Annotated in this window: 44 protein-coding genes (1 of these 44 running past the window's edge); 15 read left to right on the forward strand and 29 right to left on the reverse strand. The window is 58.7% G+C overall.

Translation table 11 applies throughout. The features are described from left to right. Positions 1-667: 667 nt before the first annotated feature. The 4 genes from HMCN_RS0102625 (at position 668) to fusA (ending at position 8,528) form a co-directional block, all read left to right on the forward strand. Positions 668-1,273 (forward strand): DUF4337 domain-containing protein, encoded by a 606-nt coding sequence (locus HMCN_RS0102625; protein ID WP_025915915.1) that lies wholly within the window; start codon positions 668-670, stop codon positions 1,271-1,273. A 108-nt stretch (positions 1,274-1,381) separates the two neighbouring features. Next, positions 1,382-5,440, forward strand: coding sequence for a Pls/PosA family non-ribosomal peptide synthetase (locus HMCN_RS0102630; RefSeq protein ID WP_081801382.1), 4,059 nt, complete (start codon positions 1,382-1,384; stop codon positions 5,438-5,440). Between the two features lie 12 nt (positions 5,441-5,452). Beyond that, positions 5,453-6,067: a 4'-phosphopantetheinyl transferase superfamily protein gene (locus HMCN_RS0102635; protein ID WP_035625504.1), complete on the forward strand. Its 615-nt coding sequence runs from the start codon at positions 5,453-5,455 to the stop codon at positions 6,065-6,067. A gap of 346 nt (positions 6,068-6,413) precedes the next feature. Continuing rightward, on the forward strand, positions 6,414-8,528 hold the full coding sequence (gene fusA / locus HMCN_RS0102640) for an elongation factor G (protein ID WP_025915918.1): 2,115 nt from the start codon (positions 6,414-6,416) through the stop codon (positions 8,526-8,528). Between the two features lie 343 nt (positions 8,529-8,871). Here fusA and HMCN_RS0102645 read toward each other — a convergent pair whose 3' ends face one another. The 16 genes from HMCN_RS0102645 to HMCN_RS0102725 form a co-directional block, all read right to left on the reverse strand. Then, positions 8,872-10,299 carry an aldehyde dehydrogenase family protein gene (locus tag HMCN_RS0102645; protein ID WP_025915919.1) on the reverse strand — a complete coding sequence of 476 codons (1,428 nt, stop codon included), beginning with the start codon at positions 10,297-10,299 and terminating at the stop codon, positions 8,872-8,874. 26 nt (positions 10,300-10,325) lie between these two features. Beyond that, a complete protein-coding gene (locus tag HMCN_RS0102650; protein WP_025915920.1) occupies positions 10,326-11,354 on the reverse strand; it encodes a YCF48-related protein in 1,029 nt (342 codons plus the stop codon). 11 nt (positions 11,355-11,365) lie between these two features. Next, entirely contained in the window at positions 11,366-13,762 is a 2,397-nt protein-coding gene (locus HMCN_RS0102655; protein ID WP_025915921.1) for an RND family transporter, read from the reverse strand. Between the two features lie 78 nt (positions 13,763-13,840). Next, positions 13,841-15,502 (reverse strand): DUF1302 domain-containing protein, encoded by a 1,662-nt coding sequence (locus HMCN_RS0102660; protein ID WP_025915922.1) that lies wholly within the window; start codon positions 15,500-15,502, stop codon positions 13,841-13,843. Between the two features lie 155 nt (positions 15,503-15,657). Beyond that, a complete protein-coding gene (locus tag HMCN_RS0102665; protein ID WP_035625507.1) occupies positions 15,658-17,043 on the reverse strand; it encodes a DUF1329 domain-containing protein in 1,386 nt (461 codons plus the stop codon). Between the two features lie 223 nt (positions 17,044-17,266). Next, positions 17,267-18,274 (reverse strand): U32 family peptidase, encoded by a 1,008-nt coding sequence (locus HMCN_RS0102670; RefSeq protein WP_025915924.1) that lies wholly within the window; start codon positions 18,272-18,274, stop codon positions 17,267-17,269. Continuing rightward, positions 18,275-19,141, reverse strand: a complete 867-nt coding sequence (locus HMCN_RS0102675) for a hypothetical protein (RefSeq protein ID WP_155837349.1) — start codon at positions 19,139-19,141, stop codon at positions 18,275-18,277. Continuing rightward, positions 19,138-19,818 carry a S8 family serine peptidase gene (locus tag HMCN_RS0102680; protein ID WP_025915926.1) on the reverse strand — a complete coding sequence of 227 codons (681 nt, stop codon included), beginning with the start codon at positions 19,816-19,818 and terminating at the stop codon, positions 19,138-19,140. The genes HMCN_RS0102675 and HMCN_RS0102680 overlap by 4 nt, the downstream gene beginning before the upstream one ends. After that, complete coding sequence (locus tag HMCN_RS0102685; protein WP_025915927.1) at positions 19,808-21,511, reverse strand: ABC transporter ATP-binding protein; 1,704 nt, start codon at positions 21,509-21,511, stop codon at positions 19,808-19,810. The genes HMCN_RS0102680 and HMCN_RS0102685 overlap by 11 nt, the downstream gene beginning before the upstream one ends. A gap of 30 nt (positions 21,512-21,541) precedes the next feature. Next, a complete protein-coding gene (gene peaD / locus HMCN_RS0102690; RefSeq protein WP_025915928.1) occupies positions 21,542-22,615 on the reverse strand; it encodes a quinohemoprotein amine dehydrogenase subunit beta in 1,074 nt (357 codons plus the stop codon). A 4-nt stretch (positions 22,616-22,619) separates the two neighbouring features. Then, positions 22,620-23,021 carry a quinohemoprotein amine dehydrogenase subunit gamma gene (qhpC, locus tag HMCN_RS18500; RefSeq protein ID WP_369792132.1) on the reverse strand — a complete coding sequence of 134 codons (402 nt, stop codon included), beginning with the start codon at positions 23,019-23,021 and terminating at the stop codon, positions 22,620-22,622. Beyond that, complete coding sequence (gene peaB, locus HMCN_RS0102700; RefSeq protein ID WP_025915930.1) at positions 22,937-24,373, reverse strand: quinohemoprotein amine dehydrogenase maturation protein; 1,437 nt, start codon at positions 24,371-24,373, stop codon at positions 22,937-22,939. The genes qhpC and peaB overlap by 85 nt, the downstream gene beginning before the upstream one ends. Before the next feature lie 12 nt (positions 24,374-24,385). Then, complete coding sequence (peaA, locus tag HMCN_RS0102705) at positions 24,386-25,999, reverse strand: quinohemoprotein amine dehydrogenase subunit alpha (protein WP_162174111.1); 1,614 nt, start codon at positions 25,997-25,999, stop codon at positions 24,386-24,388. Positions 26,000-26,591: 592 nt separating this feature from the next. Further along, positions 26,592-27,596 (reverse strand): helix-turn-helix domain-containing protein, encoded by a 1,005-nt coding sequence (locus HMCN_RS0102715; RefSeq protein ID WP_025915932.1) that lies wholly within the window; start codon positions 27,594-27,596, stop codon positions 26,592-26,594. 1,011 nt (positions 27,597-28,607) lie between these two features. Continuing rightward, positions 28,608-29,093, reverse strand: coding sequence for a single-stranded DNA-binding protein (ssb, locus tag HMCN_RS0102720; protein ID WP_025915933.1), 486 nt, complete (start codon positions 29,091-29,093; stop codon positions 28,608-28,610). A gap of 26 nt (positions 29,094-29,119) precedes the next feature. Next, positions 29,120-30,301, reverse strand: a complete 1,182-nt coding sequence (locus HMCN_RS0102725; protein WP_025915934.1) for an MFS transporter — start codon at positions 30,299-30,301, stop codon at positions 29,120-29,122. A gap of 459 nt (positions 30,302-30,760) precedes the next feature. Between HMCN_RS0102725 and uvrA the strand changes: the two genes are divergently transcribed. Together uvrA and HMCN_RS0102735 are read left to right on the forward strand one after the other, a co-directional pair. Continuing rightward, positions 30,761-33,613 carry an excinuclease ABC subunit UvrA gene (gene uvrA, locus HMCN_RS0102730; protein WP_025915935.1) on the forward strand — a complete coding sequence of 951 codons (2,853 nt, stop codon included), beginning with the start codon at positions 30,761-30,763 and terminating at the stop codon, positions 33,611-33,613. A gap of 189 nt (positions 33,614-33,802) precedes the next feature. Beyond that, positions 33,803-34,264 (forward strand): DUF1810 domain-containing protein, encoded by a 462-nt coding sequence (locus HMCN_RS0102735; RefSeq protein WP_025915936.1) that lies wholly within the window; start codon positions 33,803-33,805, stop codon positions 34,262-34,264. A gap of 231 nt (positions 34,265-34,495) precedes the next feature. Here the strand turns inward: HMCN_RS0102735 and HMCN_RS0102745 are convergent, their stop codons facing one another. The 5 genes from HMCN_RS0102745 to HMCN_RS0102765 form a co-directional block, all read right to left on the reverse strand. Next, complete coding sequence (locus tag HMCN_RS0102745) at positions 34,496-35,071, reverse strand: DUF3365 domain-containing protein (protein WP_025915937.1); 576 nt, start codon at positions 35,069-35,071, stop codon at positions 34,496-34,498. Between the two features lie 74 nt (positions 35,072-35,145). Next, the gene (locus HMCN_RS0102750) at positions 35,146-35,526 is read right to left on the reverse strand and encodes a rhodanese-like domain-containing protein (RefSeq protein WP_025915938.1); all 381 of its coding nucleotides are present in this window, start codon (positions 35,524-35,526) and stop codon (positions 35,146-35,148) included. A 182-nt stretch (positions 35,527-35,708) separates the two neighbouring features. Further along, complete coding sequence (locus tag HMCN_RS0102755) at positions 35,709-36,179, reverse strand: PaaI family thioesterase (protein ID WP_025915939.1); 471 nt, start codon at positions 36,177-36,179, stop codon at positions 35,709-35,711. 254 nt (positions 36,180-36,433) lie between these two features. Next, entirely contained in the window at positions 36,434-37,342 is a 909-nt protein-coding gene (locus HMCN_RS0102760) for an AEC family transporter (RefSeq protein ID WP_025915940.1), read from the reverse strand. A gap of 44 nt (positions 37,343-37,386) precedes the next feature. Next, on the reverse strand, positions 37,387-39,372 hold the full coding sequence (locus tag HMCN_RS0102765) for a monovalent cation:proton antiporter family protein (protein WP_025915941.1): 1,986 nt from the start codon (positions 39,370-39,372) through the stop codon (positions 37,387-37,389). Positions 39,373-39,456: 84 nt separating this feature from the next. On the opposite strand from HMCN_RS0102765, the gene HMCN_RS0102770 reads away from it, so the two are divergent. The 8 genes from HMCN_RS0102770 to HMCN_RS0102805 all read left to right on the forward strand — a co-directional run bounded on the left by HMCN_RS0102770 (position 39,457) and on the right by HMCN_RS0102805 (position 46,199). Beyond that, positions 39,457-40,482, forward strand: a complete 1,026-nt coding sequence (locus tag HMCN_RS0102770; RefSeq protein WP_025915942.1) for an SIS domain-containing protein — start codon at positions 39,457-39,459, stop codon at positions 40,480-40,482. Next, positions 40,482-41,024, forward strand: coding sequence for an HAD family hydrolase (locus HMCN_RS0102775; protein WP_025915943.1), 543 nt, complete (start codon positions 40,482-40,484; stop codon positions 41,022-41,024). The genes HMCN_RS0102770 and HMCN_RS0102775 overlap by 1 nt, the downstream gene beginning before the upstream one ends. Then, positions 41,021-41,617 carry an LPS export ABC transporter periplasmic protein LptC gene (lptC, locus tag HMCN_RS0102780; protein ID WP_025915944.1) on the forward strand — a complete coding sequence of 199 codons (597 nt, stop codon included), beginning with the start codon at positions 41,021-41,023 and terminating at the stop codon, positions 41,615-41,617. The genes HMCN_RS0102775 and lptC overlap by 4 nt, the downstream gene beginning before the upstream one ends. Positions 41,618-41,667: 50 nt before the next feature. After that, positions 41,668-42,216: a lipopolysaccharide transport periplasmic protein LptA gene (lptA, locus tag HMCN_RS0102785; RefSeq protein WP_025915945.1), complete on the forward strand. Its 549-nt coding sequence runs from the start codon at positions 41,668-41,670 to the stop codon at positions 42,214-42,216. 1 nt (position 42,217) lies between these two features. Beyond that, positions 42,218-42,964, forward strand: coding sequence for an LPS export ABC transporter ATP-binding protein (lptB, locus tag HMCN_RS0102790; protein WP_025915946.1), 747 nt, complete (start codon positions 42,218-42,220; stop codon positions 42,962-42,964). A gap of 34 nt (positions 42,965-42,998) precedes the next feature. Then, positions 42,999-44,465 (forward strand): RNA polymerase factor sigma-54, encoded by a 1,467-nt coding sequence (locus HMCN_RS0102795; protein WP_025915947.1) that lies wholly within the window; start codon positions 42,999-43,001, stop codon positions 44,463-44,465. Positions 44,466-44,570: 105 nt separating this feature from the next. Continuing rightward, positions 44,571-44,936, forward strand: coding sequence for a ribosome hibernation-promoting factor, HPF/YfiA family (hpf, locus tag HMCN_RS0102800; RefSeq protein WP_025915948.1), 366 nt, complete (start codon positions 44,571-44,573; stop codon positions 44,934-44,936). A gap of 171 nt (positions 44,937-45,107) precedes the next feature. Then, positions 45,108-46,199 (forward strand): enoyl-CoA hydratase/isomerase family protein, encoded by a 1,092-nt coding sequence (locus HMCN_RS0102805; RefSeq protein WP_025915949.1) that lies wholly within the window; start codon positions 45,108-45,110, stop codon positions 46,197-46,199. 102 nt (positions 46,200-46,301) lie between these two features. Here HMCN_RS0102805 and HMCN_RS0102810 read toward each other — a convergent pair whose 3' ends face one another. From HMCN_RS0102810 to HMCN_RS0102845, 8 genes are read right to left on the reverse strand one after another with little or no spacing between them, the layout of a single operon-like run. Then, on the reverse strand, positions 46,302-47,444 hold the full coding sequence (locus HMCN_RS0102810) for a deoxyguanosinetriphosphate triphosphohydrolase (protein WP_025915950.1): 1,143 nt from the start codon (positions 47,442-47,444) through the stop codon (positions 46,302-46,304). Between the two features lie 9 nt (positions 47,445-47,453). Further along, positions 47,454-49,121 carry a bifunctional shikimate kinase/3-dehydroquinate synthase AroKB gene (gene aroKB, locus HMCN_RS0102815; protein ID WP_081801383.1) on the reverse strand — a complete coding sequence of 556 codons (1,668 nt, stop codon included), beginning with the start codon at positions 49,119-49,121 and terminating at the stop codon, positions 47,454-47,456. Between the two features lie 56 nt (positions 49,122-49,177). Next, positions 49,178-49,984 (reverse strand): hypothetical protein, encoded by an 807-nt coding sequence (locus tag HMCN_RS17185; protein ID WP_035625515.1) that lies wholly within the window; start codon positions 49,982-49,984, stop codon positions 49,178-49,180. A 32-nt stretch (positions 49,985-50,016) separates the two neighbouring features. Then, positions 50,017-52,203 carry a type IV pilus secretin PilQ gene (gene pilQ, locus HMCN_RS0102825; RefSeq protein ID WP_025915953.1) on the reverse strand — a complete coding sequence of 729 codons (2,187 nt, stop codon included), beginning with the start codon at positions 52,201-52,203 and terminating at the stop codon, positions 50,017-50,019. Then, on the reverse strand, positions 52,203-52,742 hold the full coding sequence (locus HMCN_RS0102830; protein ID WP_025915954.1) for a pilus assembly protein PilP: 540 nt from the start codon (positions 52,740-52,742) through the stop codon (positions 52,203-52,205). Before HMCN_RS0102830 ends, pilQ begins: the two co-directional genes overlap by 1 nt. Beyond that, positions 52,739-53,395, reverse strand: coding sequence for a type 4a pilus biogenesis protein PilO (locus tag HMCN_RS0102835; RefSeq protein WP_025915955.1), 657 nt, complete (start codon positions 53,393-53,395; stop codon positions 52,739-52,741). Before HMCN_RS0102835 ends, HMCN_RS0102830 begins: the two co-directional genes overlap by 4 nt. 21 nt (positions 53,396-53,416) lie before the next feature. Further along, positions 53,417-54,022 carry a PilN domain-containing protein gene (locus HMCN_RS0102840; protein ID WP_025915956.1) on the reverse strand — a complete coding sequence of 202 codons (606 nt, stop codon included), beginning with the start codon at positions 54,020-54,022 and terminating at the stop codon, positions 53,417-53,419. Continuing rightward, a complete protein-coding gene (locus HMCN_RS0102845) occupies positions 54,019-55,101 on the reverse strand; it encodes a pilus assembly protein PilM (protein ID WP_025915957.1) in 1,083 nt (360 codons plus the stop codon). The genes HMCN_RS0102840 and HMCN_RS0102845 overlap by 4 nt, the downstream gene beginning before the upstream one ends. A 334-nt stretch (positions 55,102-55,435) precedes the next feature. Between HMCN_RS0102845 and HMCN_RS0102850 the strand changes: the two genes are divergently transcribed. Next, positions 55,436-57,671, forward strand: partial view of a penicillin-binding protein 1A gene (locus tag HMCN_RS0102850; RefSeq protein WP_025915958.1) — the 5' portion only. Its footprint extends 110 nt past the window's final position; 2,236 of the gene's 2,346 nt are visible here — the first part of the coding sequence; its start codon is at positions 55,436-55,438; its stop codon lies off the right edge, out of view.

The following is a 57,671-nucleotide window of genomic DNA, read 5'->3' on the forward strand; positions in this document are numbered from 1 at the left end:
GGCGTGCTACTTTACCCGCTCTCGCAGATGGGCGGACAAGACAATGACAAAGGAAAGGAAATAAGTGGCGCGTCGACCGGAACACGCACGAACCAAAAATGCGCGAGGGTCTTAAGTAAAAACTTTCCAGTACTACCAAGTGGAGTATTATTTTATGTGCGCTAATTTTAATATGCGGAAAATAATATAAAAATATTCATACTCCCTGTTTATTAAAATCTCCGGCGCCCAGCCTCCAAGCCCGTTCGCACTTCCCAGGCGCTCGCGGACAATACCAACTCCCGCGCAATTCCTGCTTGCATATACTTTTACCGAAACCGGTCAACCAATTCTCCTGCATCGCGTTTACCGCCCATGCGCTTTCTACATTCACGCTGCTTGCGATGAAATTTCAAAAAGATGCATGCGGCGTGTCTTTTTCTGTTCCGCCGAAGGGGTGCTGCAACTGCGCCGGTCCGACTCAAAACACCAAAGCATCCGTGTTCGGCAAAGCCGGTACGCTTGGCTTTGTTGATTGGACGCCACACTGCAGGAGCCATAATCCGATCAAGCGCTTTCCGAGCGCCCGAAAATAATATACCGTCTTTTTTTGCTCGCCTCGGAGCCGAATGAACATGGCGATTACGCTACGAGCAGCTTTACCTCTTCCTGACCTGCCAATCAAAACATGGACATCAACCCTTTGGACACAATCGAATCACTGGACGACGCCGGCACCAAAGACCGCGCATCGATGCGGCTGAACATGCTGGTGGCAATTACGGTGGCGATCCTGGCAACCTTCTTGGGCATCTGCAAAGTCAAGGACGACAATATCGTGCAGGGCATGCAGCAGGCGCAGGCCAACAAGCTCGATCACTGGGCGTTTTATCAGGCGCGCAACATCCGGGAAGAAATCGCCAAATCGACGCTGATGCAACTGCGCCTGGCGGCCGCCGGACGCCCGCCGGCGGAACAGGGTGCTTACGCAACGGCAATCAGGGATTATGAAAAAGTTGTTGCGGAGCAAGCCGGCAAAAAGGCGGAGCTGCAGCAGCAAGCGGACCAGGACCAGAAAGATTACGATGCCGCCAACTTCCGCGACGATCAGTTCGACCTGTCGGACGCGTTGATCGCGATTGCGATTTCCTTGTTGGCGGTCACCGCACTGACGCACCAGCGCTGGCTGTACTTTGCGGCACTGGTGCCGACCGGATTCGGGATCCTGATGGGTCTGGCCGGGTTGCTGGGCTGGTCGCTTCATCCAACCGCGCTAATCCAACTGCTGTCCTGACAAAGGCGCCGATTCCGCAATTCAAATTCACGCATAAACCCGTAATCCAATCCTGTTTTTCATTTATCTTGCAGACCGGAATCAATTCCGGTCTGCGCATTGTTTTATATGACTCAATCTCCACTTGCCGACCTCGACCTTTCCGCAACCATTGCCGACCATCTTCATGAAGTCGCGCATCCCGACATCCTGCTTGGGCCAATCGAACCTGAACTGATCCGCCATGAAATTCTGGCCGACCTGCTCGAAGCCACTGCCGCGCGCATGCCGCATCAGGTTGCGTTGATTTTCGGCGCACGGCAGTTGACTTACCATGATCTCAATGAGCAGGCCGGACGGGTCGCGGCACGATTGATCGAAGCGGGCGTGCGCCCCGGCCATATCGTCGGCCTGTGGTTGCCGCGCGGCATCGATTTACTGGTGATGCAGGCCGGCATTGCCAAGGCCGGCGCAGCATGGCTGCCGTTCGACGCCGACACGCCGGTGGAGCGGATCGCAATCTGCCTTGAGGATGCGCATGCGGCCGGCATCGTGAGTTGCGAACAGTTTGTTCCGGAACTCGGGCGACAGGCGCACAAGGTATGGGTGGCCGAGACCCTGCTGAGCCCGATCGCGTCGCCGCAGGCGCTGCTGCAACGGCACAAGGCGCTGTCGCAGCACCCGGCCTATGTGATTTACACGTCTGGCTCGACCGGCAAGCCAAAAGGCATCGAAATCACGCAGGGCAGCATTTGCCACTTCCTGCGCAGCGAAAATGCGGTGCTCGGCGTGCGCGCCGGCGACCGCGTGTACCAGGGCTTTTCGGTCGCGTTCGACATGTCGTTCGAGGAAATCTGGATCAGCTACCTGGTCGGCGCCACGCTTTGGATCGCGCCCAAGGAAGTGGCCTGCGACCCCGAAGCGCTGCCGCGCGCGCTGGCCGAGCACCAGGTCACGGTGCTGCATGCGGTGCCGACCCTGCTGGCTCTGTTCAGCCAAGAGATACCGAGCCTGCGTCTGATCAACCTCGGCGGCGAAATGTGCCCGCAAGCGCTGGTCGGCCGCTGGACCCGGCCCGGCCGCCAACTGTTTAACACCTACGGCCCGACCGAAGCCACAGTCTCGGCCAGCCTGGCCGAGTTGCAGGCGGAGGAGCCGGTCACGATCGGCATTCCGCTGCCGAACTACGGCATGCTGATCATCGACCCCGCCAGCGCAGACCAGTTGACGTTGTTGCCGCGCGGCGCAACCGGCGAGCTGTGCATCACCGGCCCCGGCATCGCGGCCGGCTATCTGGGCCGACCGGACTTGAGCGCGGAGAAATTCCTGCCCAATCCGTGGGCTTGCGGCACCTCGGACCGGCGCCTGTACCGCACCGGCGACCTGGCGCGGATCGATGCCGACGGCCGGGTGCAATGTCTGGGGCGCACCGACGATCAGGTGAAGATCCGCGGCTTCCGGGTCGAGCTGGGCGAAATCGAAGCGGTGCTGGCGCGCCAACCCGGCATCGGCACCGTGGCGGTGGTGCTGCAGCACGACGCCGGCATCGACCAGCTGATTGCCTTCATCGTGCCGGAAAACAACACCGATGTTTCCACCGCCGCCTTGCGCCAGGCGCTCGGCGCCTGCCTGCCGCCGTATATGGTGCCTGGGCAGTTTGTGACGCTGCCAGAGATGCCGCGCCTGACCTCGGGCAAGATCGACCGCAAGACGCTGAAAGCCCAGCCGCTGGCCTTCGGCAACGCCGCTGCGGCGGATTCGGACCAGCCCGAAACGCCGGCCGAAGTCGCGCTGTTCGCCGCACTGGCCATACTCTTTCCCGGCCAGCCGATCCGCCGCAGCGCGGATTTCTTTTCCGATCTGGGCGGCCACTCGCTGTTTGCGGCGCGGCTGGCGTCCGCCCTGCGCGCCGAACCGCGCTTTGCCCACGTGACGGTGCGCGACATTTACCAGAACCGCACCATCGGCCGCATTGCGGCGGTACTGGGCGAAGCGCAGGAAGCCGGGCCGGCGCTGGATCTGAGCTGGCAGGCGCCGTCGGCCCTGCAGCGCTGGCTGTGCGGCGCGGCGCAGGCCGCCGCCGTACCTTGGCTGGTGGCGCTGCGCATGATGCAATGGCTGGCGCCGTTCTTTACCTACCACTTCTATACCGGCGACCCGGACGACTCGATTGCGCTGGCCATCTGCGCCTCGGTCGGCGTATTCCTGCTGACGACGGTGCTGGAATTCGGCCTCGCGATTGCCGGCAAATGGCTGATCGCCGGCAAACTCAAGGCCGGCCGCTATCCGCTGTGGGGCCTGACCTATTACCGCTGGTGGCTGGCGGACCGGATGATCGAGGCGGCACCGACCTATCTGCTGAGCGGCTCTTCGCTCTACGCCTGGTGGCTGCGGGCGCTCGGCGCAGAAATCGGACCGGATGTGGTGATCGGTTCGATCACGCTGCGCGCCCCCGACCTGCTGCAGATCGGCGCCGGCAGCAGCATCGGCAATGCGGTCAACTTCGAGAACGCCCGGGTCGAGCACGGCGAACTGCGACTCGGCATGATCGCCGTCGCGCAGGAGGCGTGCATCGGCTCCTATGCAGTGCTGGAAGGCAATACCAGCATCGGCGCCTTCGGCCATCTGGAAGGCCAGTCGGCCCTGAGCGATGGGCAGGCGGTGCCGGCCGACCGGATCTGGAGCGGCTCGCCGGCGCGCGACACCGGCGCCTTCGACCCCGCAACCAACCCGGCGCGCCCGGCGGTCTCGCGCACCCGGCTGGCGGGCGAGGCAGCGTTCTTTGCCTTTGGAGCGCTGCTGATCACGATCCTGTTTTTCATGCCGGTGTTTCCGAGCTTCATCCTGATCGACTGGCTTGACAATACCGAGCGCTTTCCGTGGCTGGAGACTAATCAGCTGCCGTTTCAACTGATCAAATATTTTGTGCTGGCGTTTCCTGCCACCGCAGTGCTGATCGTCTGCACTGCGCTGCTGTCGGCCGGGATCCGCTGGAGCGTGCTGCCGCGCCTGCAGGCCGGCAGCTGGCCGGTGCACAGCAACGTCTATTGCAGCAAATGGCTGGTCAACCAGATCCAGGAATCCAGCCTGAGCGTACTGCACGGCGTGTATGCCACGGTGTTCGCGCCGTTCTGGTACCGCCTGCTGGGCGCCAAGGTCGGCCGCGATGCCGAAATCTCGACCGCGCTGGGCGTGGTGCCGGACATGCTGACGCTGGGCGACGAAACCTTCATCGCCGACGCGGTGCTGCTGGGCGATGAGCAGATCGACGGCGGCTGGATGCGCCTGCAACCGACGGTGATTTCGCGCCGCAGCTTCGTCGGCAATGGCGCCTACATACCGGACGGCACCACCTTACCGGAAAACGTCCTGATCGGCGTCCATTCGCGCGCACCGGACAACGCACTGATGCGCGACGGCGACACCTGGCTCGGCTCGCCGCCGATCAACCTGCCGGCGCGCGAACAGGTACGCGGCTTTCCGGAGGAACTCACCTTCCATCCGTCACGCTGGCGCCGGCTCGGCCGCACTCTGGTGGAAGCGACCCGCATCGTCACCCCGCACGCGATCGTGATCGCCGTCGGCTACACGCTGGTACTGAACGTGATGCCGCTGGCTGGCGCCGGGCAGTGGAGCGCGGTGGTGCGGATCCTGACCGTCGCCGGCCTGCTGTACGGGGTCGGCACCTTCCTCTTCGTGGTGCTGCTGAAATGGCTGCTGCTGCGGCGCTACCGCCAATGCAGCGTGCCGATGTGGACGCCCTTCGTCTGGCTGTCGGAAGCCGTCACCAACCTGTACGAAGGCATCGCGGTGCCGAACCTGCTGGTCTACCTGCGCGGCACGCCCTGGCTGCCGCTGGCCTTCAATCTGCTGGGCTGCCGCATCGGCCGCGGCGTCTACCTCAACACCACCGACATCACCGAATTCGACTGCGTGAGGATCGGCGACCACAGCGAACTCAACGCCCTGTCCTGCCCGCAGACCCATCTGTTCGAAGACCGGGTGATGAAGATCGACCATGTCAGCATCGGCAGCCGGGTCTACATGGGGCCGCGCAGCGCAGTGCTGTACAGCGCGGTGGTGGCGGACAACGTCAAGCTGGGCGCCCTGACGCTGGTAATGAAGGGCGAATTCATTCCGGCCGCATCGAGCTGGCGCGGCTGCCCGGCGGCGCCAGCGCGCCACTAGGGCGCAGCAACCATGGACAGCCCCCTGCTCGCCGTCCATCCCTGGCCCGCATCCGCGCCTCTAGTGCGGGCCGCCAGCCAGGCGCAGGGAGATTTGCTGGTGGTTGGCGTAGCCACGCCAATGAGCAGCAATCGGGATTTCGGCCGGGCCCAGATTCGGCAGGCGCTACGCGCAGCGCTGGCCATCCTGCTTGATCTGCCGCCGGAAGAAATCGAACTCCGGTCGGTGCCGGGGCAGCCGCTGCGCATCGCCCGGTCCAACCCGCCAGGCATGCGCATCGGGCTGTCCGTCAGCCACCAGCCCGGCCTGGTGCTGGGGGCGATCTGCCTGCAGGGCGCGGTCGGCATCGACCTGATGCGGGTCGAATACCATGCAGAACAGGATTGGCAAGCGGTGGCGCGCGACTACCTGGGCCCACACGCCTGCGCACGGATCACCCGCCATCCGCCCGCGCTGCGCCCGCAAGCCTTCGCGCAGGAATGGACCCGCCTCGAAGCCGGCCTGAAATGCCACGGCCAGGCGCTGACCGAATGGCAGCCCGCGCTGGAGCGCAGCATGCAGCGCTGCCGCCTCTCCGGGCTGGCCCTGCCGGCCGGCCTGGTCGGCAGCGTCGCCACCTGCTCCTGAGCCGCCGGCACGCGCGGCAAGACATTGCGCAACATCGGCGCCGAGAGTTGCGTTATCGAATTGACAGATGCGCGCTTGGGCAATATAAATAATCCATGTTGCTCCTGCCCACCAAAAATACCGAAGGCATCAGGCAAGGCGCAGCGGGATTGCGCAACGGCTGCGGATCGCCTGAAATACTACTATCCGTATGTTTTTTATCCGCAATGAAGTATTAGGAAAAATGGCATTAAAATGACGATACCCTCTATTTTTAATCGATAACGCCGGATCGCAAAACAGGTTGCTGCAGGCCGTTCCCTTGCCGCGCAAGGCGCAAGACGAATTTTCCAAAAAGGAAAGCATCGTGACTCGCAAAACACCCCTCGCGCAGTACCGCAACATCGGCATCTGCGCCCATATCGACGCCGGCAAGACCACCACCACCGAGCGCATCCTGTTCTACACCGGCGTCAGCCACAAGCTGGGCGAAGTCCACGAAGGCCTGGCCACGATGGACTGGATGGAGCAGGAGCAGGAGCGCGGCATCACCATCACCTCGGCGGCCACCACCTGCTTCTGGCAAGGCATGGCCGGCAATTACCCGACACACCGCATCAACATCATCGACACCCCGGGCCACGTCGATTTCACGATCGAGGTCGAGCGCTCGATGCGGGTGCTGGATGGCGCCTGCATGGTGTACGACGCGGTCGGCGGGGTCCAGCCGCAATCCGAAACGGTGTGGCGCCAGGCCAACAAGTACCGGGTGCCGCGGCTGGCCTTCGTCAACAAGATGGACCGGGTCGGGGCCGACTTCTTCCGGGTCCGGCAGCAAATCGGCGAGCGCCTGAAAGGCAACCCGGTGCCGCTGCAGATACCGGTCGGGGCCGAGGAGAATTTCCACGGCGTGATCGACCTGATCAAGATGAAGGCCGTGATCTGGGACGACGCCTCGCAAGGCGTGAAATTCGAATACCGCGAAATCCCACCGGCACTGCTGGCCAGCGCCCGGCAATGGCAAGACGCCATGCTGGAAGCTGCGGCCGAAGCCAGCGAGGAATTACTGCAAAAATACCTGGACGGCGTGGCGCTGACCGAAGCTGAAATCAAGGCTGCCCTGCGCGCCCGCACCATCGCCGGCGAGATCGTGCCGATGCTGTGCGGCAGCGCCTTCAAGAATCGCGGCGTGCAGGCGCTGCTGGATGCGGTGATCGACTTCCTGCCGGCGCCCAGCGACATTCCGCCGGTGGCCGGCCACGACGAGCACGACCAGGTAGTCGAGCGCCGCGCCAGCGACGATGAAAAATTCGCCGCTCTGGCCTTCAAGATCATGACCGATCCGTTCGTCGGCCACCTGACCTATTTCCGCGTCTACTCCGGCGCGATGCACTCCGGCGACACCGTCTACATTCCGCTCAAGGGCAAAAAGGAAAGGGTCGGCCGGGTGCTGCAGATGCACGCCAACCACCGCACCGAAATCAGCGAAGTCTACGCCGGCGATATCGCGGCAGCGGTCGGCCTGAAGGACGTGACCACCGGCGATACGCTGTGCGACCCGAACGCCATCATCACGCTGGAACGCATGGTATTCCCGGAGCCGGTGATTTCGCAGGCGGTCGAACCGAAAACCCATGCCGATCAGGAAAAAATGGGCATGGCGCTGAGCCGGCTGGCGCAGGAAGACCCGTCGTTTCGGGTACGCACCGACGACGAATCCGGCCAGACCATCATCTCCGGCATGGGCGAACTGCACTTGGAAGTGCTGGTCGAGCGGATGCGGCGCGAATTCGGCGTCGCCGCCAGCGTCGGCAAGCCGCAGGTGGCATTCCGCGAAACCATCCGCAAGACCTGCGAATCGAGCGAAGGCAAATACATCAAGCAGTCCGGCGGGCGCGGCCAGTACGGCCACGTGGTGCTGAAGATCGAACCGCTGCCGCACGGCCAGGGCTTCGAATTCGTCGATGCGGTCAAGGGCGGCAGCGTGCCGCGCGAATTCATCCCGGCGGTGGAGAAAGGCATCCTGGACACGCTGCCAACCGGCGTCCTGGCCGGCTACCCGGTGGTGGATGTCAAGGTGACGCTGTTCTTCGGCTCCTCGCACGAGGTCGATTCGAACGAAAACGCCTACCGAATGGCCGCATCAATCGCATTCAAGGACGGCTGCCGCAAGGCTGGCCCGGTGCTGCTGGAGCCGATGATGGCAGTCGAGGTCGAAACGCCGGAAGAAAAAACCGGCGACGTGATGGGCGACCTGTCGGCGCGGCGCGGCATGATCCAGGGCATGGACGACATCCCGGGCGGCGCCGGCAAGGCAATCCGCGCCGAAGTGCCGCTGACCGAAATGTTCGGCTACGCCACAGCGCTGCGCTCGCTGACGCAAGGGCGCGCCACCTTCAGCATGGAGTTCAAGCATTACGCCGAAGTGCCGGCCGGCATTGCCGAAGCGATGATTCATTCGCATCGTGGTCAAGAACCGTAGCAGAAACTGAATGCGAATTCATGCTGGGTGACGCGCAATAAAAACACTGCTGCCGCTCTTGTGGTTCAGGACGGTTCCGGCGCGTTGCGCTACTGCCCCAGGTGATGAGAGAGCTCGACCTGAAGCATGCGTTCTGCCAGCATTTTTTTGCGCTGCCAAAACAGCCCCGCACCGGCAGGCTGTCAGGGGCAATCCCGTCAAGCAACTCGCGCGCCTGCGTCACATCACGAACTTACCCGCCTGCCAGGACGAAGCAGTTCTCTGCGCAGCACTGCTCTGATGCTGCACTGTACCGTTCCGGCATCGTGACCGGTCACATTGGTCCAGGATATCCAAGAAATCATCATTTCATAATTTTCAGGGTTTGGATGGAGGTATATTCTTCCAGTCCATAGCGCCCGAACTCGACACCAATCCCAGACTGCTTTACTCCGCCAAAAGGTGCATCAGGCTGGATCGCACCATGTTCATTCACCCATGCTGTGCCACACTCAAGACGCAGCGCCAATTCTGCAGCCTTGGCCCGGTCGTTTGACCAGATGGAGCCTCCTAGCCCATTGGGGCTGTTGTTTGCGCGACGAATGACATCATCAATGTCGGAGTATTTGATTACGGGCAGGATAGGGCCAAACGGTTCCTCATCCACGAGGCGGATGCCGTCGGTGACATCCGCCACCACCGTTGGCTCGTAGAAATAACCCACCCCGTCCATCACTCGACCGCCGCAAAGGAAACGGGCGCCGTGACTCCGGGCATCTTCTGCCAACTCCTGAACGAAGCTTAGTTGGGCCTGATTTTGCACCGGACCCAACTGGGTTTCGGGACTCATGCCATTCCCAACGATCGTCTTCCGTGCGATGCTCGCAAGTTCAGCGCACAGTTCTTCGTAGATACTCTCGTGTACGTAAAGGCGCTTGAGACATGCACAAGTCTGACCGTTGTTATTGAAGGCGACGCCAAACAGCTTGGATGCAATCGCCTTTGGGTCCACATCGGACAGCACTATGCCAGCGTCGTTGCCGCCAAGCTCCAGTGTCATGCGCTTTAAGTTGCCAGCGGCATTTTGCATAATCTGCTTGCCGGTCGGGGTCGAGCCGGTGAACACAATTTTGTCAATCCCGGGGTGCTTGGCAATGGCCGCGCCAATCCCGGATCCGGATCTTCCGGTCACAATGTTCAACACTCCCGGTGGCAGGATGGCATTGGCTAGCTCGACGAAACGTAAGGTCGCCACCGGGGTAAGTTCGGAGGGCTTGAGCACCACTGTATTTCCGGCACGCAGAGCCGGAATAACGTGCCAGATGGCAATCATCAGCGGCCAGTTCCAAGGAGTGATGGATCCAACCACTCCGAGCGGCTTTCGGTGCACTTCGATGCGTGCCTCATCGTTATCCTGGATCACTTCCACCGGCAGTTGCAAATCGGCGGTAACGTGGGTCCATGCGATGGCTCCGCCGACCTCCATTCCCGAACCAACACCATTGAGACCATTGAGAGGTTTACCGTTCTCCTTGGTAACCAATTCCATCAATTCGGGCATATTAGCTTCCAGGGCGGCGCCGATCGCGTGTATCAGGCGCTGGCGCTCCGCGTCCGGAGTGCTGCTCCACGCCGGAAAGGCAGCCCGGGCAGCAACAACCGCGTCATCGACATGCGAAATATTACCCGCCGCAGCCTGAGCAAATGCTTCCCCCGTCGCCGGGTTGATGACCGGAAAGGTACTGTCCGCGAACACCGGCTTGCCATCGATAATCATAAAATAATTTTTCATATGTTTTCCTTTGGTTTCTTGGCTTATTAGTTGTTAGCGACAGCACCAGGCAGGGTTGCCGAAACGACGCCTTTCTTTGAGAAGCGAACAAGGGCCGTCCCACTGCCACCGATAGCGGCGGTCATTGAAAGCCGGTCATCCCGTTGCGTCCATGTAAAGCTAGCACCTTGGTCCTCGCTCTCGACCTGCACACCGTCGAGACCCACAGCGACCACTTTGCCGCCCATCTCGACGATGTCAGTAATTGAACTTTTCGTACCGCTGTTGATGGCCTGCCAGTTTCGTCCATCGTCGGTGCTGCGGTAGATCGTCCCCCGCAAACCGGCAACAAGCAGTGGCCCCTCTTTAAGACCAATGCCTGACCAGAATGAACCCTTGTAATCTGTCTGAATATAATGCCAGGTCCTGCCGCGATCATCGCTGCTCAGGATGGTGCCGCGTTCAGCGGCGACAAAGAGACTGCCTTGATCTGATGCAAAAATCTTAAACAAGTTGCGATCAGCTTTCCCTCCGTTTGGCGGGGTGGGAAGACTTATCGGGTCCCAAGTTTTTCCACCATCACGTGTGGCAAGCACAATGGACCAGAGGCCGACGGCGATACCCTCCTGCCCATCGAAAAAATAGACAGAGAACAACGGACGATCCTCTTTGGTATCCATTCGCTGAATGTGCCAATGCTCTCCTGCGTCGACGGTATTCAGGATCGCTCCCCAGTGACCGACAGCCCAACCGTTTTTATCGTCAGCAAAAGAAACCGCCGTCAGCGTCGATGACACAGGCACTGAGACCGACTGGCGGAAGGTTTTTCCATCATCGTCGGAAAGTAAAATAGTGCCGTAGTCGCCTACTGCGACAATGCGTTTTCCTGCCCTGGCAGCACCAAGGATCGAAGCATGGATGGCAGCGGCCGATTTCTGAGCCGACTGGACTTTCAATTGCATTGCAGCCGCAGAAGGCCCGGGCATCTGGGCATGAACTTCGAGACCCAACGACAGGATGCAGACAAGTCCGCTAGTGGTGAAGCGCCGGCAGAGCATGGGGTATAGAAATCGCATTGTGCTCTCCGTTAGTGACTGAATATACTAGATGCACGTACTGGACTGCGGCGCGGAAACAGCTTCTCAAGCCAGACGGCAAAGGCTGGCAAAACCGTCATGGCCATGACCATGTTAACCATGAACATGAAGGCTAGCAGCTTGCCCATGTCGGCCTGGAACTTGAGATCCGAGAAAGCCCAGGTGGATACGCCAATCGAGAGAGTAATTGCAGTGAAAATGGTGGCGGTGCCAACCTCAAGGATGGAATGTTCAAGGGCCTTGACGATATTCTCGCCACGGGCGAGGTGCATCTGCAGGCGATTGTAAATATAGAAGGCATAGTCGACGCCAATACCCACCGCCAGCACCATGACCGGCAAAGTCGCCACCGTCAGCCCGATTTTCAGCTCCTTCATGAACCAGTAACCGATGAAAGTGCCGACGGTAAGCGGCAAGCAGCATGCCAACACAGCCCGGAAATCACGGTAAACCATGGCCACCAGGAAAATGATGGCGCCATACACATAGAGCATCATCGGCAATTCGCTATGCTCGACCACATCGTTGACGGCTGCCAGTACGCCGGCATTGCCGGAGGCGAGTCGGACAGTGACGCCTTCCATGGTGTTGTTAGTCCGGAAGGCCTTGACCTTCTCGATGACGCGATTGATCGTGGTCGCCTTATGGTCATTCAGGAATAGATGGACCGCAGTCATACTGCAATCCTTACGCATATAACCGCGCATGCGTCCAATTTCAGTGCTTAAAGCTGAATAATTACCCGCGTCAATCGGGATCGCAGCCATTTTTGGATTACCCTCGTTGTAACCCTCGTTGTAGGTCCGCAGTTGCCCGGAATAGGAGATCGCCGACAGCACACCTTCCGTATGCTGCAGATCCCAAACGAACTTATCCTGATAAATGCCGAGCGCGACGTTTTCGCAGGACTCAGGTGGCGCCTCGAAGACGACGGTGAGCCAGTCCAGACCGGTATCGTAGCCATTGGCGATCGCCACGGCGTCGCGGTTGAAGCGCGCCTCGGGGCGCAGTTCAGGGGCACCTGGTTGGAGGGTGCCAATGACCCGATCACTGCTTTGCCATACCGACACGGCAAACACCACCATCGTGACGCCGATGACGATCAATGCGTTTCTCGGCTCGGCAACGCGTGCCAGCACCCGCAGCCAGCGCGCACGCTTTTCGCGTTTGAGCATAGCGGTGTTGGCGTATTCCTTGGTGAAATGGAAGTAGGAGGCGGCGATGGGCAGCATTGCCAGATTGGTGGTGATCTTGAAAAACACCCCGAGGGAGGCGGTGATCGCCAGCTCACGCACCATCGGAATAGGAATCAAAATTAGAGTGATGAAGGAGACAAAAGCCGTCACCAGGGCCAAAACACCTGGAATAAGCAGGCCGGAGAAACTGGCTCGAGCCGCCTCTTCCGTGGTCTTGCCGTCGGAAATCTCGCGGACGATGAAATTGATCTGCTGCACGCCGTGCGAGACGCCGATGGCGAAGACCAGGAAGGGCACCAGCACCGCCAGCGGATCAAGACCGAAACCGAGCAGGCGCAGGGCGCCGAACTGCCACACCAGGGAGGTCAAGGAGCAGATGATGGGCAGGAGCGTGAAACGGATGGAGTGACAGTACCAGTAGACCGCGAAGGCAGTCAGCACCAAGGCAACGGCACAAAATTCCAGGACCGACGAGGCGCCGTCAGCGATATCGCCAATTTGTTTGGCGAAGCCGGTGATCTGAATCTCGAAATTGGCGTCTTCGAATTTCTTACGGATCTGGTCTTCAAGGATCCGGTTGTAGGCAACGTAATCGATCTTTTTGCCGTCCTTGTCCACTTCGGCCAGTTCCGCCACAATCATGGCGCTGGTCTGATCGCGCGAGACCAGTGTGCCGACAAAACCGCCCTGGCTGGCGGAACGCTGGATACCGGCGATAATATCCGGAGTGAGTTGTTCCGGCGTCACGGTACCGGAAATGAGCGGATCGGCGCGAAAACCTTCCTCGGTGATCTCGTTGACGAAACTGTTTGGAGTCCACAGGGACTGCACCCCCAGACGGTCGACGCTTGGCAGGTAAATGACCGCTTGGGTCACTTCATAAAGGCGCGTCAATCCAGCCTGGGTCCAGATGGTATCTTTCTTCGACTTGACGACGATGTTCAGGCGATTGGCTCCCAGCACGTCGTTGCGGTATTTGTTGAAAGTTTCTATGTATTCATGACCGGTGGGCATCTGCTTCTCGAAGCCAGCTTCCATGCGCAGCTGCAGGGCGAAGTAGCCCATGATGGCAGTGAAGATGGCGAGCCAGACAAGGAATGGGGTTCGAAACCGGAAGCAGAAATTCTCCAGCCCCTTTAGGGTTCGAGTCAGAAAGCGATCGACGTTGTCGACGCTGAAAAAATTACGCATAAGTTGTTCGTTTGCTGGATTTTGACGTTTTTGGTGGAATCAGGCTGGAGGGGCAGCTTGCCCCTCCAGCAATGCGACTCAGAAGTTGCGGGAAACGAAGGCGCCGAAAAAATCCCGATCCTTGTATGGCTGGTCAAATACGCGTTTTCCTCCCCAGAATTTGGCGTAGTTCACTCCGATTTGCCAACTGGCCGGGTTCTTAACAAAGTTCACGATGAAATTCGCAGACTTCGCGCCTTCCATGAAGGTCGCCATCGGATTCGGCGTGCGTCCTTTGATAGCCTGGAAATAGTAAATTTCGGGAATCACCTGCCAGCCGGGAATGAGGGTGCCATCATAGACCCAGCTGAAATCGAGGTTGTACCCCCAGGAATTCTTTGTACCGACCGACTCCGGCATGCCGGCGGGATCATTTTCCAGCCCCCAGCCCCAGCCGCCGGCAGAAACAACTTCACCGTTATACGATGGCTTGAGGTTCGGATAACGCACCACCACCGCTTCGGCCATCAGGGTCGCGGTGCTGGCCCCACCCAGCGCCTTCAAGATGAACGGATAATCGCTTGGCGTCAGGCTCAAGATGCCAGTCAGGTGCCACTGCAGCTTTTTCTCGTCGACATAGCAATTACCGTTGGTGCCGACACAACCGGTGGCTGGGCTCAGCGATACGGCGTCCTTCGGCCGATAGGACAGCTCAGTGCCGACGGCCCAATCGCCGACAGGGAAGTTGGCGCTGATACCATAGAGCTTGCGATCTTCCGCATAGATCCAACCAGGATTTCCGCTATCGTTGGCGTTGTAGGAAAACTGCGGCGACTTGTCGTGATAAGCCATGGCATAGGCCCCCAGGTTCAGCTGAGTGTCTTTCGGTTGCCAGCGCAGCGACGCACCATACTGACCACTGCTCTTCGCTTTTCCATCGCTCAGGCCATAAGCATCGTGCCCTGCCCCCAGGCCATTGACCATTGACCAATAGCTGCCGGTCGGCGGAAAGTAGTTCTTATTCCAGTTCGTCTGCACATACGCTTCCAGATTCATCCCCTGCCCGATGCCCGTGGCGAAGCTGACGATCGGCGCCGGCAAAAACACTTCCTTGAGCTGGGTTCCGGGCTGGGAGAGACGCATCAGATCCAGGGCGTTGGTCTGATTGATGCCCCCCGGCAGGAACAGACTTTCGCCCCAACTGATGACCTGATTGCCGGCACGCACGCGAGCGCGCTCCTCACCGATTGCAAACTCCTTGCTCACCCATAGATCAAGGAGGCGCGCCTTGAAATTCAAGTCGTCTCTGGCATCGTCCGGCTGCGAAGCGCCTGTCGGATTTCCGGCACTGATGTAGCCCGTTGTCTGCGTCGCGCTGAAATCTTTTAACCAGCTCACGCGGGCCATGAATTTGACGTTTTCCGGCATCTTCAAGAGCAACTCATGCGTTCCCTTGAGGTAGGTGGTAAAAGCATCGCCTTTTCCATAGTTCAGGTTACCCTGATCCCCCAGTCCGGAAACCGCCTCTGTGCACCCGGTAGGCGCCCCCGCCCCGCTCGGCCCCGGATTACCTGTAAAAAGACCCGCCGAGTCTTTCAGAACCAGCCCGCATGACGTATTTTTGGCGCGAACTCCAATTCCAGCCGAAACTGTCGAGTCGAAGTTGCCACTCACGTTTTCAGTCTCGAACGTGAACGCCATCGCACCACCCGCGTAGGCCATGAGTACACCCAGCGTGATTTTTTTCAAATGCATGTTCATTGTCCCCCTCCTTATTTTTAGTTGTTATGCCGCGACTGCAAAGCAGCTATTCCGATTTGCAGTAAAAATGAGAACAAGAAGCATGGGCTTGCCATACATTCAGTAGGACAAGCCCATGCAACGCTATTATCTTTTTTAATACGAAATGGAATTAATCAGCGCTCGCTGATCGCGCGGAGATTGTCTGAGGTGTAGAAGCTCTCCTTGAACTTGGCGTCGGCTGACTCGACAAACCAGCGCATGTCCTTGCCGGCACCAAGGGAACTCTGATCGAAGACATGGCGGTTATCCACCAGGTTGTACTGGACGAAGGCCGGGTTGTCGCAACTGCCCGTCTCGAAAACCGGAATCACGTAGCCTTCACGAACCTTCCAAAGCTTGCCTTGTGCATCGTAATCATCAGCGACCACGATTGCCCAACTATCCTCGTCCACATAAAACGTCCGCTTGGGCGCGACATGGCGAACCCCCTGCTTGACCGTGGCCTCCACCACCCAGACGCGGTGCTGTTCGTAGCGGCGGCTGGCGCTAGCCACGCCATCCTGCTTAACAACATCGTGCAGCTTCACATTCGGATCGTACATTCCGAAAGAGTTGTAACCGACAATGAGTTCCTTTTTACCCACCAGTTTCCAATCAAAACGGTCGATGGTGCCATTGAACATCCGCGGCTCATCCATCGTATATTGGTTCTCGAAGCCGATCTGTGGAGCATCGTAAGCATAGGTCGGCATGCGACGAACCCGCCTCTGGCCCGGGAAATAATAGAAAACCTCATTGCCCTTGTCGAGATAATTGGTAATGGCCAATGCCTGACCGGCCAAAGCCGTGGGCGACTTATACGCGAAATAAGTGAAATACTCGACCGGCGGCAGCTGAGAGAGTTGGGCGGCGCCTTTTTTACCCCAAGGAAAGTAGTAAGTCTGGGTCGAACCTGCATCAACCCACTCCGACCCACCTTGGCGAGGCGACAATGAAGTATACAACGTCGGCCATTCGAAACCGATGCCGGCATACTTCATCTTCACGTTCCACATTACCTCAGTCCCGGTTTTGGGAATGGCAAAAGGGATGCCTGGCACGGTCGCCTCCTTCAGGCTCCAGCCATCTCCCGCCAGCTTGGCTGCGGTGACGTTTTTCCTGGTATTTTCTACTACAAAGTCCGGATTGCCGCATGTGCGGTGTGTCGGATAAACATTCATCCGATACCCCTTGCTCTGCTTAAGCAACTGGATCTGGCCGGGAGAAAGCTTGTCGGCGTATTTGTCTAAGTTAGAGGCATCGATCGTATAGAGAGATTTTTCCCCACTGTGCTTCCAGTGCTCCGCACGGCTCTTGCCATAAACCCAGCCAGGGGTCGGCGCCTCGGTGCCCTGCCAGGCAGGGATTGAGCCATCCTTATTGCCCCCCCGTTCTGCGCCAACAGGCGTAAGTTCCTTGCCGAGTTTTGCGGCGTCCGCGTCAGTAGCCGCATCAACAGCGTTGACGCCAAAAAGTGCCGATACGACTACACCGATCTTCAATGCTCGAAATTGAATCATTTTGTCTCCTGATTGACTTGTCGGCTCTCTTAGTAGGCCGATTTTTATCTTCATGCTCGAATTGAGTTTATGGGCGCGGCCACGCGACCGTTATCCAATTTCGGCAATTTTTTATTTTAGTTACATGCGTCCCATCGAATACATGTCCGCACGGATACGCTATTTTCACAAGCAGCAGTCGATTCGATTTCGTTGATGACGACTTTTAATCCGACAGCATCTCTCATAACGGATAACGCACCTCCGGGTAGTAGCACATATACCCGCTTTGGCAGTGCTTCACCGTCTTGCGGATACCGACAGCTGTAGTAGCAACACTCATCGCATCGGCGCCTTGCCGCGCTTTTTCGAGCACCTGGTGAACCATTTCCACGCTTTTGATCTTGCGCTCTGTGGCGCCCTCCCGCCCCGCGATCTTGATCGATGCAACCCCGGCCTCACGTAGCCGGTGAATGGCGCAAAGGCCGCAAGGGCCATAGGGATAGCCCTCTTCCGTGGTTGAAAATCCGCAGCCAAAGCGGTACCACAGCCAGCGCTTGTAATCTGCATCGTTATCCTGCAGACGACGGACTGCCTCGTGCGGCATGGCCTTACCGGCAGCCCCCACGTACTCAAACTGATAACTGTCGACGCAGATCGGTCCGCCGAGTTTTTTCGGCAAGTGGATCGTATGGCAGACCCCTTCCTCGAAGACGCAACCGTCATTGAGGATGAATACCTCTATCTCGACGTCGGGTACTGCTTTGGCGATGACTTCTATCTCGTCGAGCGTCACATCCCTGGGAAGGATAACCCGGCGTACGCCAAGATCGCGATAAAAGCTGACGGCGGCACTGTTGCGGCAACTGGCCACCGAGCTGACGTGAATACCAAGGTCGGGAACCTGTTCGCGAAGGGCTACGATCAATGTCAGGTCGGCAACGATGACAGCATCGCCGCCCATTTCATTAAAACTGTTACCGAGATTAACCAAGGCGTCGAGCTGATCTGTTCCGTAGTGTTGGGCATTGAGCACCAAAAATAGCTGGGCGCCCGCGCCATGGGCAATGGTCACGGCCTTCTCCAGTTCGGAGAGGCTCGGCAGATTGGAAAAATAGCGGCGGTTCACCGCGCCTGTATTGAACTGGGCCACCCAGTTCGATGGCACTACCCCGCAGTAAAGCTCCTTGGCGCCGGCGGCAACCAGGGGTTCAATTTCGTCGATGTGGCTAATAGGTGATGTAATTTCCATTTAAACCTCAGAAAGCACCAAACGCTTGACATGACCTTGGGCGATGGCACCGCGCAGGGCGCCAAACATCGCGGCATCGTGCTGGTAGAACATAGTTGTCCCGCGACTATAGGTACGCAAGCCGGAAACTACCGCATCTGGTTCCCGCTCCAGAATGCCCAGACACTCGCGATGGCAGGCCCGGCCGGGAGCGAACTTATCCTCCGTTTTCTGACCTAGCGAGCCGATTTTGCAGATGCGGCCCTTGGCGATGTAGGCGTAGGGTGCCCAAACGGCCACATCCAGGTCATTGACGGTAAAGGCATCGGGGGTGGCGAAGGGCGGAATATCGAGCTCAACTTGCCGGATACCGAAACTGGAAAGTAATCGAGCATAAGGCGCTGCCCGGTAATTGCTGGGATAGACCTTGCTCCAGGTCGGTGCCGGTACCCGTGGATCCTTGATCATCTTGGCCAACTGGCGGCCAGCCACCACCCCGCGCCGGGGAAATTGCGTTTTCATTACCTGCGCTACTCCCCAATCATTGGCTAACACCTCCGCTCCTACCGGCAGCCGGTCAACGGTTGCAACGATGCGAGCCAGCAGCCCGTCGTTGGCGATGGGGGTGGGCAGCACAAAATTCAGCCCCAGACGCTCGGCCTGGTCCAGTGCTGTGGTCAGATCTGCATCGTTCGGAAACAAGTGCTCGCAGTACTCGCTGCCGAAATACAAGTGGGTGGCCACTGCGCCATGTGGCAGCAATTCTGCCAACTGCGGATCGTCCAGAAAAGCGAGCAAGGCCGCCCGATCAAGGGTCGCAAAAGATTTCAGTGCTGCTAGTCGGCGTGGAGCAGTGATCGCCAGCGCAATTTCCATAGTTTTTGTCATGAGACTGCCTGCCGGTGTTCGCGCCCGTGAAAACGCGCAATGGTCTGCAAATGATTTTTGAAATCGGCCACCGTAGCTGCCGGACATGCATCGAAAAAAGCGGCAGCACGGCCAGTCATGCGTGCCGCTGCGTAACTCGCCCCACCCCCTGAAAATCCGTTCGGCGGCAGGGGGGAAGCGCCGAATAAACGGTCATGCGCAATGCTGGCGCAATCGCCCTCCCCGCAACGAATGTCGCCGCTCACCGCCAACACACCGGGGTAGATTGCCGGATATGTCGCCTCCCCCCGGGCCGGATGGGATGCCACCAGCAACACGCCCTGTGAGATGGCGGCCAGACAGCTCTCCTTGAGGGCGCGGCGATCCTCACGCAACCCCAGGCTGAGATTAATGATCCGGGCACCTTCAGCAACGCACCATTCTATGGCTGCGACAATGACCTGCGCAGCGGCTGGCCGGGCGCCATAAAAAACCTGTGCCGAAAGCAAAGAGCAACGCGGGGCACGGGCCAGAATCAGACTGGCCACTGCAGTACCGTGGCCGAGAGAATCAGTCCTGTCCCCTGCCAGGCACTGCACTTGCCCCCCCTCAGCCAAGCGCATAGTTACACCGGCGCCCACGTCCGCGTCCAGTCCGGGACCGATGCCGCTATCGATAATCCCGACCTTAACCAACATGAGTTGCGACCGCTCCGGAAATCACCTCGAACTCTCCGTGGTGCAACCGATAAATCAAATCCCAATCTTGTGTGGAGCGGACATGATGTGTGATGAAAACGCAGGTGCGGCCGGAGAACCGGCGATGCACGAGAGCCAACAACTGGCATTCCATTTCAGGATCCACAGCACTGGTAGTTTCGTCGAGAACGAGGATCGATGGGTTCTGCAAAATCGCCCGGGCCAGGGCCAGCCGCAAGCGCTGGCCACGAGACAGTGCCGTACCGACGCCACCGACCGGCGTCTGAAGATGCACTTCCGCAGCTTCCAATCCGACCGACTGCAGAATGTCAAAAAGCTCCGCATCCTTGGCCTGCGGCTGGACAAAACGCAGATTGTCCGCCACGGTGCCAGGAAAAAAAGCCGGCTCCTGATCCACCAGCGCCACCCGGCGGCGCAGCTCGGCTACCGACACCTGATCAATAGCCACGCCATCAATAAAAATGTTGCCATGATCCGGCTGCAGATGTCCGAGTAGCAGATCTGCCAAGGTAGATTTCCCGCCACCGGAGGGTCCAATCAGCAATACCTTACTACCGGCCGGGATATGCAAGGATGCCTTGTGCAGGACAGGCTTGCCCTGCTCATAGGCGAAGCTCACCTCGTCCAATGCAATTTCACCCTGTAGCACGACCGGCAGACGGGCCGACACCTTATCCGTCTGCCGCGGCAGTTCGGCATCCAGTACCTCGGACAGTCGCTCCAAACTTACCCGCAGCCGCTGCCATCCAGCCAACACGCCCATCAAAGTATGTACCGGACCGGCCACGCGAGCCGAGTAACCGACGAAGGCAATTAACACCCCCATCGTAATCTGGCCTTTGGAGAGCAGATAGCCACCGCCGCCAAACACCAGAGCCGTTCCAGCCAAGCCCGCCACACGCTGTCCGGCGGCCAGAGAAAAACCAGTTTGCTGCGCTGCTTTCAAGGCCTGGTAGTAGTCGCCGTGCCGCTCCCTCAAAGCTGTCATGCGCGCCTCTTCGCCATTGGCTGACTGAATCAGCTTGACCGCCCGCAGACTGTCCAAAAAGAAGTTGGACAAGTGCGTGGACTGCCGGCGTGCCTCCCGAGCGCTACCCTCCACCGCCGCCCGTTTATGAAAACCGTGCAAGAGGGGTAATGGCAACATGGCCAGCAGCACCAATAGCGTCATCGGGAGGCTGAGGAATCCCATCAAGATGACAACCGCCAACAGGCTGAACAAGCCGTTGAACAGCGCCAGCGGCCCATCCACCAGGAAGCGCTGGACCTCGGCCAGATCGCCATCAAAACGGGAAATCAGGTCGCCAAAACCGACGCGCGAATAATAAACGGGAGACAGCGTTTGCAGGTGTTCGAATACCCGTTCCCGCAGGCCGAACAGCACGTGGGACGACAGCTCGAGATAATCGAAGCGGGTGATAGATTCCACCGCCAGCCCCAGCAGCGGTGCCAGCAGCATCAGTCCTGCCGCTGTCGCCAACACCTTCAGATCGCCGGTCAGTGCACCGTCATCCACCAGAACTTTCGACAGCCACGGCTGCAACAATGCCAGCAGGCTGGCGACAAAGGACAGGGTGACAACACGCAAGGCCAAGCGCCGTCGCACAGCCAGCAGCAGCCACCCCCAGTGCAGTATCGGGTGACGCCACAGCGGCGAAGAGGAAGGCATCATCTGATCCTATTCCTATTTTTGCACATGAGCTCAGCGCTGGATGATCCGCAGCGAAGTAGTCGACTGATCGGCACCGCCAGGGATGCTTATCTCTGCTTGTTTGGTGAGGGTTGCAGTGTCGTAGACCGCCACCGTGTCGCCGCCGCCGCCGAGGTAGACTTCCCTGCCGTCGCTGGAGATGTTGATGGCGTAGTAAGTACGGTCAAGCTGGACGCGCTGGACTAATTTCTTTTCTGCCGTATCGGCGCGGAAGACCTGATTCATCACAGCAAAAACCTCGGTGCGCTTCACGGGATTAACCACTGATGAAAAAATAACATCTTCTGCATTGGCAATCTCATCGTAACTTAGCTTTTCTGTAGCGAGATCAAAATTCATAATTCCAACCTTAAAAGCCTCAGGCGACTTGGGATCGACATCGGTTTTCGCTACGTAATAGGGGGTTGAGAGCACCCGAGCCTGCTCATATAGATTCCACATGGAAAAGACGTCAGGTTCACCAAAGCCTTTGCGCTGCGAATGGCGCAACAGATGAGTCTTGTCGACCTTGCCGGCCCTGGCATCAAAAACATAGAGATCCCATCCCAAGCCGACTACCCGGTCGCGATCTGCCGTGGGAGCCAATATGGTAATGCGGCGGGGCGCCGGAAAGGTTTTTACCGGCTTGGCACCGATGCCGTCGGCCGTGTTGTAGACGGCAATCCTGGTATCGAGGGATTCGTACTTGCTTCGTTTCATGCGTGTCGGGATTTGATACACGTAGAGTTTGCTGCCGTCGAGACTTACCGTCATGCCCATCATGGCTTTGACGCGTTCCTCCGGCGTCGACATGTCGGCGCGGAAAACTTGTTGCCCGCTATCGAGATCTATCCCAACCACACTTTCAAAGTGATTGGTCAGGACGTAAGCAATTTTGCCGTTCGCCGGAGCAGAGATCGCACTAGGCGCACCCTCACCCGGCAGTTGGTAGGTGCGCACCACTTTACGTGCCGCCAAATCTATCATTTGCAGACTATTGGGCCGACTGCCGGTGAGCAGGTAGTCGCCGGCTAACGCTGCGGGTGTCATTAGCAAGGTAATGAGAAAAATGATCCAACGTTTCATCGCTTTAATCCTCAGGGAAAAGTGTCTGCAGTTCCCGCCAGTCGCGTAGAGCCGAATTTTTACCTTCGCTCCAGTCGCGGGAAGTATTCATGTTGTCGGCGACTTGGGCTGGCCACCAGCAAGGATCGGTACAGCCGTAAAGATCCGCCTCCATGGGCTGGCAGAGTGTGGATAAACCGCCGAAGGCATCAATTTCCCAGCCTGGATCAAAGGTAGTGGTGCACCCGACCACATTGCTCATTGGACTGACTTCGAGAGATTGCCCTTCGGATGCGGGGGAAGATAGGCTATAAGCCTTATTATTGAGTGGTCTCAGGCGTTTCATTGTTGATCTCCATGTAATTCCTGCGCCTTGTTCTGGACGGCAAAAAAGCCGGGGTTGGCGCGCATGATTTCGCCGAAACATTCGATTCCGAAATCAAGCCACTCGCGGACGAAATCGCAGTGCGAGAAAGTCGGTGACAGGGCGCTGCCCTCGCGCACGTAGGCTTCGTGATAGCAGCCGCCAGCGCAAATGCTTCGCGCCGAACACTCTTGGCAAGCCGGATGCAGGCGCTGCGCTTCGGTGAGAAAGGCACTCAGGTCCTTCTCGGCGATGCCGACATTGACGTCCCCGAAACTCGGAAAAGACGTACCGGTAAATCGATGGCAAAGGGCAAGCTGGCCTTCGGCACTCACTGCCAGCAACCCGACCCCCGCCCCGCAAGGCAGTGCCTTGCGCGTCCCGCTGAAAAGGTCCTGCATCAGCTGGTTCATGTTAGAAAAGCCATGGCGAAAACCCCGTTTAGCCGCCGCCGTGTATTCCAGACCCAGAGCCTTCATGGCATCAAGCACCGCGCGCATTTCGACGCCATCAAGGCCGAGGGGTGAATCATTACTCGCCGTCGCCGGTGCGAAACCGACTTCAGAAAATCCCAGCTCGTCATGCAGGTGGCGATAAATGTGCACCACATCCGTGTTTCCGCCGCTTAACGTCACCCGAGCCCCCACCGGCCGTGACGTACATCCCGCCAGCAAGCGCCGGACATTTTTCGACACCTGCTTATGGGTGCCCTTGCCGCCGATGGTGATGCGATAGCGGTCGTGAGTCTCTTCATCTCCGTCCATGCTCACCGAAATGCCGAAGCGGTGCGACTGAAAGAACGCGATCATCTCGTCGGTCAGCAAGCTGGCGTTGGTGGTGAGGGAAAAATCCACCTTTTTTCCTAATTTTTCTGCTTCCTCTTCGGCATAGGCGACCAGCGCGTGGATGCTGGAAAAGCGCATCGTAGGCTCACCGCCGAAGAAGACCACGTTCACCTGTTCATGACCAGTAGATTCCCGTAGCAACATATCGAGGGCGCGCCTTGCGGTAGCATCCTCCATTACAACGGCATCGCGGGGAGGGGTGAGATCCTCACGGTAACAATAGGTACAACCCAAGTTACAGCCGGTGGTCAGCGTCAGTACCAGCGTATTGATCGGGAAGTGCTTGATTTCACGAGGCGTAATTTCGTAATCCTTACGCTTGGCCGAGATGATGCCAAGGGCAAGAAAATCGGAGAGGGAATCGCAGACTTCGTCTGGCGAAAAGATACCGTCGAAGCGGCCACGAACCTGCTGCTCGCTCACAGCGCCGGTCTCCTCCAGCAACTCCAGCACTGAATCGGCTGCCTTATCCAGTTCGAACATCGCGGTGGTCGGTACATGTAGCAAGAAGCGCCGGCCGCTTTGCCCCAGCGCCCGATAGTTCTGTCTTTGCAGTTGCAGTGATGCCATGGTGTACTTCTCCTAGCGTAGCGACGGCTTGTTCCAGCGTTGCACGGTCACTATCAGATGACCTCTCGCCTCGCTGGTGCGCGCCTGGTCTGCAACCTTGGCGATGACGGACAAATTTCCGGTGTTGTTCATGCCTTTGCGTGCCGGATTGGAGCCGGCCACGGCTGGAATATACAGCCCGCTTTGTTCCATGACGCCGGTAAACCTGACGTCGTCGTCAGCCTTGGCTTTCTCGTCGTAGTTATCGACACTCCAGTTGGCCGGAACCCAACCGAGACGAACGTCATCTGCGGTGCCCGGGATTCCATCGGCACCATTGAGGTAGGCTATAGCTTCAAACTGTGCTGACATGCCTAGATTGGTGCCGCCGCCCAAACGGGCAATGCCGAACTCGGGCTCGACACGAATAGAGTCAAACTGGCGGTAAACCGCCACCTTCACGTCGTCCGTCCCACCCTTGGCACGAAGGTTACGCAGTCCGACCGCCGCGTCGTCGGCAACGCTCACCATGAGTTCGACCTCGCCGGCGTTTTTCTGCTTGGCTGAAAGCACCCGGATCCCCGGCCCCAAGTCATAATCCTTGCCGAGTTGAACGCCATGCACGCTCAGGAGCGTTTCGCTACCCGCCTTCAACAAGGACGGGAATACCGCGATGATGCTGGGGCGAGAGCCAACCCCAGCCTGCACGGCCTCGAACGTCGCGCCAACCTCGTCAGTTTCGCGCAGGAACCATCGACCGGAGAGTTTCTTGCCATCTTCGCTCAAGGCAAGCACCGTGCGTACCTTCTCGTTACCGAGAGTAGCATCGCCGCGCCATTCGTAGCCGCTGTAAATGATGCTCTGCCCATGGCCGCGCACCCGATTGCCGGCTGCGTAATTCAACTCGTAGCGGACGTCATAGCGATCACTGCCCAGGGCATCGACCTGCATGTAGCCGGCGTAATCACCCCAACCCGGCCGGTGACCGGCGATTCGCCACGAACCGGTGGGCAACGCATGCTTCTTGTTCTGCCAGCTTTTCCAGGCCGCAGTGTTGGCCGGATAGAGACCGGCCAACTCGAGCGCCACCTGATTAAGGGCGATATCCTTCCAGTTACGATCGCGTCCCAAGGCTGAATATTCAATGCTAGGAAACTGACCAAGATGCGTATGGATAAGATTTTTCCACTCGCCAACATCGCGACGCTGCAGGGCGACACGGCCAAAACTGTGGCAGCGCGCGCACATTTGGCCTAGCTTTTCGCTAGGAACAACATCCTGGACATTAGGTCTCCGCTCAATCAGGAAACGGTACGGCGCAGCCTCTTCGGGAGCCAGCCCCTGCTGGTCCGTAAGGTATTTGACCAAGGACTGACGTTCTTCCCTGGATATCTCCACCTTGTGCCAGACCTGCATGCGGGCGATGCTCATATCCCAACCTTCGGGTGTCTTGCGCAGGTCCGGAATGCGTTGCAGCTTGCCGCCCTCGAGGTGACAGCCGCCGCATTTGTTTTTCAGAATATCCGGCGCCGAAATCGGTGCTGCAAGCACTCCTCCAGTCAGCAGCAGACCGGCGATGGTCATCAGGCCACGCCGAAGCCAGCGGGCCTTACGGCCAATCAGCATCTTCATCGCATCCAGTAACATTGTCATCCTTTTTCACGATTGAGCCAGAGCGGCCTCAATGACCTCCAGCACTTTAAGTGTAAGAAGGGTCTGAAAAAGCTGTTATCCAAATTCGGCAATAGCGTCCGAAATTCCGTCCGGCGAAGCTGGCGGCAAGCCGTCCACCTGCAGCCAGGAAGGCTTGATTCCCCAGTACGCCTCTCTTTGGCGCTCATCCCATGGCTTGTCCAGGGTGTCGATTTTGATAATCGCTAAACGACAACTGACAATTCAGACAGACTTCATCGTCGGCAATCGCTTATCGATGCCGACGACGAAGGCGAGCATTCATTCGGTGCATGACACGCAGATCAGGGCTCTGCAAGTCCGGGGCCTATGAGGCGCTAACAAGGACAGGCCTGCAGCATTCACGATGATGTTCGACGGATGGTGATGCGGCCACGGGTGCTTCGATGTTGGAACTGCGACTATAAGGCTCCGTTGATTGCAGAGCGTGGCGCGCAACTGATGGATGAATTTACAAGAAAACGTGCATCTGGGTTTCGATAGCCTGTTCGCCATGATGAAATTGGCGTTCGATACCGCCACCGAACCCGGCTTGTCAGGCGGGTTCTCATTGGTGTTTACGTAAAGTTTCCGACGGGAGTTCGTCAAACATTTGCTTGTAGTTGCCAGCAAAGCGGGAAAGATGCCAGAAACCCCAGTGGGCGGCGATATCCGCTACTGTCATGCGGCTGCCTCCGGCACCGGCCTTGAGTTCCCGTCGGACCCGGTTTAGTCGGATGGCTCGCAGATAAGCGACCGGATTGATATCCAGAACAGACTCAAAACTGTATTGCAGGGTACGTCGCGAGATATTCAAGGCCGTACATAAATCGGCGACCGTGACCGGGTCGTCATGATGCTCCAGCACGTAGGCCTTGGCTTTATCCACCACACCCTTGCGCGACGTCGGGATGACAATATGATTGACTGAGCTGGTATCGCTGGTTGCAACCACCAGATTGTCAAAAATTTCCTGCTCAATGATTTTTCTGGTGCGAGGGGAATTTAACATTCCAGGCGACCTCTTGATGTTGCTCAGCAGCAGTTCCAGAAACTCGCCCAAACCGTGAGCAACTCCGACGGACTGCCCAAAAACACCGGAAGTGGAGAGTTTGGCCTCGGTATCCACACCCCAGACAGTACAGGCAAACTCCCGTAATTCCGCGGCACCAGTGGAAATAGCAATGATATCAAGTTGTTTTGGTGTTCGAAAATCCAGGTCTTCGTCTCCACCTTGTGTGACCAGCGCCCCCCGACTGAGCGCGGTTCCGGACAACAGTCCACCGCCGCTTGCATCGAGGACGACGCCAATGGTGCGGGATCCCTCCCAAGGCCGTCCAATTTGATGCAGAACTTGGTTTGTCTTCTCGCGAAATATTTGTATATTATCAAACCACACCTCCTCCAAGGAACCCGAGAAAGCACCACTGGAGAGTTGTTCATATTCCTGCTGCCAGTGTTGCAATCTTGCGGCGTGATCGTCGATGTCCCTTATGACTGTCTCTGTGAAAATAAAGCAATCCTCATCGCCGTGAACGATGGATGTGGCATGCGGGGCATTAAGCGAGTTCATGGGGGACAATCCTTGCAATACAACTGCTCTTTGGCAGAAACTAAAAGGCTCCTGCAAAAGTTCCGGAACAGATAGGTCGCGGGCGTTGCCTACCGATGCTCTGAACGATTTTCGTGTTTGACACAGTTAATTTCTCAAGTTTGGTTGGCTGCCTCGTATCAGTGTTTTATCCTGCTTGGACCACATGGTGACGATATATCTTCTGGGCATCAATCACCTTGCTGCATGCTCTTTTGCCGGCCTGTTCGACTGCCGCTGCTCATATGTGAGAAAACGCTCAACTGATTCGTCGTCAGCACCAATAAGCCAAACATCGTTTGTGATCAATCAATCAATAGCATATGCCTGAGACGGCGGATCAACGTATCGCTCGAATAGTTCCTAACCAGAAGCTCATACACGTCCCCACCTAATTTCACTTGCAAAAATTCGGCAAACGCAGGCGAGGAGGCCACTTCATCCGGCACTACCTTCCATATCGGAATCTGCGCAACAGCTTTAGAGCGAGCTCCATCGTGAGCCGTTCAATTAACGTCGAGGTTGTGCGCGGATCCGACACGATCCTCGCAACGAATCCGCTCGCCAGCGCGCCACCATTGCCGCCTTCCGGAAAACGCCACTGGCAAAATATTCACACAACAATATGTTTGAAGTCAATCATTAATTGAGTGCATTCTGGGCGCTAGCGCAGCGGTTGGCGTGCGTCGAAATTTCCGGCGCCGACCGAGCAACCAGGCAAACTGGCGAGCTACTTGAATAACCGCCAGCAGCAACGATCACTTTGGCATTTCACTGGGGCGGTCGCTTCCTTGAAAATAAAACGAAAAAACAACGCCATAAAAATCGCAAAGCGCTCTCCTTTTAACTGCCGACAGTACATTTGTTTATATTCAGAAAAGATACGTTTTATACATACAGGCAGACGCAAGAGCAAAAACCGCAAACAATAAAAAAGCGGAGCTAAATCAATAGCTCCGCCTCAGTTGTTTACACTTTCGCGCTTATCCGGGCCTAGAAAGGGATATCGTCATCCATATCGGAGAAGTTCGATGCCGGTCGCGGAGCGGGAGCCTGCGGCCGCTGCTGCTGCGGACTAGGCTGACGCTGCTGGGCCGGCGCGCTGCTGTAACCGCCATCATCCATACCGACGCTGCCGCCGCCTTGACGACCGCCCAGCATTTGCATGGTATCGGCGCGAATGTCGGTCGCGTATTTTTCAACGCCGTCCTTATCGGTGTATTTGCGTGTGCGCAGGCTGCCTTCTATATACACTTGCGAGCCTTTTTTCAGGTATTGCGACATGATTTCAGCCAGCTTGCCGAAGGCGGTGATCCGGTGCCATTCGGTTTGCTCTTTTTTCTCGCCGGTGGACTTGTCCTTCCAGCTGTCGGTGGTCGCCACGGCAATGGTGGTCAGCGCATCACCGCTGGGCATGTAACGGGTTTCCGGGTCGCGTCCGAGATTGCCGACGATGATGACTTTATTGACTGATGCCATAGGGTTCTCCTGATTTCCTGTGTGATCTAGGCGGCAGCAGCCTGAGGCTTGCTGCGGCGCGGTAAGTTTTGCATATTGGATGCGATTATAAGCCAGCCTACCGTCAACACCGTGCCGAGGATGAAGACCGAATTCGGGCCGGCATGCTGCTTCAGCCAGCCGCCCAGCGCGCCGCCGCAGAACAGTCCCAGCGCCTGCAAGGTGTTGTATACGCCCAACGCCGCGCCTTTGGCGGCTGGCGGCGCGATGCGCGACACCAGCGACGGCAGGCTGGCTTCCATGATGTTGAAGGCGATGAAGAACGCAAACAGCAGCCCGATCAAGGCCATCGGCTGGGTCAGGAACTGCCACATGCCGATCTGCACGCACAGCAGCAGCGCAATCGCGCCGACGAACACCTGCTTCATCTTGCCCTGTTTTTCGCCGATGAAGATCGGCGGCAGCATTATGATAAATGACGCCAGCACCACCGGCAGATAGATTTTCCAGTGCTCTGCCACCGGCAAATCGAGATATTGCACCAGCACCGACGGCACCACCACGAACATCGCCATCTGCATCAGATGCAAGGCAAACACGCCGTAATTCAGGCGCATCAGTTCGGTATTGCGCAATACCGTCGAAAATGGCACCCGCGCCGCCGGCAGCGCCGGTGCGGCCGGCACCAGATACAGCACGACCAGGATCGCCAGCACCGACAGGGTGCCGGTCAATGCAAAAATCCCGCCCATTCCGACCGCCTTGTACAGCAGCGGCGACGCCACCAGCGAAAACGCGAAGGTCAGGCCGATCGAGCCGCCGACCATCGCCATGGCCTTGGTGCGGTGCTCTTCGCGGGTCGAATCGGCGATGAAAGCGGTCACCGCGGCGGAGATCGCGCCGGCACCCTGTATCGCCCGGCCAATGATCATCCACAGCATGTTGTCGGCGCCGGCGGCGATGAAGGAGCCGAGCGCAAACAGGATCAGGCCGATGATGATGACCGGCTTGCGGCCGTATTTGTCGGAGGCGGCGCCGAACGGAATTTGCCCGAACGACTGGGTCAGGCCGTAAATCCCCATCGCCAGACCGACCAGGAAGGCGTTGTCGCCGCCGGGCAGGGTTTTGGCGTGGATAGCAAAAACCGGCAAGATCAGGAACAGACCCAGCATGCGCAAGGCGAAAATCGATGCCAGCGAGGCGGAGGACTTGATTTCAGCGCGCGTCATGGCGCTCGGCAAGGATTGGAGAGTAGTGGCAGACATGGGCAGGATACGAAAGACGAGACGGGTTTTACGACAGCTTTTGAAAGAAGCTATAGTATCAGGTTGATTGCCCGGACTCTCGGGCAAGAGCGGCAGGGTTAGCATGGGGTAACCGACGATTATTGTACGATCAAGCCACACGGGCTCCGCCCGCACTGCTTGCAAGCGCCAGTATATTTAACATACGCAATTAATTTAAGCGAGAAATGCCATAAGAATTCCAATACTCCCTATTTTTAAGAAAATAACCGGATTGCGGTACGGGCGCGCGCCTTGCAGCGACTGCGCATGACATCCGATATCGATTAAAACCCCAGCGTAAATGATCCAGCGAAAACCTGCAGCACGCCGCGACTTCAATGCCCGGTTTTAACCTATCCTCACGACTTCCAGAATCCGAAAAGCCACCGCAGAAAGCTGTACATGGAACAAATCCGCATCCGGGGCGCACGCACGCACAACCTGAAGAACATCAATCTGGACTTGCCGCGCAACAAGCTGGTGGTCATCACCGGCCTGTCCGGCTCCGGCAAGTCGTCGCTGGCGTTCGATACGCTGTACGCGGAAGGTCAGCGGCGCTACGTCGAATCGCTGTCGGCCTACGCGCGGCAGTTCCTGCAACTGATGGAAAAACCGGACGTCGACCTGATCGAAGGCCTGTCGCCGGCGATCTCGATCGAACAGAAGGCCACTTCGCATAACCCGCGCTCCACTGTCGGCACCGTCACCGAAATCCACGATTACCTGCGGCTGCTGTACGCGCGCGTCGGCACCCCTTACTGCCCGGACCATCCGGAACACCCGCTGGCTGCGCAATCGGTGTCGCAAATGGTCGATGCGGTGCTGGCGATGCCGGAAGACACCAAGCTGATGATCCTGGCGCCGGTGGTGGCCAACCGCAAGGGCGAGCATGTCGATTTGTTCGAACAGATGCAGGCCCAGGGCTTCGTGCGGTTCCGGGTCCAGAGCGGCACCGGCGACGCCAAAATCCATGAAATCGACGACCTGCCGAAGCTGAAGAAGACCGAGAAGCACACCATCGACGTGGTGGTCGACCGCGCCAAGGTCAAGGACGAAATCAAGCAGCGCCTGGCGGAATCGTTCGAGACTGCGCTGCGGCTGGCCAACGGCCGTGCGATCGCGCTGGAAATGGACAGCGGCGCCGAGCAGGTGTTTTCCAGCAAGTTCGCCTGCCAGCAATGCGGCTATTCGCTGCAGGAGCTGGAGCCGCGCCTGTTCTCGTTCAACAACCCGATGGGCGCCTGCCCGGAGTGCGACGGCCTCGGCCATATCGAATTCTTCGACCCGAAGCGGATCGTCGCCTTCCCGAATCTGTCGCTGGCGTCCGGCGCGGTGAAAGGCTGGGACCGGCGCAACCAGTTCTATTTCCAGATGCTGACCAGCCTGGCCGAGCATTACGGCTTCGACCTCGATACGCCGTTCGAACAATTGCCGCAGGAAGCACAGCAGGCGGTGCTGTACGGCTCCGGCAAGGACAAGATCCCGTTCGCCTATCTGAACGAGCGCGGCAAGACCGTGATCCGCGAGCATGCGTTCGAAGGCGTGGTCACCAACCTGCAGCGGCGCTACCGCGAAACCGATTCGATGGCGGTCAAGGAAGAACTGGCCAAATTCATCAACGAGAAGCAATGCCCGTCCTGCCACGGCGCGCGGCTGCGGGTCGAAGCGCGCTTCGTGAAGGTCGGCAGCGGCGCGCAGGAACGCGCGATCTACGACATCGCCGGCATGCCGCTGCGCACCACGCTGGCCTTCTTCGAGCAGCTCGAACTGCAGGGCGCCAAGAAGGAAATCGCCGACCGGGTGGTGAAGGAAATCATCTCGCGCCTGACTTTCCTGAATAACGTCGGGCTCGACTACCTGTCGCTCGACCGCAGCGCCGATACCCTGTCCGGCGGCGAGGCGCAGCGCATCCGGCTGGCGTCGCAGATCGGCTCCGGCCTGACCGGCGTCATGTACGTGCTGGACGAACCGTCGATCGGCCTGCACCAGCGCGACAACGACCGCCTGATCGACACCCTGCGCCACCTGCGCGACATCGGCAACAGCGTACTAGTGGTCGAGCACGACGAAGACGCGATCCGCACCGCCGATCATATCGTCGACATGGGCCTCGGCGCCGGCGTGCACGGCGGCGAAGTGATCGCGCAAGGCACGCTGGCAGACATCCTGAAAAGCAAGGAATCGCTGACCGCGCAATACCTGAACGGCAAGCTGAAAATCGCCACGCCCGCCACCCGCACCGCCGTCAACCCCGACAAGCAACTCATCATCGCGGGCGCTTGCGGCAACAACCTGCAAAACGTCACGCTGAACCTGCCGGTCGGTTTGCTGACCTGCGTGACCGGCGTCTCCGGCTCCGGCAAATCGACGCTGGTCAACGACACGCTGTACCTGGCTGCCGCGCGCCATCTGTACGGCGCGCACGCGGAGCCGGCCGCGTACGAATCGATCGCCGGGCTGGAACATTTCGACAAGGTGATCGCAGTCGACCAGGCCCCGATCGGGCGCACCCCGCGCTCCAATCCGGCCACCTACACCGGCCTGTTTACGCCGATCCGCGACCTGTTCTCGACCGTGCCGATGGCCAAGGAGCGCGGCTATTCGGCCGGCCGGTTCTCGTTCAACGTCAAGGGCGGGCGCTGCGAAGCCTGCCAGGGCGACGGCGTAATCAAGGTCGAGATGCACTTTTTGCCCGACGTCTACGTGCCGTGCGACGTCTGCCACGGCAAGCGCTACAACCGCGAAACGCTGGAAGTCCAGTACAAGGGCAAGAACATCACCGAAGTGCTGGGCATGACGGTCGAAGCCGCGCACGAATTCTTCAAGCCGGTGCCGGTCATCGCGCGCAAGCTGCAAACCCTGCTCGACGTCGGCCTCGGCTACATCCGGCTCGGCCAGAGCGCAACCACCTTGTCCGGCGGCGAAGCGCAGCGCGTCAAGCTGTCGCTGGAACTGTCGAAGCGCGACACCGGCCGCACGCTGTACATCCTGGACGAGCCGACCACCGGCCTGCACTTCCACGACATCGACCTGCTGCTGAAGGTGATCCACCGCCTGCGCGACCAGGGCAACACGGTCGTCATCATCGAGCACAACCTGGACGTCATCAAAACCGCCGACTGGCTGATCGACCTCGGCCCCGAGGGCGGCGCCGGCGGCGGGAAAATCATCGCCACCGGCACCCCGGAACAGGTGGCGGCCAATCCGGACAGCGTCACCGGCAAATACCTGCTGCCGCTGCTGCAGAAGAAATAACGCGCCGATGGCCAAGCACCTGCGCCCCGGCCTGGGCCGAACACGGCCCGGCCGGGGCGCAGGTGCGCAGCGTGGCGGTGACTGAGATCGATGATGACTTGACGGCGGATGACGAATTCCGCATCCTGCCGAATAAGTAGGTCGGAAAAGCGCTGCGCCTTCCGACCTACACTCAAAGAAGGAGATGACATGTCCACTCCAAACAATCACACCAACGCCGCAGATCCTTTCTGCCTGAACCGCTTCGTCAACGCCCAGGAAAGTATCTACCAGCAAGTTCTGGCCGAGCTGGAACAGGGGCGAAAACAGACGCACTGGATGTGGTACGTATTTCCCCAGATCGACGGCCTGGGGCATAGCCGGCTGGCGGAAACATATGCGATCAAAAATCTTGAAGAAGCGCGGGAATACCTGCGGCATCCGGTACTCGGCGCGCGGCTGAGGGAGTGCACGGAAAAAGTGATCGCCGTGGAGGGCAAATCGGCCGCAACCATTTTTGGACATCCCGACGACCTGAAGTTCAGGTCATGCATGACGCTGTTTGCCTGCGCGGCCGAAGCGGAATCAGCATTTCCCCGGGCGCTGGAAAAGTATTTTGACGGCGAGAAAGACCTGCGGACGCTCGCACTTCTGGCGCAAACCGACAATTGAATGGGTATTTTCAATAGCGCAATGAATCATTACGAATAATGCACTGTTTTTTGCCATACTCCATTAAATGGCAGCACTTGCAGAAATTAACTCGCAGAGCTATGCAATGCAAGCCGGCCAGCCCGGCATCCCCGCCAAATGGGTGGATGCAGCCGCCTGGCTGGCACGCAGCACACTGGGCAGCAACGATGCACTGCCAGTTTGGCCTGGCTGCCTTGCATGACATCGTATTTAGTTAATCTCCCGTTTGATGCTCACGCCGCCGCGCAACTGTCCCGGCAGATAGCCGGTTGCCTTGTCGTACGGGTACTCTTCGCCAAGACGTGCCCGCACGCCTTCCGAGATTTGATCCGCCTTGCCGTGGCAAGCCACGCAACCCTGCTGCATCACGATCGGTTTCATGTAGCGGAAATATTTGCCGCCGGGCTCATTGACGATCTCGGCGGTTTCCAGCGTTTCCGGTTTTCCGCCTTTGGCCACACGCGCTTCGTATTGCATCAGGGTCTTTTGCTCCCATGCATCGGCTGTGCCGAGTAGCGGGTTGCGCACTTTGAGACTGACGCGCGTCAGCTTCCAGCCGTTTTGGCGCGAGATATCACCCGCCATCGCGGGCGCAATATCCTTGCACACCTTGATCGCGGATTCCGGGCCGCCTTCCGCGATGGCTTTCATGTTTGCCGCCATCAGCGCCTTCATGAAAGGCATGACGGCAGCACGGCTTTCTTCTTTGTACTTATCCAGATCGTCCGCCACTGCGGAAAGTGCGGTCAGTGCAAGAAATGCGGAAAGAATGATGTGTTTTTGCATGGTATTTTCTCGATAAAACGATAATGCTCCGACGGCATCCTGGTTCGTCCTTGTTCGCGTACTTATCCGCATATTTATTCGAAATCCGGCAAACCGGGTTTCACGACCGGTTTGCCGGCGCCGGCCCAGGCATCAAACCCGCCCGCGATCGACTTCACCTGCAGATAACCCATGTCATGCAGCACGCAGGCTGCAAGCGCCGCGCGTCCGCTGGTTTTGCAATACAGCACGATTTGCAGGTCGCGCGCACTCAGTTCCGGGCTGTTGCTGAGCTTGAATTCCAGCATCCCGCGCGAGATATGGATGGCGCCGGGGATGTGGCCGACGGCGTATTCGTCCGCTTCGCGCACGTCCAGCACAACGGCTGCATCGCGGATTGCGGATTCGGCTTCATCGAGCGAAATTTCCTGGATGCGGGCCTTGGCGGCGGTAACGAGATCATGCGCAGTTTTCATGGGAATCCTTGTATTCATGTTGGTTTATTGCAAACCTTGAATCTACACCGGCCGCTTTGATGCGGCTACGGGCTTATCGGTTCATCTTGCGTCTGTTTTCATGGCGGAAAACTACCCGCGACAGGCTGGAATCCGGTTCGCGTTTCGGGCTTGACGCGAGCCAGATCAGCTCTGAATGTCGCTTAACTGTTACTCGCTCCAAAATTCTCCGGCATCTGGACCGCCACCACTTCACCGCGTGCGGTGGCGACGCCACCGGCCAGCACCGTGGTTTCCACGATCACCTTGCGGCCCTTGATTTCCTTGACGCGGCCGCGAATTTCAAGCGCGCCGGCAAGTGGCGTCGGCTTGAGGAAATCCACATGCAGCGACCCGGTGACGAAACGAAAAGGCGGCAGCGTGTCCATATCCCGGCCTTCAGCACGATACATGGCTGCGGCGGCAGTGCCGGTGCTGTGGCAGTCGATCAGCGAAGCGATCAGGCCGCCGTAGGTAAAGCCCGGTACGGCCGTGTGGCAAGGCTCGGGCGTGAAACGCGTGACGCTCTCCTCGCCATCCCAATGGGTCTTGATCTGGTGTCCATCGGCATTGAGCCGGCCGCAGCCGTAGCAATGCGCGAGATTTTCGGGGTAATAGTCTTGAAAGGCTTTCATCGGTTCTCCTGGGGGGGATAAAACAATACTGCGGGGGAGTTCGGCATCAATCGCCAGCGCCAGCGCCAGCAATGCAAGGATACATTCACGCGGCGCCGCACCGACGGGCGCAGCCGGCTCAAAGCCCACTGCCGGGATGATTGCATTTGCATAGTGGTATTTTTAATACTACCAAAAAAACATGCGTAGAAAGCATGGTTTTTCCCCATACCATGCGCAGTAATATTGCGGCATCAGACTACACGCGGTCCCGCTCAATGCAAGCCCAGCCACAAGCCGAGCGGCACGAAGGCCAGCGCGGCCAGATTCCCCAGCAGCACGATCGAAGCCACCTTGTCCGGCTCCTGCCGGTATTTTTCCGCCATCATGAAGCAGAACACGGCCGGCGGCAGCGCGGCGAACAAATACATTTGGCCGCGCTGCGCCGGCTCCATGGTCAGGATCTGATCCAGCCCGAGGGCGATGGTCAGGCCGGCCAGCGGGCAGACGACGGCGCCGACCAGGCCGATGTGCCAGCTCTTGAAGGTGATATCGAGCATGCGCACGCCGAGCGCGAACAGCATCAGCGGGATGCAGGCCTCGCCCAGCATCTTCAGGCCCTGGAACAGCGGCGCCGGGATCGGGATGTGCGCCGCCGAGAAGATCACGCCGACGATCATCGACAGCATCATCGGGCCTTTCAGGAAGGCCCAGTGCGATTCGCCGCTTTTGGCGCGGCCGGATTCGAGGATCTTGACGCCGACCGTGAAGTAAATCAGATTGCAGGCCATGAACAGCGCCACCGCAGCCGACAGGCCGGCCGCGCCGAACGCCAGCACCGCCAGCGGCAGCCCCATGTTGCCGCAGTTGTTGTACATCATCGGCGGCACGAAACTGCGCGGGTCGTAGCCGAACAGGCGCGCCACCGGCCACGCCAGCAGGCCGGAGCCGAGCGAGATCAGCACGCCGGCCAGGATCAGGGTGGCGTTGTGCACCAGGTCGAACTCCTTGGCCGCCAGCGCGGTGAATACCAGCAGCGGGCACAGCACGTCCATGCTGACCCGGTTCACCGCTGTCATGTCGGACTTGACCGCCGGGCCGCGCAAGCGGCCGTACACGCAGCCGATCCCGATGCTGAAAAAGACCGGCAGGATGATGCCCAGAATGCGTTCGAAGATTTCCATCTGATTTTCCGGCCCGGGTTTGACGGCCCACGCGCATCCAAGACTTATTTCAACAAGCGCGCTTCTGCCAGCGCCAGCGACCTGATGGCGCCGCGCAGCACGACGATATCGCCCGTTTCCAGCTTCAAGTCGGCGGACAGCTCCAAATTTTGCAGGCCGCGCCGCACCGCCATGATGTCGACTCCGATGCCGTCGAGTTCCAGCCCTGCTAGCGCCCTGCCTATCGCCCGCGCTTTGCCGCTCAACGTCACCGAGCGCAAACGCATCTGCAACTGATCGGCATCGCCGGCATCGTCCGCCAGGCCGTGGAAATAGCTGCGGAACGATGCATAGCGCTCGCCGCGCGCGGCCTGAATCCGGTGCACCACGCGGCGCAGCGGCACGCCCAACAGGATCAGCGCATGCGAAGCCAGCATCAGGCTGCCTTCGATCGCTTCCGGCACCACTTCGGTGGCGCCGGCGGTACGCAATTTATCCAGATCGGCATCGTCGTAACTGCGCACAATGACCGGCAGATTCGGCGCCAACTCATGCACCAGGTGCAGCAGACGCAACGCCGACGGCGTGCTGGCATAGGTGACCACCAGCGCCGCCGCGCGATGGATGCCGGCCGCCACCAGGCTTTCACGCCGCGCCGCATCGCCATACGAGACACGCGAGCCCGAGGCCTGCGCATCGCGCACCAGCTCCGGATCGAGATCGAGCGCGTGATAGGTTAGCCCCTCCTCCGCCAGCAGCTTGGCCAGGCTTTGTCCGCTGCGTCCGAAACCGGCGATGATCACGTGCTTCTGGTTCGACATCGTGCGCGAGGCGATCTGGGTCAGCGCCAGCGACTGCACCATCCATTCGTTGGCCGACAACTTCAGCACGATGGCGTCGGATTTGGCCAGGATCAGCGGCGTTATCAGCATCGACAACACCATCGCAGCCAGAATCAGCTGAATCAGGAACGGATCGAGCAACTGCAGCGCACCGGCCTGATTCAGCAGCACGAAACCGAATTCGCCGGCCTGCGCCAGCCCCAGTCCGGTGCGCACCGCGATCCCGGCCGAGGCGCCGAACAGCTTGGCCAGGCCGGCAATCAGCACGAACTTGAACAGCACCGGCACCAGCAGCAACAGCAACACCAGCCACCAGTTCTGCCACACCAGCGCCACATTCAGCAGCATGCCGATGGTGATGAAAAATAAGCCGAGCAGGACGTCGCGAAACGGCTTGATGTCTTCTTCCACCTGATGCTTGTACTCGGTCTCCGAAATCAGCATCCCGGCCACGAACGATCCCAACGCCAGCGACAGCCCGGCCATCTCGGTAATCCAGGCCGCGCCCAGCACGATCAACAGCAGGTTGAGCATGAACAGTTCTTGCGAGCGGCGCTTGACCACTACCTGGAACCACCAGCGCATCAATTTCTGGCCGAGGAACAGCAGCAGCACCAGCACGATCACCGCCTTGAAGCCGGCCCAGGCCAGGGTTTCGAACAAGCTCCCCTTGTCGCCGGCCAGCGCCGGCACCAGGATCAGCAGCGGCACCAGCGCCAAGTCCTGAAACAGCAGGATCGAGATGATACGCCGGCCGTGTTCGCTTTCCAGTTCCATGCGCTCTGTCAGCATCTTCGACACGATTGCGGTCGACGACATCGCCAGCGCGCCGCCCAGTGCGAACGAGGCCTGCCAGCTGATCGCGACCAACTGCGGCAGCAGTTCGGCCACCATCCAGGCGAAGGCCATGGCGGCCGCGATCGTCAGCAACACCTGCGCCATGCCGAGCCCGAACACGGTTTTGCGCATCGCCACCAGTTTCGGCAGCGAAAATTCCAACCCGATTGAAAACATCAGGAAAACCACGCCAAATTCTGCCAACTGATGCGTATTTTTGCTATTTTCGACCAAACCGAGCGCATGCGGCCCAATCAGCATGCCGACCACCAAATACCCGAGCATCGGCGGCATTTGCAGCATGCGGAAGGCGACCACGCCCAGCACGGCGGCGCTTAACAAAACGAGGGTAATTTCCAGACCTGAGAACATGATTTTTATTAGGTAGATGCGCGGCGAACAGTTTTGTTGCGACTGGCAGGTTTTTTGCTTTGCTAATTGGATTATACTTCCAGTATGACTCAATCCACTGCAAAAGACTTGCCGGCAACGTTCGGCCCCGGGCAGGCGCAACGCGCGCTCGGCCTCGCGCGCGACACGCTGCAAATCGAGGCTGACGCGATATTGGCGCTGAAGGATCGGCTAAACGCGGATAGCGGCCCGTTCGCGCGGGCGGTCGCCATCTTGTTTGCCTGCCACGGTCGGGTAGTGGTATCCGGCATGGGGAAATCCGGCCACATCGGCCGCAAGATTGCCTCGACCCTGGCCTCGACCGGCACCCCGGCCCTGTTCGTCCACCCGGCCGAAGCCGCGCACGGCGATCTCGGCATGGTCACCGCGCAGGATGTCTTCATTTCGATCTCGAACTCGGGCGAAGCGGCCGAACTGGTGGCGATCGTGCCGATCATCAAGCGCATGGGCGCCAAGCACATCGCCATGACCGGCAACGACGCCTCCAGCCTGGCGCAGCTGTCCGATGCACACCTGAACGCCGGGGTCGACCGCGAAGCCTGTCCGCTGAACCTGGCGCCGACCGCCAGCACCACCGCCACTCTGGCGCTGGGCGATGCGCTGGCGGTGGCGCTGCTGGATGCGCGCGGCTTCCAGGCCGAGGACTTTGCCCGCTCGCACCCCGGCGGTGCGCTTGGCCGCCGGCTGCTGACCCGTGTGCGCGACATCATGCGCAGCGGCGACGCGATTCCGGCCGTAACGGCCGACGCCTCGCTAAACGCCGCCCTGCTGGAGGTGTCCCGCAAAGGCATCGCCATGACTGCGGTGGTGGACGACCGGTTTCACGCCATCGGGGTGTTTACCGACGGCGACTTGCGGCGCCTGATCGAACACGTGCAGGATTTCAGCAAACTGACGATCGCCGACGTGATGCACGCCAACCCGCGCACCATCGGCCCCGACCGGCTGGCGGTGGAAGCGGTTGAAATCATGGAACAGCACCGCATCAACCAGTTGCTGGTGGCGGACGCCGACGGTGTACTGATCGGTGCGCTGCACATCCACGACCTGACGCGCGCCAAGGTAATCTGATGACAGATAACGACCGCATCGAACTGGCCCGGCAGCGCGCAGCCCAGGTCAGGCTGATGATCTTCGACGTCGACGGCATCCTGACCGACGGCAGCCTGCACTTCGGCCCGGATGGCGAAGTCATCAAGAGCTTCAACGTGCTCGACGGCCACGGCATCAAGCTGTTGCAGCAATCGGGCGTGGCCACCGCCATCATCAGCGCGCGCCAGTCGGCCATCGTGACGCGCCGCGCCACCGATCTGGGCATCATGCATGTGCAGCAGGGGATACACGACAAGCGGCGCGCCTTCGAACAACTGTTGGAGCAGACCGGGATTCCGATCCAGGCGTGCGGCTTCATCGGCGACGACGTGATCGACCTGCCGATCCTGACCCGGGTCGGTTTTGCCGCCAGCGTGCCGAACGGCCATCCCGAGGTCAGGCAGCGCGTCCATTACGTGACGCAGGCCGGCGGCGGACGCGGCGCGGCGCGCGAGGTATGCGACTTCATCCTGCGCGCGCAAGGAAATTACGCGGCGGCACTGGCGCCGTACCTGGCATGAAAAACGCCGGCTCGACCTACCGCCTGCGCCTGATCGTGATCATTGCGCTGGGCGTGGCCATGACGCTGGGCAGTTTCTGGGTACTGGAAGTGATGCGCAAAAACAGTATCGACAACGCAGCGGGGATGGTTCGCAGCGAGCCCGACTTCTATGTGAATGAGTTCAAATTCATCCAGCTTGCCAAAAATGGCCAGTTGCACTACAAGATGTCCGGTGCCAGACTCACCCACGAGCCGCTGCATGACTCTTACCGGATCGCACAACCGGTCATCAGCAACCTGGGACTGGCACGCGCGCCGATGACGATGCGAGCCGAAAGCGCGATGATAGAAGACGATAACAGCAAAGTGCATCTGTACAAGAATGTGCGCATCGATCGCCCTGCGGCCGGTTCAAGTCAGGCCCTACACCTCGAAACCGAATACCTGCTGCTATTGCCCGACGTGGATGTGATGCAGTCCGACCGGCCGGTAAAATTGGTCCTGGGCCAGTCCACGCTGTCCGGCAATAGCATGTTTGCCAACAACGCCACCCGGGAACTGCGTGTCGAAGGCAATGTGCGCGGCAGCTTCACAGCAGCTCCGGTACATTGATGCATGCGTCGAACCTGCGGCAACCCATCCTCCTTGATAGGAATAGCGTTATGAAACGGTGTTTTCTGATGTCCCTGACGCTGGCCGGAATGATTTTTTCTGCCGGCGCACTGGCCGAGAAAGCCGATGCGGACAAGCCGACCAACATTGAAGCCAACCGGATGTCTTACGACGACCTCAAACAGATCAATACTTTCATCGGCAACGTCGTCCTGACGCGCGGCACGCTGCTGATGAAAGCCGGCAAGGTGGTCGTCACGACCGATCCGGCCGGCTACCAGTTCGCCACCCTGTACGGCGCACCGGGCGCATTGGCGACCTTCCGCCAGAAGCGCGACGGCGGCCCCGATCTGTGGGTGGAGGGGCAAGCCGAGCGGATCGAATACGATGCCAAGACCGAAATTGCCAAATTGTTTACACGCGCAAAATTGAAGCGTCTCGATGGCAGCAAGACGGTTGACGAAGTCGAAGGCGAATTCATTTCCTACGATAGCGGCAGCGAATTCTTCAACGTCACTAACAGCGCCGGCGGCGCCAGCACGCCGGGCAGCGGGCGCATCAAGGTGACCATCCAGCCGCGCACTGCAAAGGGCCAATAAGATGAACCACTCCAGTACCCTGCGCGTGCGCGGCCTGCAAAAGAGTTACAGCAAGCGGCTGGTGGTGCGCGATATCTCGCTGGACGTAAACAGCGGCGAAGTGGTCGGCCTGCTGGGCCCCAACGGCGCCGGCAAGACCACGTCGTTCTACATGATCGTAGGCCTGGTGCCGTCGGATGCCGGCGCCATCGACCTCGACGGCGTCGACATCTCGCGCCTGCCGATCCACCGTCGCGCGGTGCTCGGCCTGTCCTACCTGCCGCAGGAAGCCTCGGTGTTTCGCAAGCTGACGGTCGAAGACAATATCCGTGCAGTGCTGGAACTGCAACAGGAAAACGGCAAGGCGCTCTCGAAAGCCGCCATTGAAGAACGCCTGAACAGCCTGCTGGCCGACCTGCAAATTGAAAAGCTGCGCGAAAACCAGGCGCTGTCGCTGTCCGGCGGCGAGCGCCGGAGGGTCGAGATCGCTCGCGCGCTGGGTACCAACCCGCGCTTCATCCTGCTCGACGAACCGTTTGCCGGGGTCGATCCGATTGCCGTGATCGAGATTCAGCGCATCGTGCGCTTTCTCAAGGAACGCGGCATCGGCGTGCTGATCACCGACCACAATGTGCGCGAAACCCTCGGCATCTGCGACCGCGCCTACATCATCAACCAGGGCGCCGTACTGGCCAGCGGCCAGCCCGACGACATCATCGAAGATCCCTCGGTACGACGCGTGTACCTGGGCGAACATTTCCGCATGTAAAGACAGACTACCTCATGCGACAAGGCTTTTCGGTATGAAGCAATCACTCCAGCTGCGCACCTCGCAGCATCTTGCGCTGACGCCGCAGTTGCAGCAATCGATTCGCCTGTTGCAGCTGTCGACGCTGGAGCTGCATCAGGAGCTGGAACAGATTCTGTCCGACAATCCGCTGCTGGAACGGCTGGACGATCCGCTCGACCATTCGGTGCGTCTGCTGGCCGACGGCGCGCTCAGCAGCAGCCATACCGCCGCCGAAACCGCCCCGGCCAGTACGCCCGACAGCACTGCGGCCGAAACGGATGCCGGATTCGATGCGCCCGATACGCCGCCCGCGGCCGAATCGGACTGGGGTTTTGACGATGTGGCGCGCACCAACAAGGCACCGGAGGACGATGACGGCCGCGCCCAGCTCGGCGCGCACGAATGCACGCTACGCGAGCATTTGCTGGAGCAGGCCCATGTGAGCCTGCATCTGCAGCGCGATCGCGCATTGCTGGAATTACTGATTGATGCACTCGACGACAACGGCTACCTGGAAGAGTCTCTCGAAACGATCCATGCCCGCCTGCCACCCGAACTCGATATCGAACCGGAAGACCTGTCGTTCGCGCTGGCCCTGCTGCAAAGCTTCGATCCGGCCGGCGTTGGCGCGCGCACCCCGTCGGAATGCCTTGCGCTGCAAATCCGCCGCCTGCCGAAAGCGCCGTTCGTGACGCGACGCCTGGCGCTTGCCATTGTCGAACAGCACCTGCCCCTGTTTGCCCAGCGCGACTTCAGCAAACTCCGGAAACTGCTCGACTGCGACGATGAGGATTTGCGCGAAGCACAGGTGCTGATCAGGCAATGCAATCCGCACCCGGGCGCAGCGTTCGGCGGCGACAGTTCCGACTATGTGGTGCCCGACGTCATTGTGCGGCCCTGGAAAAACGACTGGCAGGTGAGCTTGAACCAGGATGTCATGCCGCGCCTGCGGGTCAATGCGCTGTATGCCAATATACTCAAGCAAGGCAAGGGCGATGGTTCGATGGCGTCGCAACTGCAGGAAGCGAAATGGCTGGTCAAGAACATGCGCCAGCGCTTCGATACGATTTTGCGCGTTGCGCAAGCGATTGTCGATCGGCAACGGAACTTTTTCGCCCACGGCGCAGTTGCCATGCGGCCTCTTGTTTTGCGTGAAATTGCTGATACACTAGACCTGCACGAGAGCACAATCTCGCGTGTCACCACCCAAAAATACATGCTCACACCGCATGGCATGTTTGAGTTGAAATACTTCTTCGGCAGTCATGTCGCCACCGAAACCGGAGGGGAAGCTTCCTCCACGGCAATCCGCGCACTCATCAAGCAACTGATAGGAGCTGAAAACCAGAAAATCCCACTTTCCGATAGCAAAATCGCCGACATGCTGGGCGAGCAAGGCATGGTCATCGCGCGCCGCACCGTCGCAAAGTACCGCGAGGCGCTGAAGATCCCGCCTGTCAACCTGCGAAAGTCTCTGTAGTCCGGTCGTTTGTAGTTTTTGCAATGCAGTTACGTTGTTGTGTCCTGACTCTGGCCGACAGTTCGGGCCGGTGGCGCGCAGCGACAACTTCCATAGGAGTGCTTTATGAACCTCACCATCAGTGGACATCACCTCGAAGTAACCCCTGCCATTCGTGACTACGTAGCATCCAAAATCGAGCGCATCACGCGCCACTTCGATCATGTCATTGATATAGCGGTCATCCTGGCCGTGGATAAGCTCCCCGAAAAAGAAAAACGGCAACGCGCCGAAATCACCCTGAATGTCAGCGGAAAGGCCCTGCATGCCGAAAGCGCGGACCAAAACCTGTACGCGGCCATCGACATGCTGATCGACAAGCTCGACCGCCAGGTCATCAAGCACAAAAGCAAGGTACAAGACCATCAGCACGATGCCATCAAGCACCTGAACGGCGAACCCGAGTTGCCGGAAGCACCCGCGATTTCCTGAATGGAGATACGCATAGTCGAACAATTCGACTCGCAACGATCAAGGGCGCACACTTTGCGCCCTTTTTTGCGCCCTTTTTTGCACCTGATACACTTGTCGGGCAGCAGGCAAGAAACCTGCTATCGTTACCGCACTGCAATTCCACTCACACTTCCGGCACGCATCCGCACCATGACTGAACACGTTCAAATTTCGACTGAAAACCAGATCGGCTGCATCACGCTGGATCGTCCCAAGGCGCTCAATTCCTTATCGCTGGAGATGATCCGCGCCATCACCGCAGCGCTGCTGGCGTGGCGCGCGGATGCCGGCATCCGCGCGGTGCTGATCCGCAGCAGCAGCGAAAAGGCTTTCTGCGCAGGCGGCGATATCCGTTTTTTCTATGATGTCGGCACCGCAACGCCGCGCGGCGGCAGTGCGTTGCTGGAGGATTTTTTTACTGAAGAATATGCGCTGAACCACCTGATCCACGCCTATCCGAAGCCGTATATCGCGCTGATGGATGGGGTGGTGATGGGCGGCGGCATGGGCGTGGCGCAGGCCGGCCCTGGTTCCCGGCTGCGCATCGTGACCGAACGCACCAAAATGGCGATGCCGGAAGTCAATATCGGTTTGTTTCCGGACGTCGGCGGCGGCTATTTCCTGTCGCATTGCGCAGGGCAGCTCGGCACCTATCTGGGAGTCAGCGGCGAAATCATCGCGGCGGCAGACGCCTTGCATGCCGGCCTGGCCGATGTCTTCGTGCCATCGGCGCAATTGCCGGCGCTAACAGCATTGCTGCGCTCCGGCCACGAACTTGATGTGCGAGCAGTCGTGCGCGACTTTGCGGCCTGCTTGAGTAGCCCGATCGCACCTGAAGCGAGCATGCTGGCGACCCATCGGGCCGCGATCGATCGCCATTTTGCTGCGGATTCGGTGCCGGCCATCGTTGCCTCGCTGGCACAGGACGACTCGCCGTTCGCCCGGAAAACCCTGGCCGTCATGCAAAAACGCTCGCCGCTGATGATGTGCGTGACGCTGGAGCAGATCCGGCGCAGCGCTGCGCTGGACGTGGCCGACTGCCTGCGCATGGAGCGCAGCATGGTGCGGCATTGCTTCGAACACGGCGAAGTCATCGAAGGCGTGCGGGCGCTGGTGGTGGACAAGGATAACGCGCCGCAGTGGAACCCGGCCACGCTGGCGGAAGTGACGCCGGAACTGGTCAATGGCTTCTTCGCACCGGCCTGGCCGCCGCACGCGCACCCGCTACGGACCTTGGCATGAATTCATAATATAGGGAGTATGAAAAAAAACAGCGCCATTGCCGCATAATTTATATGCGGAAAATTAAAAATACATGCTGGTGTATTTTTAGCTGCCAGGTGATCAGATTTCTTCCACTACGAACAAGCGCCGATGCTCGCGCATCGCGTAACGGTCGGTCATGCCGGCGATGTAGTCGGCGATTTTGCGCGCCTGCGCCTGCAAGTCATGCTGTCCGGCGGGCAGGCGGTAGTCGGGCGGCAACAGGATCGGCTCTGCCATGAAAGCATCGAACAAGGCGGTGATGATGCGGCGCGCCTTGGTCGTCATCCGGTTGACTAGATAGTGGCGGTACAGATTTTCGTGCAGGAAGCGCTTCAGCAGCGCGGCATCCTGCCGCATCGGGTCCGAAAACGCGATCAGCTTGCCGGCATTGCGCACGTCGTCGATCGATGCCGGCTGTACTTCGGCGATGCGGGCCTCGGAAGTCTGGATCAAATCGACGATCAGTGCATTAATCATGCGGCGCACCGTTTCATGGATCGCGCGCCGCCCGCTGATGCCAGGAAAAACCGCTTCGACTTCGCGCCGGTGGCGCGCGAACAGATCGACCTCGGCCAATTGCTCGACCGTCAGCAAACCGGAGCGCAAGCCGTCATCGATGTCGTGATTGTTGTAGGCGATTGCATCGGCCAGATTGGCCAGCTGCGCTTCCAGCGATGGCTGCTTGCGCTCGATGAAGCGCCGGCCGATGGTTCCGAGACTGGCTGCATTTTCCAGAGAGCAATGCTTGAGGATGCCCTCGCGGGTTTCGAAAGTCAGGTTCAGGCCATCGAAAGCGCCGTAGCGCTCTTCCAGCGCGTCAACCAGGCGCAGGCTTTGCAGGTTGTGTTCGAAGCCGCCGTAATCCTTCATGCAGGCGTTCAGCGCATCCTGTCCGGCGTGGCCGAACGGCGTGTGGCCCAGATCGTGCGCCAGCGAGATCGCTTCGATCAGATCTTCGTTCAGGCGCAGATTGCGCGCCACCGAACGGGCGATTTGCGCCACTTCCAGGCTATGCGTCAAACGGGTGCGAAACAGGTCGCCCTCGTGATTGACGAAGACTTGCGTCTTGTATTCCAGCCGGCGAAAGGCGGCGCAGTGGATGATGCGGTCGCGGTCGCGCTGGAACTCGGTGCGCGAGGATGATGGCGGCTCGGCAAAACGCCGCCCTTGCGAGGTAGCCGACAAGGCGGCGTAAGGTGCAAGGTGGGCGTCGAGGTTCATAAATCGCGCTTAATGGATTGCGGCTTGCAGTGTCGCTTGCAGAACGTCCGGCGGCACGCTCATGATCACAGGTTTGCCCAACGGCTTGAGCAGGATGAACTTGATTCGGCCGCCTTCATTCTTCTTGTCGACTTCCATCAGCTCCAGCCAGCGCGCCTGGCCCAGATCGGGCGCCACCGTCGGCAAGCCTGCCGCTTGCACCAGATTGACGACCCGGACCTTGCTCACATAATCGATGAATCCAAGCCGATACGACAGATCGGCCGCCATTGCCATGCCGCAGCCGACCGCCTCGCCATGCAGCCATTTGCCGTAGCCGAGGCCGGATTCGATCGCATGACCGAAGGTATGACCGAAGTTGAGTATGGCGCGCAAACCGCCTTCGCGCTCATCCTGGCGCACCACATCGGCCTTGATTGCGCAGGAACGGCGGATTGCCTCGGCAATCACGGCAGTATCGCGCGCCACCAGTTGGGCGATGTTAGCCTCGATCCAGTCAAAAAACGGCGCATCGATGATGGCTGCCACCTTGATGATCTCGGCCAAGCCGGCAGCCAGTTCGCGCGCTGGCAGGGTGGCCAGCGTGGTGGTGTCGGTGATGACCGCCTGCGGCTGGTAAAACGCGCCGATCATGTTCTTGCCCAGCGGATGATTGATGCCGGTCTTGCCGCCGACCGAAGAATCGACTTGCGACAGCAAGGTGGTCGGGACCTGGATGAACGGAATGCCGCGCATGTAACTGGCGGCCGCAAACCCGGTCAGATCGCCGATGACGCCGCCGCCGAGCGCAATCAGGGTGGTCTTGCGGTCGCATTTTGCGCCCAGCAAGGCATCGAAAATCTGCATCAGGCTGGCCCAGTCCTTGTGTTCCTCGCCATCGGGCAGGATGATGCTCATGACCTGCTTGCCGGCAGCCTGCAACGCCTGCGTGAACGGCTCCAGATACAGGGGCGCCACCGTGGTATTGGTCACCACCGCCACCCGCTGGCCCTGAATATGGTGGCTGATCAAATCGGCGTCGGTCAGCAATGACTGGCCAATGATGATCGGATAGCTGCGGCTACCCAGATCGACTTTCAATTGCACGGGGAAATATTGCGAAGTATTCATCTGTTGCTGTGTGTACGGGCGTGCGCCTGATGTGCAAGTATGCGCGTCAGGCGCTGTCAAACCCAGTTGGTTCAGGATCGAATGCACCATGAATTGTACATTCGGCCGCCCGGTATCGATTACGACGTGGGCAATTTCACGATACAGCGGATCGCGCTGGCGACTGAGTTCTTCCAGCCGTTTGCGCGGATCGGCAGTCTGCAGCAAAGGCCGATTCTTGTCATGCCCGGTGCGCTGCAAAATGTTCTGTACGCTGGTGCGTAAATACACTACCGTGCCGCGTTCATGCAGATAAGCCCTGCTTTGCGCATCGAGAATCGCTCCGCCGCCGGTGGCCAGCACAATGCCCCGCTCTGCGGTCAGGTCGCGAATCACTTCCGCTTCGCGCCGGCGAAAACTCTCCTCCCCTTCGATTTCAAAAATCCATGGAATTGACGCACCGGTGCGCGCCTCGATCTCATGGTCGGAATCGACGAAACGCTTGTTCAGCTTCTTGGCCAGCGCGCGCCCAACGGTGGTTTTGCCGGCACCCATCAGGCCGACGAGGAAAATATTATTGGAAGTCATTGGTGAATTGTGCATCAAAAACCCGGGAAATCCCCGGTTTTTGTGAAGAATTTCTGCTACTTGGCAGTGTACCGCACCCTGTATCCGATTGAGTAAGGAGCTGAACCATCTCCAGGCAATACATTGAACATCACATCACCAACCACCGGCGTCACACCTTTGTCATCACAAAGCGCCAAAGCTGGCCTTGCTTGTATCCACCACACATGACCCAAGCTTTGCAATACACCGAGATCCTTCACTCCGCCTTCAGCTTGGGTGATCGATTGAATATTAACTTGTGCATTGTCCTGCAGTACCCCATTGCGATTTTTCACGTTGATAATGAAAGTTTGATAATCGGTGCAGCTTTTGAGCGTTCCCATATCGACAACAAATTGGTCATCCGCCGCCGTAATAGTGCGATCGACTGCATTGTTGACACCGAGGCTAATCGTCCTGCTGTAATCGTAGCCGGTCAATTTGGTAGTTGCAGTAATCTGCACCACCCCGGCAACATCGACCGATGCGGCAGAAACGGTGACTTGCGCTTCCCCGTCAGCATTTGTAATGACGGTTGACGGTGTAAAGCTCACTGCCGATGGGTTACTGGAAGAAATGGCGATTTCCCGACCGACCAAATTGTCGCAGGCATTGCCTCCAGTGCCGCAACTACCCGACAACTTGATCGTCATCCTTGTATTCACGCCGCCAAAAACAACCGTTGAACTATTGGTGGCAAGGCTGATGTCGTAGCGTGCCAAAGGCCCCGTTCCAGGGCTGCCGCCGCCACCGCCGCAAGCAGCAAGCATGATTGCCGCACATAATTCTGCAGCAATATTTCGGAATGCATGTTCCGAATTACCTTTCAGGCCAAATCTCATTGTTATTCCCTGGCTATTTTTAAAATTTTCAATCAACGTGCTGTCAGGCGATCCGTCACGATTTTCGGCGTGATGAAAATCAACAACTCCGTCTTTTCGCTGGAACGACTCTTGTTCTTGAACAAATTGCCGACGATCGGAATATCGCCCAGCAGCGGCACCTGTGTCACATCGTCGCGATCCTCCTGGGTATAGATGCCGCCGAGCACCACGGTGCCGCCATTTTCGACCAGGACATTCGTTTTTACATGCTTGGTGTTGATCGCGAAGTTGCCGCCGACAGGAGCGCCGCGGCTGTTTTTGGTGACGTCGACATCGAGAATGATGTTGCCATCCGGCGTGATCTGCGGCGTTACTTCCAGTTTCAGGTTGGCTTTTTTAAACGAAACCGAGGTCGCGCCGCTGCTGGTCGCCTCCTGATACGGAATTTCCTCGCCCTGCTCGATCAGCGCAGCCTGCTGATCGGCTGTCACAACGCGCGGACTGGAAATGATCTTGCCCTTGCCGTCAGCCTCCAATGCCGAAATTTCCAGATTCAAAAAACGGTTGGCGGCAGCCGAAAACAGGCTGAGCGCGAGGCTCCCGGGATCAAGGCCATTAATTTTACCGGCCGGCAAATTAATGGATTGCGAATTAGGAATATAGCTACCATCAGTCACCTTGGCTTGGCCGGTCTGCTCACCCACTCCAAGATAATTCCCAGTAAAAGCCAGGCGATTATTACCGCCAACCGAATAACCGGAGTCGCCGCCACGCATCGTGCGCAGATCCGCGAAACCAAGCTTGACGCCGAGATTCTTGCTGAAACCGTCGGTGGCCTCGACCATGCGCGCTTCAATCAGCACTTGGCGGGTTGCAATGTCGATCTTCTGGATCAATTTGCGAATATCGTCGAGCTTGGATGCAATATCGGTGACGAACAATTGATTGGTGCGCGGGTCGATGACGGCGCTGCCGCGTTTCGACAGAATCCGATTTTTGCTGTCGGCGGCGCCATCCAGCCCGAAAACCAGCTTGAATGCGTCTGCCTTCTGGTAATTCAACTGGAAGGATTCCGAGCGCAATGGTTCCAGTTCGGTGATTTGCGCCTTTTGCTCCAGTTCCAGTTTTTCCTTGGTCAGCAATTCATCCTTGGGCGCGATCCAGAGCACGCTGCCGTTCTTGCGCATGTCCAGGCCCTTGGCTTGCATCACGATATCGAGTGCCTGGTCCCACGGCACATCCTTCAGCCTGAGGGTGAGATTGCCGTTGACGCTGTCGCTGGTGATGATGTTAAGGCCGGTAAAGTCGGCTATCACTTGCAGCACCGACCGCACCTCGACGTTCTGGAAGTTAAGCGACAGCTTTTCACCGCGGTAGCCTTGCGTTCCTTGCGTGAGCTTGTTCGGGTCTTCCTTGATCGGCCTGACTTCGATCACCAGTTGCGATTCGCTCTGGTAGGCGCTGTGCTCCCACAGCCCCTTGGGCTCGATCGTCATGCGCACATTGCTGCCCTGCGGCAGCGTCGTGATGGTTTGCACCGGAGAGCCGAAATCGGCTACGTCCATCCGGCGCCGCAGCACTTCCGGCAAACTGGCTTTCAGAAAATCGACCACGATCGTCTGCCCCTGCTGGCGCACATCGACGCCAATCTGGCTGTTCGGCAAATCGACGATGATGCGCCCTTCTCCGCCTGCACCGCGGCGAAAATCAATGTCTTTGATTTCTTGCTTGCCGGCCACCGCCGGTGCCGCGACCGGCAGGCCGGATGCGCCTACCGGGGTTGCAATACCGCCGGAACCGTCAATCGTCACGATCACCATATTGCCTTCGATTACGGTAGCGTAATTCAAGGGCCGCTTCAGATTGAATACCAGACGCGAACGCTGCGCTGCCTGCACCAGGTTGACATTGGTGACATCGCCCAGATTGATGTCCTGCGCCGACTTGCCGGTGGCATTGCTCACACCCGGGAAATCGAGCGCAATGCGGGCCGGACTGGTGATCGCAAAGCCGAGCGGCGCTTTGCTGACCGGTTTTTTAAGCGTCACCTTGACGATCACGTTCGCGCCTTGCTGATTGGCTACGATCGCCTCGATCGTATTATTGGCTGGCTCCTGCGCCAGCGCGAAACTGCCCACCAGAGACAGGCAGAGTGCCATCGATCCCCATGCTGCCCGCTTGACCGTTGCGAGTACCGTCAGGCCCAAGCTTTTATCGTGTTTTTTTAGCGCATTCATTATTTGTTCCCTTGCAACTCTAGCTTGGCTTGGCGCTCGGTCCACTCGCCGGACGCATCTTGTACGAGTTCCTTGAGCTCCACTTCGGTTTCGCTCACTTTGGTCACCACGCCGAAATTCTGCCCGACATAATTGCCGACCTTGATCTGGAACACCGCTTTATCAACCTGCAATAGCGCATAACTGAGGCCGGGTTTTTGCAAAGTTCCAACCATTTTCACCGTATCCAGCGGGTAGTCTTCCAACACCTCCCGGCGCCGGTCGAGATTCGGCTTGAGCGCGCCGCTGGATTTGGCCTGCATTTTCGCCAGCGCCACGGAAAGCTTGATTGGATTGTAAGGATCGACCGCATCGGCGCCGCCGTAGACAAACGGAGTGAATTTCTTGGGTTCGTCAATTTTCAAAGTGACGATTTTAGTTTCGCGCTTGACATCGCTCATCCATTGCGCGACTTCCTGTTGATCGTTGCCGCCGCACCCGCCCAGATTGGCCAGCAGCAGTGCTGGCGGCAGGCACTTGAGCCATCGGGAACGCATCATTTTTTGCCACCCTTCTTGTCGGCAGCCAGCTTGCGCTGGGCCGCAACCTCTTCCGGATCCAGGTAACGAAACGTCTTGGCGATCGCTTCCAGGCTCAATGCGCCATCCTTGCCGGCAACCAGGTTCATGTTGTTGAGCGTGACAATGCGCGGCAAATTGGCGATGTCGCTGGTGAACGCACCGACAGCGTGATAACTGCCGGCGACCTTGATATTGATCGGCAGTTCGGCATAGTAGTCCTTGACTGCCACCTGTCCCGGCTTGAATAGTTCGAATTGCAGGCCGCGCCCAATACCGGCCTGGTTGATATCGGACAGCAGCGCATCCATCTCAGCCTTGTTCGGCAATTGCTTTTCCAGAGTGGCCACATAATGGCCCACCTGCTCTTTTTGTTTGCGCAAACCGTCCAGATTCATCGCCTGCGCGATCTTGCTGCGGTATTCCTCCCGGAGCTTTTGCTCCTGCTGCACTCCGGCATCCAGCGCTGCAATCTGGTCGCTCCAGTAAAAATACCAACCCAGCACCAGTACTGCAAACAGGACCCCGAACGCGCACAGCAGGCGCGGCGCAAGCGGCCACTGGCCTGGCTGCCGCCCGTCCAAGCCGCGGAACTGTACGGCGAGTGAATCGATCACCCGTTTCAAATCTGCCATGACACGCCTCTCGCTGTATTGTCAGGGTTTGGTAGGTGAGACGCTGGCAACTGCTGCCTGCTCTTTGTCGCGCGGGCGCTTGATGCCGACGTTGACAGTGAAGTCAAAAACTTTTTTGGCGTCTTTGCCCTGCCCGAGGCTGGTGGAGCGGATTTCAATCAACTCGGGCAAATTGAGCCACGAAGAGTTGTTGCTGAGATTGCGCAAAAATTCCGAAACCCGCTCATTCGATTGCGCATAGCCATTCATGACCACACGCTGGCCATCCTGCTTGAACGCATGCAAATAGACGCCTTCGGGAGTTTGCCTGACCAGTTCATCCATCAGGTAGACCGGCTGGTTGCGGTCTCCCTGCAAGTCCTCTACTGCTTGCTGCCGCGCCTTCAACGCCTCGATCTCCTGTTTCAGCATCGAGATTTCCTTGATCTGCGTATCGAGCTTGGCATTTTCGGTCTTGATGAAGTTATTCCGCTGTTCCTGGGCGGAGATTTTATTGCCAATGCCAAAGCCCACCAGGATCACCACCAGCGCCGCTACAGTGCCGGCCAAACCCAGCATTGCGTAAAATTCGCTCTGGCGTTTTTTGCGTTCTTCTTCACGGTGCGGCAGCAGGTTGATCTTGATCATGAATCGAACCTCCGCAGCGCCAGGCCGCAAGCGACCAGATAGGCGGGCGCGTCGATGCGCAATTGCTTTTCACGGACCCCCTCGCCCAGTTTCATGCCGCCAAAAGGGTTGACGACCGCGCTTGCAATTTTGGTCCTGCTGGCGACGATGTCGACCAGATCGGGGATGATCGCGCAGCCTCCGGCCAGGAACAACCGGTCGATGCGGGCGTGTGGCGTCGAAGTGAAAAAGAACTGTATCGCCCGGGTGATCTCCTGCGCAGCGCTCTCCAGAAAGGGTGTCAGTAATTCAGCCCCATAGTTGTCGGGCAAATTGCCGGCCTTTTTCTTGATCTCCGCCTCTTCAAAGGTCAAGCCATAGGTTCGCACGATATCCTGGGTCAGCTGATTGCCGCCGAACGGCTGCTCGCGCTCATAAATCACCTGGCCATCCAGCATCACCGAGATATGCGTGAGTTGGGTCCCGATCCGGAACAAGGCGATGATTTGCCCCTTGCCGGCCTTGGGCAGCGCAGCATTGATGCGCTCCAGCGCGGCGCGGGCCGCATACGATTCGATGTCCATGACGACCGGTTTCAAGCCAGCCGACTCGGCAACCGCGACCCGGTCCTCCACCTTATCCTTACGCGAAGCGGCTAGCAAGACATCGACATCATCGGGCGAACTGCCGGATGGTCCGATCACGTCGAAATCGAGGCTGACTTCGTCCAGTGCAAACGGAATATACTGGCTGGCTTCCGACTCGACCTGCACCTCCAGTTCCAGTTCCGACATTCCTGCCGGCAAGACGATCTTCTTGGTGATGACCGAGGCCGTCGGCATTCCCAGCGCAACATTTTTTGCGCGGGTGCCGCTTTTTTTCCAGATGCGGCGCACCGCTTCGGCAACCTGCTCGATATTTTCAATGTTGCCGTCCACGACGGCGCCGCGCGGCAAGACTTCGAACGCGTAGCGCTCCAATCGCAATTCGTTCTTGCCCCCGTCCGACAACTCAACCAGCTTCACCCCTGAAGTACTGATGTCCAGGCCTATCAAAGGCGGATTCCTGGTACCGAATAACGATCTGATTGCAATAGCCAAAAACAGCCCCCTTAAAGGTGACGCACCGTGTGAACGCAACACCGAATCGACTGTCCAATTTGCCGGGCAGTAGTAAAAAACCCGAGTTTATTTTTCTTTTAAAACCGTAGCTTGGGTAAAACTTATTCAAGATCACTTTAAATCCTAGCAACAAGCGCCAGAACGTGTAAAGAACTTTCCGTCAGGACACGAAATCGCCGTTGCCAAAATCCGACTTTGCCGGCAGCGGTTATGAACCGGCAGACTATGCGGCTGCTCCCTTGCATTCGCGGAAGAGGCGATGTGCGGCTGCCGCTATAATATCGCCGACAATGACTCCACCCAGACCCCACGCATGACAACCAACGACGCTGCAAAATCCACAAAGAAATTACCCTCCGGCTCGCTCGGCTTGATTGCCCGGATCATGATCGGCGCAACGGGGCTGGCATTGGGCTTGGCGCTGGTCGGTCTGCTGGTGCTCGGCATTGCGCTGGCACTGGCGTACCCGAATTTGCCGGCGCTGGATGCGCTGACAGTGTACCGGCCAAAGATGCCCTTGCGCGTCTTTTCTGCGGACAATGTTCTGATTGGCGAATTCGGCGAAGAGCGCCGCAGCATGGTGCACATCAGGGATATTCCGGATGTGATGAAAAAAGCGGTGCTGGCGATTGAGGATGACCGCTTTTACGAGCATGGCGGCGTCGATTACCAGGGCATCCTGCGTGCCGCTGTTCACAACCTGGGCGGCGGCGCCAGGCAGGGCGCCTCCACCATTACCCAACAAGTGGCGCGCAACTTCTTCTTATCCAGCGAACAAACCTTCAAGCGCAAGGTGTACGAAGCGCTGCTGGCCTGGAAAATCGAACAAAACCTGTCGAAAGACCAGATTCTCGAGGTATACATGAACCAGATTTATCTGGGACAGCGCGCCTACGGCTTTGCCTCGGCGGCCCAGATTTATTTCGGCAAGAGACTGCAGGACGTCACCACGGCAGAGGCTGCCATGCTGGCCGGGCTGCCGAAAGCCCCTTCGGCCAACAATCCGGTCGTCAACCCCAAACGGGCCAAGGCCCGTCAGCAATATATCCTGACCAGGATGCACCAGCTCGGCTACATCAACGACGCGCAACTGGAGCAGGCAAAGAACGAAACCCTGCATATCAAGAGCTATAGCAATGAATTCGGCATGCATGCCGAATACGTGGCCGAGATGGCCAGGCAGCTGGTCTATGAGCAGTACAAGGAAGACACCTATACCCGCGGCCTCAATGTATACACCACGATCCGCAAGGCCGATCAGGATGCGGCCTATCTGTCGCTGCGCCACGGCGTGATGGATTACGAGAAGCGTCATGGCTATCGCGGCCCGGAAGGCTTCATGGAAATCCCGTCGAACAAGGCCGAAGCCGACGATGCGATCGAAAAAAACCTGGCCGACTATTCCGATAGCGACGACTTGGTGGCCGCAGTCGTGCTCGACGCCTCCCCGCAAAAAATCCATGCAGTGCTGTCTTCCGGCGAAGAAATCAATATTACCGGCAGCGGGCTGAGTCTTGCCAATAGCTGGCTCTCCAGCAAGGCAGCGCCGGCGCAACGCATCAAGCGCGGCGCGGTGATCCGCGTGACGCAGGACAGCAAGGGCTGGAGCATCACGCACATGCCGGAAGTGGCGGCGGCCTTCGTCTCGGCCAGCACCGAAGACGGCGCCATCCGCGCGCTGGTCGGCGGTTTCGACTACAACCGCAACAAATTCAATCATGTCACCCAAGCCTGGCGCCAGCCCGGCTCATCGTTCAAGCCTTTCATTTATTCCGCCTCGCTGGAAAAGGGCATGTCGCCGGCTACCATCATCAACGATGCGCCGATCACTTTCGGCGGCGGCCTGACCGGCGGGCAGGCGTGGGAACCGAAGAACTATGACGGCAAATACGATGGCCCGATGACGATGCGCAAGGGCTTGACCAAATCAAAAAACATGATTTCGGTGCGCATCCTGAACAAGATCGGCGCCAAGTACGGGCAGGAGTACTCGACCCGGTTCGGTTTCGATGCCGACAAGAATCCCCCTTACCTGACGCTTTCGCTGGGCGCCGGCGCGGTCACTCCGCTGCAGATGGCCGGCGCTTATTCGGTATTTGCCAACGGCGGCTACAAGGTCAGCCCTTACATCATCTCGAAAATCACTGATATCGACGGCAACATTTTGTCGCAGGTCGCACCCGACAAGGCCGGCAACGAAAGCAATCGCGTGATTGACGAGCGCAATGCGTTCCTGATGGACAGCATGCTCAAGGATGTGGTCAGATACGGCACCGCCACCAAAGCACTGGTACTGAAGCGCCCGGATCTGGCCGGCAAGACCGGCACCACCAACGATTCGATCGATGCCTGGTTCGCCGGTTACCAGCCGAAACTGGTCGGCATCGCCTGGATGGGTTTTGACAAACCCAGGAATCTGGGCAACAAGGAAACCGGCGGCGGCCTGGCGCTGCCGATCTGGATCGGCTACATGCAAAAGGTCATCAATACCTTGCCGGTGGAAGAGCGCCCGGTGCCGAATGGCATCATCGCCGCCAACGGCGATTATT

It is taken from the genome of Herminiimonas sp. CN (genome assembly GCF_000622895.1).
GTDB lineage: Bacteria > Pseudomonadota > Gammaproteobacteria > Burkholderiales > Burkholderiaceae_D > AVCC01.

Bases quoted from the DNA above. Each gene is read 5' to 3' on its own strand.
- HMCN_RS0102625 (WP_025915915.1), top strand. From the start codon at position 668: ATGGACATCAACCCTTTGGACACAATCGAATCACTGGACGACGCCGGC.
- HMCN_RS0102630 (WP_081801382.1), top strand. From the start codon at position 1,382: ATGACTCAATCTCCACTTGCCGACCTCGACCTTTCCGCAACCATTGCC.
- HMCN_RS0102635 (WP_035625504.1), top strand. From the start codon at position 5,453: ATGGACAGCCCCCTGCTCGCCGTCCATCCCTGGCCCGCATCCGCGCCT.
- HMCN_RS0102645 (WP_025915919.1), bottom strand. From the start codon at position 10,299: ATGAAAAATTATTTTATGATTATCGATGGCAAGCCGGTGTTCGCGGAC.
- HMCN_RS0102650 (WP_025915920.1), bottom strand. From the start codon at position 11,354: ATGCGATTTCTATACCCCATGCTCTGCCGGCGCTTCACCACTAGCGGA.
- HMCN_RS0102655 (WP_025915921.1), bottom strand. From the start codon at position 13,762: ATGCGTAATTTTTTCAGCGTCGACAACGTCGATCGCTTTCTGACTCGA.
- HMCN_RS0102660 (WP_025915922.1), bottom strand. From the start codon at position 15,502: ATGAACATGCATTTGAAAAAAATCACGCTGGGTGTACTCATGGCCTAC.
- HMCN_RS0102665 (WP_035625507.1), bottom strand. From the start codon at position 17,043: ATGATTCAATTTCGAGCATTGAAGATCGGTGTAGTCGTATCGGCACTT.
- HMCN_RS0102670 (WP_025915924.1), bottom strand. From the start codon at position 18,274: ATGGAAATTACATCACCTATTAGCCACATCGACGAAATTGAACCCCTG.
- HMCN_RS0102675 (WP_155837349.1), bottom strand. From the start codon at position 19,141: ATGACAAAAACTATGGAAATTGCGCTGGCGATCACTGCTCCACGCCGA.
- HMCN_RS0102680 (WP_025915926.1), bottom strand. From the start codon at position 19,818: ATGTTGGTTAAGGTCGGGATTATCGATAGCGGCATCGGTCCCGGACTG.
- HMCN_RS0102685 (WP_025915927.1), bottom strand. From the start codon at position 21,511: ATGATGCCTTCCTCTTCGCCGCTGTGGCGTCACCCGATACTGCACTGG.
- peaD (WP_025915928.1), bottom strand. From the start codon at position 22,615: ATGAAACGTTGGATCATTTTTCTCATTACCTTGCTAATGACACCCGCA.
- qhpC (WP_369792132.1), bottom strand. From the start codon at position 23,021: ATGTTTCGGCGAAATCATGCGCGCCAACCCCGGCTTTTTTGCCGTCCA.
- peaB (WP_025915930.1), bottom strand. From the start codon at position 24,373: ATGGCATCACTGCAACTGCAAAGACAGAACTATCGGGCGCTGGGGCAA.
- peaA (WP_162174111.1), bottom strand. From the start codon at position 25,999: ATGTTACTGGATGCGATGAAGATGCTGATTGGCCGTAAGGCCCGCTGG.
- HMCN_RS0102715 (WP_025915932.1), bottom strand. From the start codon at position 27,596: ATGAACTCGCTTAATGCCCCGCATGCCACATCCATCGTTCACGGCGAT.
- ssb (WP_025915933.1), bottom strand. From the start codon at position 29,093: ATGGCATCAGTCAATAAAGTCATCATCGTCGGCAATCTCGGACGCGAC.
- HMCN_RS0102725 (WP_025915934.1), bottom strand. From the start codon at position 30,301: ATGACGCGCGCTGAAATCAAGTCCTCCGCCTCGCTGGCATCGATTTTC.
- uvrA (WP_025915935.1), top strand. From the start codon at position 30,761: ATGGAACAAATCCGCATCCGGGGCGCACGCACGCACAACCTGAAGAAC.
- HMCN_RS0102735 (WP_025915936.1), top strand. From the start codon at position 33,803: ATGTCCACTCCAAACAATCACACCAACGCCGCAGATCCTTTCTGCCTG.
- HMCN_RS0102745 (WP_025915937.1), bottom strand. From the start codon at position 35,071: ATGCAAAAACACATCATTCTTTCCGCATTTCTTGCACTGACCGCACTT.
- HMCN_RS0102750 (WP_025915938.1), bottom strand. From the start codon at position 35,526: ATGAAAACTGCGCATGATCTCGTTACCGCCGCCAAGGCCCGCATCCAG.
- HMCN_RS0102755 (WP_025915939.1), bottom strand. From the start codon at position 36,179: ATGAAAGCCTTTCAAGACTATTACCCCGAAAATCTCGCGCATTGCTAC.
- HMCN_RS0102760 (WP_025915940.1), bottom strand. From the start codon at position 37,342: ATGGAAATCTTCGAACGCATTCTGGGCATCATCCTGCCGGTCTTTTTC.
- HMCN_RS0102765 (WP_025915941.1), bottom strand. From the start codon at position 39,372: ATGTTCTCAGGTCTGGAAATTACCCTCGTTTTGTTAAGCGCCGCCGTG.
- HMCN_RS0102770 (WP_025915942.1), top strand. From the start codon at position 39,457: ATGACTCAATCCACTGCAAAAGACTTGCCGGCAACGTTCGGCCCCGGG.
- HMCN_RS0102775 (WP_025915943.1), top strand. From the start codon at position 40,482: ATGACAGATAACGACCGCATCGAACTGGCCCGGCAGCGCGCAGCCCAG.
- lptC (WP_025915944.1), top strand. From the start codon at position 41,021: ATGAAAAACGCCGGCTCGACCTACCGCCTGCGCCTGATCGTGATCATT.
- lptA (WP_025915945.1), top strand. From the start codon at position 41,668: ATGAAACGGTGTTTTCTGATGTCCCTGACGCTGGCCGGAATGATTTTT.
- lptB (WP_025915946.1), top strand. From the start codon at position 42,218: ATGAACCACTCCAGTACCCTGCGCGTGCGCGGCCTGCAAAAGAGTTAC.
- HMCN_RS0102795 (WP_025915947.1), top strand. From the start codon at position 42,999: ATGAAGCAATCACTCCAGCTGCGCACCTCGCAGCATCTTGCGCTGACG.
- hpf (WP_025915948.1), top strand. From the start codon at position 44,571: ATGAACCTCACCATCAGTGGACATCACCTCGAAGTAACCCCTGCCATT.
- HMCN_RS0102805 (WP_025915949.1), top strand. From the start codon at position 45,108: ATGACTGAACACGTTCAAATTTCGACTGAAAACCAGATCGGCTGCATC.
- HMCN_RS0102810 (WP_025915950.1), bottom strand. From the start codon at position 47,444: ATGAACCTCGACGCCCACCTTGCACCTTACGCCGCCTTGTCGGCTACC.
- aroKB (WP_081801383.1), bottom strand. From the start codon at position 49,121: ATGACTTCCAATAATATTTTCCTCGTCGGCCTGATGGGTGCCGGCAAA.
- HMCN_RS17185 (WP_035625515.1), bottom strand. From the start codon at position 49,984: ATGAGATTTGGCCTGAAAGGTAATTCGGAACATGCATTCCGAAATATT.
- pilQ (WP_025915953.1), bottom strand. From the start codon at position 52,203: ATGAATGCGCTAAAAAAACACGATAAAAGCTTGGGCCTGACGGTACTC.
- HMCN_RS0102830 (WP_025915954.1), bottom strand. From the start codon at position 52,742: ATGATGCGTTCCCGATGGCTCAAGTGCCTGCCGCCAGCACTGCTGCTG.
- HMCN_RS0102835 (WP_025915955.1), bottom strand. From the start codon at position 53,395: ATGGCAGATTTGAAACGGGTGATCGATTCACTCGCCGTACAGTTCCGC.
- HMCN_RS0102840 (WP_025915956.1), bottom strand. From the start codon at position 54,022: ATGATCAAGATCAACCTGCTGCCGCACCGTGAAGAAGAACGCAAAAAA.